The following is a 54,966-nucleotide window of genomic DNA, read 5'->3' as shown; positions in this document are numbered from 1 at the left end:
GAACCTCCTTGTCGCTGTGCAACCAGTCTGCGACGCGGCCGGGCGCAATGCCCATGTCCGATGCGCCACCTTTCCCACAGAAAACGACACAATGGAGAAATGGGACAGGCTGCGTGGCCACGTGAGGTCGTGATTGTGGTCTTCGACGGGATGAAACTGCTGGATGCCGCCGGACCCGCCGAGGTTTTCGCCGAGGCCAACCGGTTCGGCGCCGACTACCGCCTGCGGATCGCCTCGGTCGACGGAGCCGATGTCACCACCTCGATCGGCACCAGGTTCGCCGTGACCGGTCGCATCGAAGAGATCGACGGCGCGGACACGGTATTGGTCTCCGGCGGCGACGATCTGGTGGGCCGGCCGATCGATCCCGCACTGGTGGCAGCGCTGCGAGACCTGCCCGCCAGAACCCGCCGGCTCGCGTCGATCTGCACCGGGTCCTTCATCCTGGCCGAGGCCGGCCTGCTCGACGGCCGCCGGGCCACCACGCACTGGCGACACGCACGGCTATTGGCGCGTGCGTATCCCACGATCTCCGTCGAGCCCGATGCGATCTTCGTCCGGGACGGCGACGTCTACACCTCGGCGGGGGTGTCCGCGGGCATCGACCTGGCACTGGCGCTGGTGGAGTCGGACTGCGGAGCCGACCTGGTACGCGATGTCGCACGCTCACTGGTCGTGTACCTCAAGCGTGCCGGCGGCCAGTCGCAGTTCTCCACGCTGGTCGAGTCGGACGCGCCGGCAGAATCGGCGTTGCGTCGCGTCACCGACGCCGTCGCGGCCGACCCGACTGCCGACCACAGCGTGAAAAGCCTTGCGGCACTGGCCTCGTTGAGCACCCGGCAGTTGACCCGGCTGTTTCAGGCCGAGCTGGGCACCACGCCCGCGCGCTACGTCGAAACGGTGCGGATCGATGCCGCACGGGCGGCCCTCGACGCGGGACGCCACGTTGCCGAAACCGCCCGCCTGGCCGGGTTCGGGAGCCCCGAAACCCTACGGCGGGTGTTCGTCAGCCATCTCGGGGTGTCACCGAAGGCCTACCGTGACCGCTTCCGCAGCACGTCCAGCGGCTGAGTGCGCCGTCAGACCCAGCGCGGAAGCTCCTTGCCGATCAGCGGCGCGATCTTGTCGGCCATGTAGGCGTGACCGGCATCGGTGGGATGGATGCCGTCGGCGCCGATCAACTCAGGGCGGTCGAAGAACCACCGCTCGGCGATCGGATCGACGAACGTCGCACCCACCTGCCGAGCCTGGTCCCGCAGGATGTCGCGAACGCCCAGCAGGTTCGGCGGCACGTCGGCATTCACCCACGGCGGTCCGATCACCAGCATCCGCGCGGTAGGCGCGGATCGCCGGGCCTTGGTGAGGGCATCGTGGCTCAACCGGGTGACGTCACCCAGATCGGCGTCCTTGTCGTTGCGCGAGCCGAAGAAGACGATCAACGCGTCGTCTGGTTGCACCGCCCGGTCGGTCAGATCGGCGAAGATGCTGCCGTGGTTGCCGCGGGCCTCGTAGCCGGCGCCACCCTCGGCAACCACATCGGCATCCACCTGGACGCCGCGTTGGGCCAAATCCTGCCAGGCCAGCGGAGCCCAGTTCCTCGGCCCCATACCGCCCTCGGCGAGCATGCCCGTCGTGTAGGAGTCCCCGATCACCGCGATGTGGTTGATCTGGGGATCCAGGCCCGAGGTGACATAGCGCCGCTCAGGGGCATGCACGAACAGCCCCACGACGAGGGCGAGCGAGACGATGAAAGTGGTCAGACGACTCACTGCAACCTCCACTCCCAGCGAGACTCAGTTCGTCCCGGACCGAAATACCGGAACAGCCTATGATGTGAAGCTGGGCGGTAGATAGGCGGTCGATGACACCGCGATAACAAGGGCATAACAACCTGTCGCACAGCGGGTTTGGATGGTTACAACGCTCAGCCCGCGCGTGCTGGGACCTCGTCGGATCGGTCCGGGGTCTCGGTGTCGATCCGGTGCAGCTTGGTGTTGGCCGGCTCGACGGGCCGGATGTCGACCATCCTGCGCATCCACCGCCTGGCGGGCTCCTCGACGAGGTGATAGAGCGCGATGGCGCCGACCAGCGCGATCGCGAACAGGCCGAGGAGTGTCGCCTTACCCGAGAGCGTGGGCGTCAGCGTCAGCTCGAACTGCCTGGTGGTCCAGATCCAAGCGGTATGGACCAACTCGTGCACCATGTACAGGCCGAACGAGATCTGTCCGCCGTAGACCAGCAGCCGGGTGGACAGCAATGCAGGCAGGCTGCCGACGCCGACCGCCAGGGCGACCACCTGCGGGACGAACAGGATGTCCACCATGCCGCCGGCGTCGCCGACGGTGTTCATCGGATGCTTGTCGAAGAAATACAGTCCGCCGACGATGACGACGCCCAACACTATCGCCAGGTAGCCCGCCCGCTTCTGGGTCCGCTCCGTCAGGTGGAGTTTGCGCACCGCAGCGCACGCCAGTGCACCCGCGGTGAACTGCATGACGATCCGCGGCAGCCAACTCCACGGTGTGTAGAAGTGGCCGGTGGCCATCAGGAGTACCACCGGCGGCACCGCGGCGGCGATGGCCAGCAGGACCAGGCTCCGGGCCCGGGTGGCTCGCGCGATCCGGAAGACGACCATGATCAGCGCCCCGAACAGCAGGTAGGCCAGCCATTCGGCGCTGATCGACCAGGCAGGCCCGTCCCAGCTCGAACCGTCGAAGTAGGGCTGGAACCACAGCTGGACCAGGAACAGCTGGCGCACGTAGCTGACGGCGTTGTAGCCGCTGGTGTCCTCGGGTGGGATATGCCCGACGTTGAGGGTGAAGATCAGCCACAGCGCGGCCAGGTGCAGCGTGACGAGGTACACCGGCCACACCCGCGACAATCGCAGCCACAGGAAGTGCAACGTGGCCCGGGTGGACCACGTGGGCCCCATCCGGTCGATGTAGTTCCAGGTCAGGACGAATCCGCTGAGGATGAAGAACAGATCGACACCCTGGGCGCCCCGGTCGAGTACGGGGGCCAGCGCCTCGGTGACCTCGGGTGCTACCTGGTAGAGCAGGGGACGGAAGTGGAACAGGACCACCCACACCGCTGCAACGATGCGCAGTCCCGTCAGGGCCTTGATCTCTGCGCCGCGCACAACACCCTTTTCCGTATCCACTCAGCCGATTCGTCACTTCGCTGTTTTGTCATGTCATCGCCGCGGCTGGCCGGGCGGATCGGACCGCGATCGTCGCAACCGGCAGCTCTCGCAGACTAGCAGCGTGCCCTTGCGCAGCGCGCTGCCCGCGCGGTGTGCGGTTCCTGGACGACGCTTCGGTGAGAGTCGAGGCGGTCTCGGGTGACCTTGTGCAGCAAAGCAATTGCCGATTACGGCGGCGAGGTCGAATACACCGTGGTCACCGATGACGCGGCGTGTCCGATTCCTGGCAGTCGGCTGAGTGGCCGGATAGGCTCGGGTCAGCCGATCTCCCGGGGAGGTTTGAGATGACCAGCATCATCGGCCGCTGCGCGGCAGGCATCGGAACCGTACTGGCGCCACTGGGCCTGATGGCGGTGGTCACGGTGGCCACGCCGGCCGTCAGCGCGGCCGACTGCGGCGCCGGAGAATGGTGGGATCCGGTGGCGAGTGTGTGCCGGCCGCCGGTCGTACCGCTGGCGTGCGAGAACGGTGCGTGGTGGGATCCGGTCGCCAACAGCTGTCGCCCGCCGGTGGTGCCGCCGCCGCCGATGTGCGACAACGGCTGGTGGTGGGACCCGGTCGGAAACGCCTGCCGGCCGCCCCTGATCCCGCCCGGCTGATCACCGTGCGCCGAGCCGTCAGGGCATCGGCACCGACGAACCGTCGTAATTGCGCGCGTTGTTGTTGAGCGAATCCATCCACGCCCGCAGTTTGGCCTGGCCGACCAGCGCCGGGATCGGGCCGTTGGCCGGCGTGTCCGGTACGGCGTCGGTCGGCTGCCACGGCTGGCACCCGCTCGTCTTGAACGCCTTGTCGGTGGCCTCGATCGTGATGACCTGTGGCTTCTTCGAGAAGGCGTTGTCGATGATGTCGCCACCGTGCAGATCGGCCATCCGCTTCCAGTAGCAGGTGCCGCCCTCGACCGGCCCGGCCGAAGCGTAATTCCCGGGTTGGATGTCGGTACCGACCATGAAAAGGCCGTCGTGGTCGATGGCCTTGCCTGCCGCAGCGGCAGGAGCCGGAGCCGGAGCCTCGGCTGCCGGAGCAGCGGGTGCCGGGTCCACGGGTCCCGGAGGGGGACCTGGCGCGGGCACCGGCGCGGGTGCGTCCGGATCGGCACCGGCGATGCCACTGAACGCCCCACCTGCGGATACCGCCAGAGCGGCAGCGAAGATCACGGCTTTCATCGGCTTCATGAAAACCCAGCGTACCGGGTACGGCGGAGTGGTCGGGCGCACTTGCGGGGAGGTCTGCGTTGCCGGAACCCGCCGACGTGATCTGTGGCACGCTCGCGATGTGGAGCCGCGTCCCGATCCCGAAACCCCCCACCTTGCCGACGTCGTTCCCTCGGTCCTTGCGGCGATGGGGGCACCCGGATTCGAGGCACGGATCCCGTGGCCCGGCCCGGTCCGGGGCGCATGCGTTCTGTTGATCGACGGGCTGGGCGCCGAACTGCTCGCCACCCATGCCGCCGACGCGCCGGTCCTGACGGCTTTGGCCGACCAGTCGGCGAACCGGACCCTGCAGGTCGGGTTTCCTTCCACCACGGCGGCGGGCCTGGCCGCGATCGGCACCGGGTGCCGCTCGGGTGAGCACGGTTTCGTCGGTTACTCGTTCCGTGTGCCCGAGGCCGGTCCGGAATTCGACGTGATCAACGCGTTGCGGTGGCGCCCGCATCCGTGGGGTCCTGACCTGCGCGACCGCGTGGTGCCCGAGGTGGTTCAACCCCTGCCCACCACCTTCGAGCGCGCCGGGGCGGCCGGGTTCGAGGTCTCGGTCGTCTCGGCGGCCGAGCACGCCGGCTCCGGCCTGACCAGGGCGATCCTGCGCGGAGGACGCTACGTCGGGGTCCACGCCCTCGGCGACCTCGCCGCCGGGGTCGCCGCAGCGGTCGCCGGCAACGGATTCTGCTACGGGTATCACGCCGACCTCGATCTGGTGGGCCACCTGCACGGCCCCGGGTCGCCCGCGTGGCGCATGCAGCTGCGGCAGGTCGACCGCCTGGTGGAGTCGGTGTTGGAGGCCCTGCCGTCAGAGTGCCTGCTGGCCGTGGTGGCCGACCACGGGATGGTCACCGTCGACCCGGCCGCCGTGATCGACATCGACGAGTGCGAACCGCTGCGCGACGGGGTGAGCGCCGTCGGTGGCGAGGCCCGCGCGCGTCACGTCTATGCCGCGCCCGGGGCGGCAGATGACGTCCTCGCGGCATGGCGCAGCACCTTGGGCGATTCCGCATGGGTGATGTCTCAGGACGAGGCAATCGCCGCCGGCTGGTTCGGGCCGCGAGTACGCGACGACGTCCGATCCCGCATCGGGGATGTCGTCGCGGCGGCCCGCGGCGCGGCGGCGTTGCTGCGACGGAACGTCGAGCCCATGGAGTCAGCGTTGATCGGCCAACACGGCTCGCTGACGATTGCTGAACAATATGTGCCGATGTTGTCTGCAATTGGTTGAGCAAACCGCACACCCGGAACAGGCTTAGGTGAGCTAAGATTCACCGCATGAAGCTTGCAGGCCTGGCAGTAATTGGTGCCGCAGCGGCTATCGCCTTCGCCGCTCCCGCACATGCCGATCCCGACACCGATTTCGCCAATGAGCTGCACACTTTTGGCATCTACGGGCAGCGCGATTACAACGCTTGGATCGGAAAAATCATGTGCAAGCGATTGCACAACGGCGTCGACCACAATGCTCAGGACTCGGTCGGTTTCGTGAAAAAGCAACTGGCCAAGGACAGCTCCGACGCTCAGTCGTGGCAGTTCCTTGGTACCGCCATCAATTACTACTGCCCCGATCAGCGCTTTATCTACGAACAGGCCGCCACGCGGCCGTAGTCTGATTTCCGACGCCGATCTGGAGAGTTTTGGGAGCGAGATGTTGAACCGCAAGAGTGTCAATAACCTGATCCGCACCGGTGTGGCCGCCTGCGCCGTCGCCGGCGCGCTGGCCGGGGCCGGCATCGCAAGCGCCGACGCCACCGACGACTACCCGATCCCCAACCGGATCCTGCGCACCCCCTGCACCGCCGAGCAGATCATGGCCGCCGCCCGCGACGTCGAGCCGGTGTACTACGAGCGCTACATGATCGACTACAACAACAAGCCGGTCGCCGATCAGCAGGGCGCCCAGGACCGGATCCACTGGTTCTTCTCGATGGACTACGCCGGTCGCCGCCAGTACTCCGAGAACATGGCGACCAACGCCTTCTTCGAGAACATGTCCTGGCGCTGGCCGAACTGGGCCAAGCTGTTCTTCAACAACAAGGGCGTCGCGGCCAACACCACCGACATCTGCCAGAACTACCCGGCAGGCGACATGTCCGTCTGGGACTGGCACTAGTCCGAAAATTTTCACCCGGGCTGGGTCTGGCGGCCGATACGGCCGCGGGACCCAGCCCGATTCCGTTAGCTCCATCACAATCAGCGTCCCGGCGCCTCGGTACGCCACGGCCTGACGGCCCCGTAAAAGTAGCTTGACCTGCGGCTACGCGCCCATTGACGATGGTGGACATCCTTGGGTGGCCGAGCAGCAGCCCAGGCGCACAATCACGGCTGTGTCACCGTTTTGCCACTCATTTAAATAGGCTAATATCTCGCTAACTCTAGTTAGCCATTCGGCTAGACAGCGAGGCGTGATGGGGGTGAACATGGTGGACGGGTACTTCCCCACCGACTGCCGTGCCGCCTGCAGGTCGACCCCGCCCCGCCACCCTATTGCCCATATCGCCCACAACCGACGGACCGGTGCCATTTCACGATGACCAATGCGACGAAAAGCCCTAGCCGGAAACAGTTTTCGATTTCTGGCCTGGCCAAGAAGTTCTGGATTCCGTTGATCATCGCCGCGGTGGTGCTGGTCGGCGGCTTCACGGTGATGCGGGTCCGCACCTTCTTCGGCGCAGGCAACGGCTCGGGCATCTCCAGCGCCAAGGTCGATGACACCAAGCCGTTCGATCCCAAGGTCGTGGTCTACGAGATCTACGGCGAGCCCGGCGCGACCGCCGACGTGAACTACCTCGATCTCGACGCTCAGCCCCAGCGCATCGACGGGGTCTCCCTGCCGTGGACGCTGCGGCTGGAGTCCACCGCGCCGTCGGTGTTCCCCAACATCGTCGCGCAGGGCGACGGCAGCTCGATCAGCTGCCGCATCACCGTCGATGACGAACTCAAGGACGAGAGAACCTCCAACGGCGTGAACGCCCAGACCTTCTGCCTGGTGAAATCTGCATGAGCACCCACGACGCCCCGACCGACGCCTTCCCGGTCACCGGCCCGCGGCATGCCCAGCACGGTGGGATCGCCAAGTGGATCCGGCGCCTGGCAGTGCCGATCATCCTCGGCTGGATCGTCCTGATCGGAATCCTGAACACCGTCGTGCCCCAGCTCGAAGAGGTGGGCAAGATGCGGTCGGTGTCGATGAGCCCCGACGAGGCGCCGTCGATGATCGCCATGAAGCGCGTCGGCGAGGTGTTCCAGGAGTTCAAGTCCAACAGCTCGGTGATGGTCGTCCTCGAGGGCGACCAGCCGCTGGACATCAAAGCGCACGATTTCTACGACGAGGTCGTCGCCAAGCTCGAGGCGGACACCAAGCACATCGAGCACGTCCAGGACTTCTGGGGCGATCCGCTGACCGCGTCGGGCGCCCAGAGCTCCGACGGCAAGGCCTCCTATGTGCAGGTCTACACCGCAGGTAACCAGGGCGAGGCGCTGGCCAACGAATCGGTCGAGGCGGTCCAGCAGATCGTCGAGAGCGTCACCCCGCCGCCGGGCGTCAAGGCGTATGTGACCGGCCCGGCCGCCTTGGCCGCCGACCAGCACATCGCCGGTGACCGCAGTGTCAAGATCATCGAGGCGCTGACCTTCACGGTCATCATCATCATGCTGCTGCTGGTCTACCGCTCCATCATCACGGTGATCCTCACCCTGGTCATGGTGGTGCTGTCACTGTCGGCGGCGCGCGGTGTCGTCGCCGCGCTGGGCTACTACAACATCATCGGGCTCTCGACCTTCGCCACCAACCTGTTGGTGACACTGGCCATCGCCGCATCCACCGACTACGCGATCTTCCTGATAGGCCGATATCAAGAGGCCCGAAGTGTCGGCGAAGACCGGGAACAGTCCTACTACACGATGTTCCACGGCACCGCGCACGTCGTGCTGGGCTCGGGCCTGACCATCGCAGGCGCCACGCTGTGTCTGCACTTCACCAACCTTCCGTACTTCCAGTCCCTGGGCATCCCGCTGGCCATCGGCATGGTCACCGGCGTTGTCGCCGCCCTGACGCTGGGGCCGGCGATCATCTCGGTGGCGAGCCGGTTCGGCAAGACGCTGGAACCCAAGCGAGCCATGCGCACCCGCGGCTGGCGCAAAATCGGTGCGGCCGTTGTGCGTTGGCCCGGACCGATCCTGATCGCCACCATCGCGCTGTCGCTGATCGGTCTGCTGACCCTGCCCGGGTACATGACCAACTACAACGACCGCAAGTACCTGCCTGCGGATCTGCCGGCCAACACCGGCTACGCCGCATCGGATCGGCACTTCTCCCAGGCCCGCATGAACCCCGAACTGCTGCTCATCGAGAGCGACCACGATCTGCGCAACTCGGCGGACTTCCTGGTGATCGACCGCATCGCCAAGCGAATCTTCCAGGTGCCCGGCATTTCTCGGGTCCAGGCCATCACGCGCCCGCAGGGAACGCCGATCGAGCACACCTCGATCCCGTTCCAGATCAGCATGCAGGGCACCACCCAGATGATGAACATGAAGTACATGCAGGACCGCATGAAGGACATGCTGGTTCAGGCCGACGAGATGCAGAAGACCGTCGACACGATGACCAAGATGCTCGCGTTGACCAAGGAAATGTCGGACACCACGCACAGCATGGTCGGAAAGATGCACGGCATGGTCGTCGATGTCGCCGAAATGCGGGACCACATCGCCGATTTCGACGACTTCCTGCGCCCGATCCGCAACTACCTGTACTGGGAACCGCACTGCTTCGACATCCCGGTGTGCCAGTCGATGCGGTCGGTCTTCGACGCACTCGACGGCATCGACACGATGACCGACGACATCCAGAAGTTGATGCCGGACATGGATCGGCTCGACGAGCTGATGCCACAGATGGTCACGATCATGCCGCCGATGATCCAGACCATGAAGAACATGAAGACGATGATGCTGACCATGCAGGCCACCATGGGCGGTCTGCAGGATCAGATGGAAGCGATGATGGAGAACCAGACGGCCATGGGCCAGGCGTTCGACGCTTCCAAGAACGACGACTCGTTCTATCTGCCGCCGGAGACCTTCGAGAACCCGGACTTCAAGCGCGGCATGAAGATGTTCCTGTCCCCCGACGGGCATGCGGTGCGGTTCATCATCAGCCACGAGGGTGATCCGATGAGCCCCGAGGGGATCTCACACATCGATGCCATCAAGAACGCCGCCAAGGAGGCGATCAAGGGCACCCCGCTGGAGGGTTCCAAGATCTACCTCGGCGGCACCGCGGCCACCTTCAAGGACATGCAGGAAGGCGCCAACTACGACCTGATGATCGCCGGGATCGCCGCGCTGTGCCTGATCTTCATCATCATGTTGATCCTCACGCGCAGCGTGGTGGCGGCGGCGGTGATCGTCGGCACCGTGGTGCTGTCCCTCGGCGCGTCGTTCGGTTTGTCGGTGTTGATCTGGCAGCACCTGATCGGGCTCGAGTTGCACTGGATGGTGCTCGCGATGGCGGTCATCGTGCTGTTGGCCGTGGGCGCGGACTACAACCTGCTGCTGGTCTCCCGTTTCAAAGAAGAGATCCACGCGGGCCTGAACACCGGCATCATCCGTGCCATGGGCGGGACCGGGTCGGTGGTCACCTCGGCAGGCCTGGTGTTCGCGTTCACCATGATGTCGATGGCGGTCAGCGAGCTGGCCGTGATCGGTCAGGTGGGCACCACGATCGGCCTGGGCCTGCTGTTCGACACCCTGGTCATCCGGTCCTTCATGACGCCGTCCATCGCGGCACTGATGGGCAAGTGGTTCTGGTGGCCGCAGCGGGTGCGCCAGCGTCCCCTGCCGGCACCGTGGCCCACTCCCGTTCAGCGTGATCCGCAGGAATCGCTGGTCTAGTCGGCCTGCTCCAGCGCGGACTTCAGGCTGGACAACTTGAGCGGCCAACCGTGCGCGATCATCTCCCGCACGGTGCTGCCCGGGTCGAACCCGTCGTGGGTCACGGTGAGCTTCACCTGATCCCCTGCGGGTTCGATGTCGAATGCCACCCGTGACCGGCGTTCGGCCGCGGCGTCGGCGATGGCCTGCTCATCGAGGTCCGGCGCGATCTGCTGCAGTTCGGGCGTGAAGGCATGGAACGTAAAGGCCAACCGCTGATAGGGATCGGACTCCGTGATCGCCTGCTCGGGATCCTCGATCCGGAGCCCGTTCTCGACCCAGACGTAGCTCGAACCCTTCTGCCATTCGGATTCGATGGCATGGCCCAGGTAGATGCTGGAGAACGCCGGGTTGGTGATCGCCTGCCACAGCCGTTCCGGCGTGGTGCGGATATAGGTCGTGTAGACGAACTCCGCCGCGGTGGCCGGGCCCTCCAATACCGTCTTCAGATCCGTGAGGGTCTGCACTCTCGTGGCGTCGTAGTGGTCGATCCAGCGGTCTGCGATGGCATTGATCGGCTCCGCATTGAGGTAGTGCAGCTTTTCCCGGCCCTGGCGGGCTGTGGTGACGAGGTTGGCCGCCTCCAGCACTGCCAGATGCTTGCTGACCGATTGCCGAGCCATCGACAGGCGGCTGCAGAGCTCCCGCAGGCTCTGTCCGTCCCGGTCGTTGAGGCTGTCCAGGAGTAGCCGGCGACTCGGGTCCGCGAGCGCTTTGAAGACGTCGTCCACCTTCGCGATTCCCTTCACGTGCAGTCGGCCGGTCACCCCAGACAATCATGCAGCCAATAGGCTGCATGTCAACTGTCGCCGATGCCGGGGACGCGCTCCAGAGCGATGGATCCGCGCGCCCGATCGGGGCCGGCCAGCCATCATCAAAACCGGGCCGGAGTTGCCGGAATTCCCACCACCCGTGCGGGCCAGTTCACGGCCCCACCACGCGACCGGTCGTCGATGCGCATGACACCGCCGAAACCGACGAACAGATTTGGATGGCTCGAAATACCCTTCACATCAATGTAATTCGGCTCTCACTTGCACAATGCAAGCCGATAATCCGTGCGTCGTTTCGAAGCACAAGTCCAGTGCCGCAGCATTATTGGTGATTGTTCGATATGCGCACCGAGCCCCTGGCAAACACGCACTGCTGGCAACCGAATCACCCGCGCAGGCAACCACACTCAACCGGAACATGCGTGAAGCAGTCCATATGCCGCACCCGTTGTGAACGGAGTCACATATTTTGCCGCCTCAAAATCTGCTCTGCTAGCGTCCCGCCGCATGTTTGCTATCGCGACGCTTATGGCGCTTGTCCAGCAGGTTTCGGGCACGCCGTACATCTCCGGTGGAGACTCCCCAGCCGGCACGGACTGCTCGGGCCTGGCTTCCTGGGTCAGCAACATGGCCACCGGCCGTCCGGTCTACGGGGACCGCTTCAACACGGGCAACCAGGAGCGTGCGCTTCTGGCCCGCGGCTTCAAGTACGGCACCCAGCCCGGTGCCCTGGTGATCGGCTGGAACAGCGGCCACACCGCCGTGACCCTGCCGGACGGCACCCCGGTGTCCTCGGGCGAGGGCGGCCACGGCGTGCGGGTCGGTGGCGGCGGCGCGTACCAGCGCCAGTTCAGCCACCACATGTACCTGCCGGTGGCGGCAGATGCGCCGCAGGACGCCCCTGTCGACGCGCCCCTGCCGTTCGACGCACCGCCTCCGCCACCGGGCCCGATGGACCCGATGGCCGCCCCGGCACCGATCGATCCCTTCGCACCGCCGCCCCCGGCCGATCCCATGGCCGCCCCGGCACCGATGGACCCCTTCGCACCGCCGCCCCCGGCCGACGCGATGCCGCCTGCGCCCCCGATGGACGGGCCGGCACCGATCATGCTCGACGTCCCGCCCCCGCCGGCACCCCCCGCGCCCGAGGAACCGGCGCCGATCGCCATCTGAGATCACACCTGTCGGTGGTCAGCCGGCCACGGCCATTCGGATAACGTCTGGATGTGATCGTGCTGCTGCCACCGTCGGAGACCAAACGCACCGGCGGGGACGGCCCCCCGGTGCGTTTGGACAATCTGAGCTCGCCGCAGCTCACCCCGCTACGTGAGTCACTGATCGGGGAACTGGTCGACCTGGCCGCCGACCCGCCGTCGTGCCGCAAGGCCCTGGGTATCTCCGCCGGCCAGGACGCCGAGATCGAGCGCAACGCCGTATTGCGTCAGGCACCCACGATGCCGGCGATCGAGCGATACACCGGGGTGCTCTACGACGCCCTCGACATCGGATCGCTGCGCGGAACGGTCGCCACCCGGGCCCGCGGCCGGTTGGCCGTCGGATCGGCACTGTTCGGCCTCCTGCGCGCCGATGATCAGGTGCCCGCCTACCGGCTGTCCGCATCCTCCAAGCTGCCCGGACAGCCCAGCCTGGCGAAGCGCTGGCGCCCGCTGTTGGAGCCGGTGCTGGCCGACATCGCCGCGGGTGAGCTGATCGTGGATCTTCGCTCCGGCTCGTACGCGGGGTTGGGCCGTGTCCCGGGCGCCGTCCGCGTGCAGGTGCTCGCCGAGCACGCCGACGGCCACCGCACCGTCGTGAGCCACTTCAACAAGGCCCACAAGGGTCACCTGGCCCGTGCGCTGGCCGGATCCCGGGCCGAACCCAGCGACGCCGCCGCGGTGGCGGCGGTCGCCCGCCGCGCCGGCATGAACGTGGAACGCGACGGCGATGACCTGACCGTCGTGGTGCCGGCCTGACGGCCGCGCCGCTCCCCGGCTCAGGCTGCTTCGAACGGCTCGCCGACTCAAGCAGCCTCGAACGGCTCGCCGTCCAAAGCCCGCGATGGCCGGCCGTCGGGGCCCTGCGGCACATCCCCGACCAACGTGACGCGGTACAACCGGCGGTCGTGCTCGCCGGTGAGGTCCGACGGCGCGAGATGGACGGTCGAGCGGTTGTCCCAGAACGCGATGCTGCCCGGCTCCCACTTGAACCGCACGGTGTACTCGGGCCGGACCAACTCGTCGTAGAACAGACCCAGGAGCCGGCGACTCTCGTGCGGCGACACGTCGACGATGTGGCTGGTGAAACCCGGGTTGACGTAGAGCGCCCGCTCCCCCGTCTCGGGATGCACCCGCACCACCGGATGCTCGGTCAGCAGCGGACGCCGGTTCACCCGGCGCTCATAGTCCTCGGTGGCCGTCGTGCCGTCCGGCGGCGCGAACCGGTGTACCGCCCGCAGCCCGTCGGCCAGTCGCTGCAGCGGTCCCGACAATCCCTCATAGGCGGCAACGGTGTTCGCCCACTGGGTATCACCTCCGTACGGCGGGATCACCTCGGCCCGAAGTATCGACGCGGCAGGCGGATTCACCGCCGCGGTGACATCGGCATGCCAATTCGCCTTGTCGTAGCCCCTGCTGCTGCCGTATCGCGCCTTGAACCTGTCGGCGAAGATCGGATAGATCGTCGGATAGTCCGGGTCGGGGATCGAGTCGAACAGCGGATGCGCCGGCGTCGGGGAGCCGAAGGCCCGCGCCAGCCGTAGGTGATCGTCGTGCCCGATGAACTGGTCACGGAAGAACACCACCTTCCACTTGAGCAGTGCGGCACGGATTTCGGCCACCTGTTCGGTGAGTAGCGGTGCGGTGAGGTCGATTCCGTGGATCTCCGCGCCGATCCAACCGGACTGCGGCCGGATGGTCAGTGCCGATGCCAATTGAGTCATCTGATTTCCCCTCTGTTTCGGATGGCGGAAGTCGCTACGATTTCAGCGATTTCGGTGTGACGCCGTCGAGTTCGTTCTGCGCGCTGACGATGTCGTTGTAGCGGCCGTCCACATACGGCTCGACGTCGACACGGCCCTTGATGGTCCCGGTCTCGTGCAGGCCGTCGGCCACGGTCTGGAACAACGCCGTGGAATCGGCATCGATCGGGTAGTACGACGCGATGCCGTCCTCTTCGTACAACTTCTTGCCCTGGTCGAACGTGATGCCCTGCACCTTGACGTAGTACTGGTCGATCCACTCGTCGGCGTGGGTGTCCTTCCAGTTGTTGGCCGCGACGGCCCGCCCGACGTAGTCACCGATCGCCGCCACCTTGGCGGGGTCGTCGAGCACGTCGCGGCGGACGATCAGCGTCTGAATACCGGTGTTGATGCCCTTGCCGTCGCCGAGGATCGGGGGCTCGCCCAATTGGTAGTACTGGTTGCCCAGCACGATGGCGGCCTCGACAGCACCGGCGGCGAATGTCGGAACCACCTCTGCCCCAGCCAGTTCCACGGGCTGGACATCGGTTCTCAGGTCCAGTCCATGGCGCTTGAGCAGCCCCGCGGTGACCATGTGACGACCCGATCCCGGCGGGTAGGCCACCCGCTTGCCACGAAGGTCCTCGATCGTTCGCACTCCGCTGTCCGGGCGTGCGACCAGGTAGTAACCGCCGCTGGTGCCCGGGTTCGCCTGCAGTCCGATGGTCACCAGATCGGTGACACCACTGTCCACCGCGATCGGCACCGGCGCCTCGCCGATCGATCCGACGTCGGCTGCCCCCGAGCGCAGTGCCTCGATCACCGCGGCACCGCCGCTGAAGTCGGCGAAGTCGACCTCATACGGCGTCCCCTGGCCGGCGTTGGCCAGATTCCACGGCAGTGACTGCGTGCCGTTCTGCTCGGCGACGACGAGCTTGGTGCCGGGCGGGACCTCGGTCTTGGCGGCGATGTTCACCGTGTCGATCGCGCCGCCGGCCTCGTCGTCGGACAGCCCGCACGCGCTGAGCAACAACGGGATCAGCAACAGCGCGGCGGAACCTCGCCACGCGCGACCACCAAATGGCATGTGATTATTCCTTGTCTTCGGATACGCCGAGTTCGGACAGCAATCGCTTTCGCAGCGTGGCGAATTCGTGGGTGTCCCTGGCCCTGGGTTTGGGTACCGTGACGTCGACGTCCAGAGAGATGACACCGTCGGTCAGCACGATCACGCGGTCGGCGAGCAGGATCGCCTCGTCGACGTCATGGGTCACCAACAGGACCGCCGGGGTGTGCCTGCGATACAGGTCCATCAGCAGCCCGTGCATCTTGATCCTGGTGAGGGCGTCGAGGGCGCCGAACGGTTCGTCGAGCAGCAGCAGCTGTGGTTCGCGCACCAGGGCCCGGGCCAGGGCGACGCGCTGGGCTTCGCCACCGGACAACGTGCGCGGCCACGCCTTCGCCTTGTCCGCGAGATTGACCTCGCCCAGCGCTGACAACGCCCGTTGTTGTACGACGCCGTTGGCGGGCAACCCGATCGTCACGTTGGCGAGCACCCGCTGCCACGGCAGCAGCCGGGAATCCTGGAAGACGATCGCGCGGCGCTCGGGCACCCGCAGGTAGCCGTCCACCTCACTGTCGAGCGCCCCCAGTGCGCGTAGAAATGTGCTCTTGCCGGAACCGCTCCGGCCCAGCAGGGCGACGAACTCGCCTGCTCTGATCTCCAGATCGAGGCCGTCGATGATGACGTTGTCCCCGAACCGCTTCCGGATGTCGCGGGCGATCACCACCGAGGACGTGCCGACGGCGGTCGCCAGCGTGTCAGTCCCCGTCATAGGCCCGCCTCCAGCTGAGCAGACGGCCTTCGAGGAACCGGACCATCAGGATCGAGATCAGCCCCAGAATCGCGTAGACAGCGATCAACACGAAGACGATGTCGATCTGGAAGTACTCACGGGCGTCGGTCATCATCCGGCCGAGGCCCCTCTTGGCGTTGATGGTCTCGGCGAAGATCAGCGACAACCATGACGCGGTCAGCGCCAGCCGCAGGCCGACCAGAAACCCGGGCAGCGATCCGGGGATGATCACCCGGTAGATCATCTCGGCGCGGCCCGCACCGAAGGATCGGGCCGCTTCGACCAGCGCGGCGTCGACACTGCGGATCGCGCTGAAGGTGTTGATGTAGATCGCGACGGCCACTGCCAGCGTGATCAACAGGATCTTGGGGACCTCGCTGATGCCGAACCACACGATCAGCAGCGGCACCAGCGCGAAGTTCGGAACCGCGCGCAGCACTTCCATATTGGCGTCGACGAAGTTCTCCCCGATCCGGGACAGCCCCGAGATCAGGGCCAGGCCGAGCCCGAGCACGATACCGAACACGAGCCCGTACCCGACCCGCAACAGGCTGGCGGTCAGATGGTCCTGAAAGGTCCCGTCGGCGATCAGCGTCCACGCCGCAGCGAGCACCCGGGTCGGCGGCGGCACCGTGCGCTCGTCGAAGATGCCGACGGTGGACAGCAGTTGCCACAGGACGACCAGCAGGACCGGGCCCAGGAGCCGCTGCACCGGACGCGGGACCACGGGCTTGCGCTGCCCCCGCCGCACCGCCGCCCGGGGATCGACCAGCCTGACCGGCGCTTCGGTGGGTGGGGCTGCCGCCGACCGCGACAACAGGATGGACATCTCAGGCGGCCCCGAAGTAGTCGCCCGAAATCGACTCCGACGCAACACCATCGGGACCCACCGGGACGTCGCCCACCAGGGTGATCCGGTGCAGCACCCGATCACCCTCGACATGCTCGAAGTCGCGCGGGGCCAGGTGCAGCGCAGCCCGGTTGTCCCAGAACGCCACGCTGCCCGGCTCCCACTTGAACCGGACGGAATACTCGGGGCGCGCGATCTCCTCGAACAGGAGATCCAGCAGGTGCCTGCTCTCCCGGGGTGAGAGGTTGACGATCTCGCGCGTGAAAGACGGGTTGACGTAGAGCACCTTCTCCCCAGTCTCCGGGTGTACGCGGACCACCGGGTGGATGGTCGCCAGTGGATTGCCGCGCACCAGATCGCCGATCTTCTCGGTGCTGCGGTCGGCCGCCGTGGTCGCGCCGAAGCGGTGCTCGGCCCGCAGCTCGCCGACGAGGGCCTGCACCGATGGCGACAGACCCGCATACACGGCAGCAACATTGGTGAACTGGGTGTCACCGCCGTACCCGGGAACCTGCTCCGCCCGCAGTATCGAATGCGACGGCGGGTTGATCAGCGGGGTGACGTCGGCGTGCCAGCCGGGACCGTTCGGGCTTTGCCGCCTGCGGTATCTGGTGCCGTAGCGGTGGTCATAGGCAGCTGGGGACACCGTGTGGATCTGCGGGAATCCGGCTGGCGCAGAGTCACCCTCGTAGGGATGGCCGGGCGTCACCTCGCCGAACTGCGCGCCGAACGCTATCTGGGATGCGTGGTCGAGGTCCTGCCCGCGGAAGAACACCACCTTCCACCGGTGCAGCGCGGCGCGGATCGCCGAAACCTGTTCGGGTGACAGCGGCGCCGACAGATCGGCCCCGTCGATCAACGCCCCGGTGTATCCCGACAACGGACTTATCGTCAGTCCGGACGAAGACAATTCAGTAGGAGACAGTTCAGATGAAGACAGTTCAGTAGTAGACATCGCCATACTTCCCTCGAAAGTGGCTGCTCATATCGGCGATTCGACGCTAACGAGGTTCCCCCCGGGGCTTACCGGTTTGAATCGGCGTGACGTGAATGGCGTTCGGCGCTCGCGGAACCGTAGTGGCGTTGCCGGCCGCAGGAGCTGCCCGCAGCCCAAATCGCCTCTGCCTGCATCGCACTGGCTCGGCGCCGGGATGTCAGTCCGAATCTGGCTGTTGCCGAGCTAATTTCATCGCCGCTGCGCGACCGTGCCTCACCTGAAGCGGGTTTCACCGAATTCCCGGGTGTTACCCACAGCGCCGCACCTCATCGTGCAGAATGTGAGCTCGCGTCAGGGCCCGTCGCCTGTGCCACGCCCATCACATCGCCGTTCCCCGGGAGCAAGCTTGGTCACCTGCCTAGTTTCCACACCGCATCCGCCGTATCAGCCGGCTCGCCGTGGACGACACCGGAAGGCACCGGAACGACGCTGGCTGCCCGTCGGCATCGGGGTGGCGGCCGCGGCCGTGGTCAGTTCCATGCTCACCGCGTTCGTCATCCTCTCCACGCTCGCCTCCAAGTTCTCGTCCAGGGATTCGGTCTATGCGGTGGGCGCCAGAACGTATGAGGTGAAACCGACCCCGCTGCAACACAGGTTCACCGAGCGGACCGCAGCTCCGACCGTCGCGGCGTTCGCATCCGACGGCTCAGGATTCGTCGACTCCCTGGCGCGGTGCCGCGACACCCAGACCGCCAGGGCCATCGGCCGAACCGAACGCTCGCTGGTGGTCATCTGCCTGGACCGCACCGGCCGGCTCGAGTACCACGGTGTCCGGCTCTCCGACCGGGCAGCGCTGGCGGCATCGGCCGATGCCACAGCTGGCCGCCGGTTCGTCGCGCGCAATTACCAGGTCAATTACGCGGTCTCGCCGACCGAGTTGCTCGTCACGTCGGGCAGTGCGGTCCTCAAACGCGAACCGATGGTCGAGTACCGGGAGATCCTGTCCACGCCGGTCGTCGTCGCACCGCGCTAAGCTGGCCGCTCATCGGCCGTGCGGCGGGAGATCGATGTCCACATTCTGGCGGTACCTGCGCATCCAGGTCATGGTGTTCGTGGTCGGAATCGTCGGGCCGATCTTCCTCATCGTTTACTTTGCCGCGCAACCCGATCCGACTCTCAAGTGGATGTATTTCGCGGGTCTGGTCATCACCGCCGTCGAGGTTCTCATCGCACTCGAGCTGACCCGGATCAGCGCACCCTCGGACACCACCGTCGAGCTCTTGGAGTGAGTGACATGGATTCCTCGTCGGCATTCGAACTCGCGGGCACCGATGCCATCGGGCAGGCGGCGCTGGCCGCATCCGGTGAGGTCAGCGCCGTCGAGTTACTCGAGGCTGCGATCATCCGGGTCGAGGCGACGCGCACCCTGAACGCCGTGATCACCGACCTGTTCGACCGGGGGCGCGCACAAGCCGCGGCACTCGACGAGTCCGGCGTACTGCGCAACGAGCAGGCCGGGCCGCTGGCCGGGGTCCCGTTCCTGCTCAAGGATTTGGGTGCCGCGCTCGCCGGTACCCGCGAAGCGATGGGCTCGCGGGCGTTGCGCGACCATGTCTCGACAGAAACCGCATGGACGGTGAATCGCTACCTGGATGCCGGCCTGGTCGCGTTCGGCAAGACGAACACCCCCGAATGGGGCAATCACTGCACCACCGAGCCGTTGCTGTTCGGACCCGCGGTGAACCCGTGGTCGGCCGACGTCACCCCGGGTGGATCCAGCGGTGGATCGGCGGCAGCGGTGGCAGCCGGCGTGGTACCCGCGGCCTCGGGCGGGGACGGCACCGGCTCGATCCGGGTACCGGCATCGTGCTGCGGCGTCGTCGGCCTCAAACCGCGTCGCGGACGGTCCTCGTTCGCCCCCGACGGCGGCCACGGACTCGAAGGGCTGGTGAACGGCCACGCACTCACCCGCACGGTGCGCGACAGCGCGGCCCTCCTCGACATCGTCGCAGGCACCGCACCCGGCGATCCCTACAGCGCCGCGGCTCCCGCCGTCCCCTTCCTGCAGTCGGCCGCGCAGACCCCGGCCGCACAGCGCATCCTGATCGCCACGTCGTCACCGTTTCCCACCGACCGGATCGATCCGGAGGTGGTGGCTGCGGTCGAGGCGACCGGCCGTCTGCTGGAAAGCCTCGGACACCACCTCACTCCCGGGGCCCCGACGATCGATCCGGATGCCGTCGCCGACGCCGTCGCGGTGCTGCACACCGTCAGCAACGCGCAGCTTCACGACCTGGCGAAGGCGCATCTGGGCCGGGCGCCGCGCGAGGACGAGTTCGAGCCGAGCACCTGGGTGATGATCCGGGAGGGGTTCACCACGACGGGACTGGCGTACGCCAACGCGATTTCGGACATCCACGCCCAGACCCGTCGCTTTGTCCGCGAAATGGCAGGTCACGACGTTCTGCTGGTGCCGACCCTGCTGACCGGACCGCCGCCGTACGGGCTGCTGAATCAGCCCCGCGGCACCACCCGGGCCTTCTTCGACGTCGAGTTCGCCACCACCGGATGGACGGCCCTGGCCAACGTGACCGGCTGGGCTGCGATTTCCCTGCCGCTGGGCCAGACCTCCCACGGCCTGCCGATCGGCGTGCAACTGCTGGCACCCGACGAAACGGTGCTGCTCAGGCTGGCCGGGCAACTCGAGCAGGCGGCCCCGTGGGCCGGCCGTACCCCACCCTGATGGGTGGGCGCTACCGCTGTGAGCTAGCCGCCTATCCTCTGAGTCGAACTGTGCGCCACTGTGGTGTGCGCCTCAGCAGCAGAACAACAGCAGGACGCCGTCTTCAAAGGAGTAGACAACCTCATGGTGAACCAGCAGCAGGCCGACAAGATGACCACGGGCAAGGGCTTCATCGCCGCGCTCGACCAGAGTGGTGGGTCCACCCCCAAGGCGCTGCGTCTCTACGGGGTCGAGGAGAGCGCCTACTCCTCCGAAGAGGAGATGTTCGACCTGATCCACCAGATGCGCTCGCGCATCATCACCTCCCCGGTGTTCAACGGTGACCGCGTGCTGGCCGCGATCCTGTTCGAGCAGACCATGGACCGCTCCATCGAGGGCAAGCCCACCGCCACCTACCTCTGGGAGGACAAGGGCGTGGTGCCGCTGCTCAAGATCGACAAGGGCCTGGCCGATGTCGAGAACGGCGTGCAGGTGATGAAGCCGATGCCGGGCCTTGACGATCTGCTCGCCCGCGCGGCGAAGGGCGGCATCTTCGGCACCAAGGAGCGTTCGGTGATCGGCGCGGCCAACGCCGAGGGCATCGCCGCCGTGGTCGCCCAGCAGTTCGAGGTGGCCAAGCAGGTGCTGTCGCACGGTCTGATCCCGATCATCGAGCCCGAGGTCACCATCTCGATCTCCGACAAGGCCGAGGCCGAGGACCTGCTCCGCGACGAGATCACCAAGAACCTCGACGCGCTGCCGGCCGACCAGAAGGTCATGCTCAAGCTGACCCTGCCGACTCAGGCCAACCACTACCAGTCGCTGGTCGAACATCCGAAGGTGATGCGGGTCGTGGCGCTGTCCGGTGGCTACTCGCGCGACGAGGCCAACAAGCTGCTGTCCGAGAACACCGGCGTGATCGCCAGCTTCAGCCGCGCGCTCACCGAGGGTCTGTCGGCTCAGCAGAGCGACGACGAGTTCAACGCCACGTTGGACAAGTCCATCCAGTCGATCTTCGACGCGTCCGTCGCGGGCTAGACGCGGAACCCGGCGAGGCACACAGATGGTCATCCCGATCGATCGCCCCAAACTGGAGGGCAATGTCGCTGTCGGCGACGGCCGTCAGCTCGGCTTCGCCGAATTCGGCGACCCGCAGGGCCGTGCGGTCTTCTGGCTGCACGGCACCCCGGGCGCCCGCAGGCAGATCCCGACCGAGGCCCGGATCTACGCCGAGCGCAACCACATCCGGTTGATCGGGGTGGACCGGCCCGGCATCGGTTCCTCCACGCCGCACCAGTACGACCGGGTGCTGGATTTCGGTGAGGATCTGCGCACCATCGCCGACACCCTGGGCATCGACAAGATGGCTGTCATCGGTTTGTCCGGCGGCGGCCCCTACACGCTGGCCACCGCGGCCGCCATGCCCGACCGGGTGGTGGCGGCCGGGGTGCTCGGCGGTGTGGCCCCCATGGTCGGTCCCGACGCGATCAGCAGTCCGCTGATGCAGCTCGGTGCGGTGGTCGCACCGATCCTCGAGGTGGCCGGTGCACCGATCCGGTTGGCCGCCTCCGGACTGATCCGGCTGATCCGCCCGGTCGCCTCCCCGGCCCTGGAGATCTACGCGCGGATCTCCCCCGAGGGTGACCGGCGCATGCTGGGCAGGCCCGAGTTCAAGGCGATGTTCCTCGACGACCTGCTCAACGGCAGCCGCAAGCAACTTGCCGCCCCGTTCTACGACATCGTGGTCTTCGAGCGTGACTGGGGCTTCAGGCTCGACGAGGTCAAGGTTCCGGTGCGCTGGTGGCACGGCGACCATGACCACATCGTGCCGTTCGCCCACGGTCAGCATGTGGTCTCCCGGCTGCCCGACGCCGTGATGACCGAGCTGCCCTACGAAAGTCACCTCGGTGGGCTGGGCTGCGCCGAGGAGATCATGGGCACCATGATCACGACCTGGGACGACGCGAGCTCCGACTGAGCCCATCCGGGGCTTGACCTCAACCATTGTTGAGGGTCGAGGCTGGCGTCATGGCAACCTCGATGAACCGGATCCGGACCGACCTGTGGGAAACCCGAACCGACACACCGTTTCCGGGTTTGACCACGCACGCCTACCTGTGGACGCCGGACGGGCGCAATGCCCTGTTCTACTGCCCTGCCGGCGAAGCGGATTTCGCCACGCTGGATTCCCTCGGCGGCGTCGACGACCACTATCTGTCCCACCAGGACGAGGCAGGCCCGATGCTGGCCCGCATCGCCGAGCGGTTCGGTTCCCGGTTGCATGCGCCCGCCGCCGAGCGCGAGACGATCGAGCGACACAGCCCGATCGACGTACCGCTGTCCTCCCGGCACGTCGATGACCATGGCGTCGAGGTGATCCCCACCCCCGGCCACACTCCGGGCAGCACGAGCTATCTCGTACATGGCGCCCAGGGCCGCTATCTGTTCACCGGGGACACCATGTTCGTCGCTGCCGACGGTCGATGGTCGACATTCGTGATCCCCGGCATCGGTGACGCCACGGCGATGGCCCACAGCCTGCACGTGTTGGCGGGTCTACAGCCGGATGTGGTCATCTCCAGTGCGTTCGGGGCGCGGGCGGTCACCGTCCTCGATGAGGGCACCTGGCAGGCATGCGTCGACGAGGCGTTGCGGTCGATACCGGTGACCAGGTGATCTTCGAGTAGCGCACTACTCTAGGCCCGGCTACGGCCTGCTCCGATACTTCGAACAACTGGCGATGTGCCAGCAGCTCCGGAGGTCGGCAATGGCAATGATCGGCAAACACGCGGTGGTGCTGGGCGCGAGCATGGGCGGGCTGCTTGCCGCCCGGGCGCTGGCCGATTTCTTCGCCAACGTCACGCTCGTGGAGCGCGATGTCCTGCCGGACGGCCCGGTCCAGCGGCGCGGTGTCCCACAGGGCCGGCACGCCCATGGACTGCTCAGCGGCGGACTGCAGGCGCTGGCCGAACTGTTTCCCGGGCTCCCCGAGGAGCTTGCCGCCGACGGTGCGACAGTGCTCGACGCGGCGAAGCTGTCCCTCGTGTCGCTGACATTCGGCGGCCACCGGCTCAACCTCAACGGACAACCATCCAAACCGATCGAGTCCTACCTGGCCAGCAGACCGTTTCTGGAGGCACATGTCCGCGACCGGGTGCGCGCGATCGCCAACATCGACATCCTCGACGGGCACGATGCGGTCGAGTTGCTGATGAACGACGCCCGGCGCGTCACGGGGGTTCTGGTGGCCGCCCGGGGCGGCGCTGCCGGACACGCGATTTCCGCCGACCTGATCGTCGACGCCATGGGCCGGGCCGGACGGACACCGGCTTTCCTGGAGAGTGCCGGATTCGGACGGCCGGACGAGGACCGGATCGCGGTGCAGGTGGCCTATTCCAGCCAACTGATGCGCTTCCCGGGTGGCGCTCCCAACGATCGGCTCACGCTCGTCGGGGCTGTTCCCGAAAGACCATGCGGTGGTTCACTGTTCGCGTACGAAGACGACACCTGGTTGCTCACCACCGCGGGGATGAACGGCCAGGAGCCACCGGCGGACCTGGACGGCATGATCGCCTTCATCGAGGATCTGTTCCCCGCCGAGACGGTGGCAGCCTTGCGCACCGCCCAACCACTGGGAGCGGTGGCCACGTTCCGCTACCCGGCGAGCGTGCGCAGGCGGTACGAGCGCATGCCCCGCTTCCCCGAAGGTCTGCTGGTCTTCGGTGACGCGATCTGCAGCTTCAATCCGGTGTACGGACAAGGCATGTCGGTGGCCGCACTCGAGGCGCTCGCACTGCGCGACTGCCTGACCCGGGGAGCCGACGATCTCGGCCGCAGATTCCTGCGGGCCGCCGCCGGCTGTGTCAACACGGCCTGGCAGATGGCCTGCGGCGCCGATCTCGCGCTGCCGCAGATTCCCGGGCCACGACCGGTCTCCGTACGGCTGTCCAACTGGTACACCGAGCGGGTGCTCACGGCCGCCGAGAACGATCCGGTGGTCACCGAGACGTTCTTCCGGGTGATGAATCTGGTCGATCCGCCGAGCCGCCTGATGCATCCGGCCATCGTGCGGCGGGTGGCTGCCGGTGCGTCCCGGCGCGGCCGCACCCGGCGGCCGGCTCCCGCAGAGGCCGTCGTGGCGCCGTTGGGCTGACGACGCGTGGGTCAGTCCCCACCGTCCGTGAGTGCCCGGCGCAGCAGGTGCATCGCCACCGTCGTGGCCCTTTCGCGGATATCGGATCGGTTACCCGGAAGGCGAAGCGTGCGGGTGATCGCGGCCGATCCGGCCCGGACCGCGAAACACACGGTGCCGACCGGCTTTTCCGGAGTACCGCCGTCCGGCCCGGCGATCCCGCTGATGGCCACCGCGGTATCGGCCCCGAAATGGTGCAACGCGCCGGTGACCATCGATTCGACCACCGGTTCGGACACCGCGCCGTACTCGGCGATGAGAACCGGATCAACGTTCAGCAGTTCGGCCTTGGCCTCGTTCGAGTAGCTGACCACCCCACCCAGGAAGTAGTCCGAGCAGCCGGGGATGTCGGCCAACCGGGCGGCCAGCAGCCCGGCGGTGCAGGACTCCGCCGTGGCGATCCGGCGCCCGGCCAGCAGGGCGGCCACCTGCTCGTCCACGGTGGCGCCGTCCTCGGAGTACAGCGCGGCGCCGTGCCGGTCGCGCAGCAGGGTCAGCAGATCCTGGTAGGCACCGGCAGCATCGGGCTCATATCGGGTGACGATCTCGAGTTCGCCGCGGCGCAGGCACGTGGTGATCTCCAGTGCGTCGAAACCGGCGATGGCACCCTCGGCCTCACGCAAGGTCTCGGCCAGACCGGACTCGGCCAGGCCGAACATCCGCACCATTTCCTGCCGGTACTTCGTCCGACCCGAAATCGCCTGTTGCACAGCCTCGGTCGCGACGGCAGTGTGCCACATCGGCTGCAACTCCCGGGGCGGGCCCGGCAGCACGACGACTGTCGGGCTGCCTGCGACGACCACGCCCGGCGCGGTACCGACGGGCGCCAAGACCTCCGCACCGACGGGAACCATGGCCTGCTTGCGGTTGGCCGCGCGCACCGCATCGAAATCGACACCGGGGCGGTCGCCGATCAGCTTGCGCAGGATGGCCGCGATGCGCTCCTCCATGGCCTCGTCGAGCACGAGTTCACGACCGCAGAACCCGGCTACCGTCGCCACGGTCAGATCGTCTGCGGTCGGCCCGAGCCCACCGCTCGTCACGATCAGGTCCACGCCTTCGGAGGCCAGGAACCGCAACTGCGCCTCGATGTCACGGGGACGGTCGCCGCAGATGGTGATGTGGGCGAGTTCCACTCCGAGTTCGAGGAGCTGGTCGGCCAGCCATGGACCGTTGCGGTCCTGGACCCTTCCGGTGAGTACTTCTGTCCCGGTAACGACGATGCCTGCACGTGCGCTCACCAGATGAACACTACGCAGCAGGCCCGCGCCCCGGCCTAGAAGCTGTAGCCGAGCTCGGCCGGAACCTGGCAGGCGAAGGCAGCACCGAGCTTCTGCACCACGGCGGGATCCTTGCTGCGCAACCGGTTTGCGGTGACGAAGGCCTCGGGACGGTGGTCACCGAGGTAGAGACTGCCGAGCACGTCGAGCCCCAACTCGATGTCAGCCGGTGCGTCGGTGGGCGTGCACCGGGCCCGGCCATCACGAATCTGCAGGGCGAATCGTCCGCCGTCGGCGCGGAAACCGTCGGTGACGTCCAGCACGGTGTCCAGGTCGCCCTCATATCGTCGGGCCTCGAGTGCAACCGGGACGTTCATGATCCGGATCCACAGATCGTCGCTGCTCGAGGTCACCCGGGCCAGCCGCGGATTGGTCAGCAGATGGGGCAGCACGTCACCGGGATGCGTCCAGATACTCACCTTCTCCATCAGGTCCATCCCCAGCAGTGCCCGCCACAGCGCGATGTAGGCATCGGTGGTCACGGCGGTCACCTCGCGGACCCGGAGCGATCTGGATTCCTCGCCGTGCACGCGGTACAGCGCGTAGCCGTCCGGGTGCAGGAACGCGAACAGTTCCGAACCGCCGTCGCGGGCGTTCGCCCGGTCTGCCAGGACGTCGTCCCACAGCGCGGTCGGGCACACCAGCCCGCCCGGAGTCCGCTGTCGCCAGCGGTCGTAGATCTCGGCGAACGTGTCGCGATGGTCGGCAGGTTTGACCAGGCGCACCCCGCCAGGGTCGGGGACCGACGCGTGGAACCGGGCGAACCTGCGGTCGATGGTCATCAGGTGCACCGTGGTGGCCGGGCCGTAGCCGAATCGGCCGTAGATCCCGCCTTCGCTCGCCGTGAGGGCGGCGATCGGGTGGCCGGCCTCGGCGATCCGTTGGTGCAACTCGGTGTACATCGAGCGCAGGATCCCGCGACGGCGATGGGTGGGAGCGACGGCCACATAGCTCAGACCCGCCGCGGGCAGCGCCGCGCCACCCGGAACCGTGAGGGTGAGATCGAAGTAGTTCGCCTGTCCGACGATGTCGCCGTCGACGCCGCCGTCACGCACCACCACGCCGCCGTCGGCGGGCACCATCTGCTGCCACGCCGCCAGGGAATCCGGGTGCATCACCTCACCGAATGCGGTGTTGCCGAGCAGGGCCATGCCCGCCCAGTCGGCGTCAGTGACGCTGTGCAGAGTGAGAGTTGTTTCCGGGGAGGCCACGTTGTCGATCACAGAACCCGACGGTGCCACACCGGCACGTACGGACGCGACCGAATTTCGGCCGGCGCGCTAGCAGGTCAGCGCTTGAGCCACGTGTTCAAGGTCGCCAGTTCACGGGTGTAGGTGGTCATGATGTCGTCCTGGTACAGCGTCGCCCCGCTGATCGTGGTCGGCCCCTGCCACACCACCCTGATCCGGTTCGCACCGCGCTGGTAGACGTCCACCCGGTCGAGGTCACGGTGCAGCCATCCGCCGCTCTCGGCCAGCTGGCCGACCTCATGGCGCTCATCGGTTGTGGTCATGCGCCGATCCTATCGTCGTGCCCGCTGGTCGATCGGTACCACCGTCGGTGCGCTGTTGTAGCCGCCGACCCTGACCCAGTTGGCCGCGGGCTCCGATCCGGTCACCGTGCCGGTCAGCTCCACCGTCTCCCCCGGATACACCGTGACGTAGTTGTCGGAGTACTCGATGGGCAGGATCTCGTCACCATCACGGGTCGTGGTGATCTCTGCCCGTTCGAAGAAGGCGATCTGGCGGCCGGGATTGTGCAACCGGATCGCCACCGTGGCGCCGCCGTCGGCGGACTCGGTCCGGTGCGCGCTCACCTGCAGCGGCGCGGGTGCCATCGTGTTGAGCGGGGTCATGTCGGCGAAGCTGCTCTGTACGAGGTCGAACGCCTGGTCATTGACCGGGGGGCCGACATCGTCGAGTTGTCGGGACTGCCAGTAGGTGTTGTCGGCGACGACCTCGCCGTTCTCGTCGAGCAACTCACAGCGCACGAACACCACCGGCGAGTCGTCGGCAAGCCGGGGCAGCGACAACCCGGGGACGACTCCGTTCGACGGCACGGCCGGCACGTCGGAACTCCGGTCGTCGCGTATCCGGCCGGTCAGGTCGTAGGTCCGCACCCGCACCCGCAGGCCCGTCCGCTCCTGCGGGGACTGGTTCACCACCGACACGTGGGCGGTGTCGTGATCGCCGGTGGCGTAGGAGTCGAACACCACCGACAGCGGACGCAGACCCTTCTTCGCCCCGTAATACGCGCCGCCGGGCCGCAGGTAGTAGTCGAAGAGATGCCCGAAGAACGACGGCCAGTGATTGTTGAGCATCCAGTAGATGGTCATCTTGTGGTTGTCCCACCCGCCCGCCGCGAACGCCTCGAACTGCGCGCGCGTCGACTCGTAATGGGCCAGTTGCGCCTTGCGGGCGAATTCCTCTGCGCCGCGCGAGGATCCGTAGCGCTGGACCACCGCGGTTCGGATGCTCTCCAGGGCGGCGTTGCTGGGGTTGGCGCCGGCGTGGAAATACCAGGCCTCGTTGATCGGCCAGAGTTTGTCCGGCGGGATGAACTTCTGCAGGCTGGCGAACGGCGGGATGTGTTCGTTGTCGCCCTGTTCGGCGTTCGAGCCGCGGGTGGCCTGGTACCGGCCGCTGAACCAGTAACTCGGCGGGCGCCAGGTGTACGGGCCTGCCATGTGGATGCCGTCCCAGTCGGGCTCCCCATTGGCGTCGCGGGCCAGCGAGGACACCGTGTCGACGACGGTGTTGGGCCAGTGCAGATCGCGCAGGATTCCGTGATAGCCCGCGAGCACCGGTGCAGGGGGCTTGCCGTCGCTGCCGTTGGCCCACAGGAAAGCCGAGGCGTGCCCTCGCAGGGACAGGATCTGCGAGCGCATGCTCTCGTCGGCCACCCGCCGATCCTCGTCGTCCCACTGCCACCACTTCTCCCACTGGTTGCAGCACATCCAGCCGTACATCAGCGGGATGCCCAGCTCATCGGCGCGCTCGATGATGTTGTCGCCCGGGAACTTTCCCTCCAGCCGCAGCATGTTCAGGCCCAGATCCCGGACGTACCCGAGGATGGCGTCCTCACGCTGCGGGTCGTACTGGAACAACAGGTCGGGCGTGTAGGCCGCACCCCGGACGAGGAAGTCGCGCCCGTTCACGGTCAGGTAGAAACTGCCACCAAGGCCCAAATCGGGGAACTGCTCGTCGTTGTCGCGGTGCTGCGCCACGGTGCGGATGCCGAACCGGGAATCCAGCGTGTCGGTGGCCCGGCCGTAGCGCAGAAACTCCAGCCGCAGGTCGTACAGATCGGGTCTGCCCATGGTGTAGGGCCACCACAGGTCGGGGTCGGCGACCCGCAGGGCCGCGAAAGTGTCCGGGTCGAACCGGATTTCACGGCTCTCCCCCGGCGCCAGGCTGACGGCTTGATCCACCGAGATGGCAGGTTTCCCGGGCCTGCTGATGCGGGCCCGCACCACGCCGCGCATCGGGACATCGGCGGTGTTGCGGATGTCGGAGTAGACGGTGAGCCGGGCCGAGTCGGTGGCCGGCAGCGGCAGTTCTGTGGTGACCAGCGGGTCGCTGAGCACGACCTGGCCCGAATAACTCAGGTAAACCGGTTTGAAGATGCCCGCATTGCGGTCGGCGACATAGGAATTGCCCCGCAGCGGGTTCTTGTCCGGGCCCTGGTAGCCGATGCGGTTCCAGTTGAGCCAGTCCCACCAGCTGTCGGCCAGCTCGACGCCGTCGATGTCCTGCAGCGCCTGCTCGGGCGTCACCTTGACCGCCAGCGTGTTGACACCCCCCGGGTTGATCCACGGCGTCGCGTCGATCTCGTGGATCGTGTGCATGCCCACCAGCAGTGAACTGCCGGCGATCATGGTGCCGTTGAGCCACACCTCGGCGCGGTAGTTGATGCCGGGGAAATCGAGCCGGTAACTGGAGCTGCCCCGCGGCGCGGTGAACGTCGTGCGGTACCACCAGTCCTGCCGGAACAGGTCGTCCGGCACGTCGGCCAGGTTGTCACCCACGTACAGGTTCGGATAGGTCCCGTCGTCCTGCAGTGCGGCCAGCACCGTGGACGGCATCTGCTTGACCTGGTGCCAGTCGGCGTTCACCTCACCGGGCGTGGACATCGCCGCGCCGTCGGCGGCCACCGTGCGCGCCGAGGCCAGTTGCCAGCCCTGTGCCAGTTCCATCCGTCCGGACGGCGGCTCGGGTTTGGCGAACGGCGGGAAATCGGCGACGCACAGCGACAACAGCAGCACTGCGGCGAGGACAAACCCCACGACCCTGGCCCGAAGGCTCAGACCGTCGCGGCGACTCCGGGCGGAAATGGGCAGCTCCTCAAAGACCGGTGTGGCACCGTGCCGGTGAGTCGATGCCCTGCCGGGTCATTCTGCCGTGGTCCGTACCGCCGCGTGCGGCCGGTTCGACTCAGAGCTTGTGCGGCACGTCGTTGACGATGCCGCCGTCCATGACGAACTCGGCACCCGTGGCGTAGCGGGATTCATCGCTGGCCAGGAACACCACGAAGGTGGACACCTCGTCAGGCTGTCCGGGCCGGCCCAGCGGAATGCTGAGCATGTCCTCGGGGAAGTGCTCGGTCATCGGGGTGCGGATGAAGCCCGGGTGGATGGAGTTGACCCGGATCTGCTTGGAACCGAGCTCCAGCGCCGCGGACTTGGTCAGACCGCGCACCGCCCACTTGGAGGCGACATACGGGTGCACCATGGCCGCGCCGCGCAGACCCTCGATGGACGAGACGTTGATGATCGAGCCGCCGCCTGCGGCCTTCATCGCCTTGACGCTGGCCTGCATGCCCAGGAAGGTGCCGGTCAGGTTGACGTCGATGACCTTCTGCCACTGGGCCATGTCGAATTTGCCGATCTGGCCGAGCGCGACGATCCCGGCGTTGTTCACCAGCACATTGAGCAGGCCGAACTCTGAGGTGGCGGTTTCCACCGCGGCGTTCCACTGGTCTTCCTCGGTGACATCGAGGTGCACATAGCGGACCGAATCGCCGAGTTCGGCGGCGAGTGCCTTGCCCTCGTCGTCGAGGATGTCCCCGATCACGACCTTGGCGCCCTCGGCGACCAGCGCCCGGGCGTGCTCTGCGCCCATCCCCCGCGCGCCGCCACTGATGAGTGCCACTTTTCCGTCTACCCGTCCCATGACGGGTGAGGCTACCGCCTACGGCGCGAAATTAGAACCTGTTCCAATTTTGGCGCCGGATCGGCATACTGCGACTAGACCGAACACCCTGAGGAGACCTGTATGGCCATTCGCGTGGCGATCGTCGGCACCGGAAACTGCGGCCGGTTGGCCCTGATCCAGCTCATCGACGACCCCCGGTTCGAGCTCGTCGCCGTGGGCACCTCGACCGAGACGAAGGTCGGCCTGGACGCCGGCGAACTGGCCGGGCTGGACGGCGTCACCGGGGTCACCGCCACGCTGGGCATCGATGCCGCGATCGCCGCCAAACCGGATTGCCTGGTGTACTGCGCGATGGGTGACACCCGCCCCGTGGAAGCCACCCGCGATGTGATGGCCGCACTGGCCGCCGGGATCAATGTGGTCGGCTCGGCCCCGGGCGGCCTGCAGTTCCCCTGGGGCGCCATGCCGGACAAGGCAATCGCGCGGGTCGAAGAAGCTGCCCAGGCGGGCAATTCAAGCGTGTTTATCACCGGTGTCGACCCGGGGTTCGCCACCGACCTGGTGCCGTTCGCGATCGCCGGTACATGTCAGCGCATCGATCAGATCAAGACCATGGAGATCGCCGACTACGCCACCTATGACGGCACCGAGGTAATGTCGATCGTCATGGGATTCGGCAATCCGATCGACCAGCCCGGAATGTTGTTTCTCCCCGGAATCCTCAGCGCCGCTTGGGGGACCGCGATCCGGATGCTCGCCGCCGGACTGGGCGTCGAAGTCGAAGACATCACCGAGCACTACGAGCTGGAGCCCGCGCCCGAGGACATCGAGGTCGCGACCGGTGTCATCACCAAGGGCACGGTCGCGGCGATGCGCTTCCAGATCAACGGCATGGTCGGCGGTAAGCCGGTGATCGTCGTCGAACACGTCACCCGGGTGCGTGCGGACCTTCGACCGGACTGGGCGCAACCGGCCCAGCCCGGCGGCTCCTACCGCGTCGAGATCACGGGCGAACCGTCATATGTCGTGGACATCTGCCCCACCAGCCGCAAGGGCGACCACAACCACGCCGCGATCGTGGCGGCGGCCGGACGCATCGTCAACGCCATCCCCGATGTGGTGGCCGCCGCGCCGGGCATCCGCACCACACTGAACCTGCCGCTCGTCACGGGCAAAGGCCTGCACAGGCCGAGCTAGGCACCCGGGCGCAGCCGGCGATCACCCCGGCGACGCCCGCCCGGGCGGGGCAGGGTGAGCACCGGCCAGTCCTGCTCGGTGGCAGCCGAGGCCAGTCCCGGACGCGGATTCACCGGCCGTGGATGACCCACCAACCGCATCAGTGCACTGTCCTCGGGACCGTCGGCGTAGAAATAGCTGTGCGCGAGGTCGACCTGCGCGGTCCGTGAGAAGGCCTGTACCGCATCGGCTTTGCGGGCTCCCCAGATGATGGGCTCGACGATCCCGCCGGTCAGCCTGCCCTCGCTGTCGGTCACGAAGTGATTGCACAGCACGTGGCCGATCCCCAGGTGCCGTGCGACCGGCTCGGCATGAATGGTCAGCGCCGAGGAGCTCAACACGACGGTGTGACCGCGGTCCTGATGCCGCCGCACCACCTCGCGCATGTGGGGGTAGACCCGCTGAGCGATCCGGTTCTCGAAGAGGTACTCCCCCAGTTCGTCGAGTTCGAGCAGCGAGTCGCCGCGCAGGTAACCGGCTGCCCGCACCAGGAGCCGCTCGAACGGCATCCGGCCGATCCGGTAGCGCACGGAGGCTTCGACGATTCCGAGGATCTCGCCCACGGCGGCCTGCCGCCGGCGGATGCGGTGACCGGCGTGGGCCGTCGCGGTGAAACCGTCCACCAACGTGCCGTCGAGATCGAAGAAGGCGCCCACCCGCGCCCCACCCGGACCGGCGCCGATCTCCTCGAGCGACTGGGGTGGCGACAACGTGCGGCCCATGGGGCTACTAAACCAAGCCACCACGACACTCGGCCAGTCGAGACTAGAAATGGGAGATGACCCCAACCACAGACAGCATCGGGATCAAGGACGTCGCGGCCGTCATCGCCACCGGACGATTCGAGGAGTCGAGGGCCTGGTACACCCGGCTCCTCGACCGCGAACCCGACCTGGAACCGGTTCCAGGCGTCGCGGAATGGCAGCTGACGGCGACCGCGTGGCTACAGGTCGTCACCGATCCCACCGGCGCCGGGCGGTCGGCCGTGCGATTCGGGGTCGACGATTTGGACACCACCGCCGCGTGGCTGGGCGACAATGGTGTCGCCGTCACAGAACCGCAGGTCATTGCCGACATTGTCGCCGTCATCGATGTTGCGGATCCCGACGGAAATGAAGTGTCGTTCGTCGCCGAGCTCGCGTGAATCTGCCGGGTCGGGCCCCAGAGCGACCCGAGGTGGTACTAAACTAGAACACGTTTCACTTCTGTCCGGGTCGCAGCGGCCGGGACTCCCAGACCGCATTGCCATCGAAGGAGATCAGAATGCACACCGCACTGTGCGACGAACTCGGGATCGACGTCCCGATCTTCGCGTTCACCCACTGTCGCGACGTGGTGGTCGCCGTCAGCAAGGCCGGCGGTTTCGGCGTGCTCGGCGCCGTGGGATTCAGTCCCGAACAGCTCGAGATCGAGCTCAACTGGATCGACGAGCACATCGGTGACCACCCCTACGGCGTCGACATCGTGATCCCGAACAAGTACGAGGGCATGGACACCGACATGTCCGCCGACGATCTCAAGGGCATGCTGCAGTCACTGGTGCCCCAGGAGCACCTGGATTTCGCGAAGAAGATCCTCGCCGACCACGGCGTGCCGGTCGACCACAGCGATGACGACGCGCTGCAGCTGCTCGGCTGGACCGAGGCCACGGCGACCCCTCAGGTCGAGATCGCCCTGAAGCACCCCAAGATGACGCTCATCGCCAACGCGCTGGGCACCCCGCCCAAAGACATGATCGACCGCATCCACGCCGAGGGGCGCAAGGTCGCGGCGCTGTGCGGTTCGCCGTCCCAGGCCCGCAAGCACGCCGACGCGGGCGTCGACATCATCATCGCCCAGGGCGGCGAGGCCGGCGGTCACAGCGGCGAGATCGGTTCGATCGTGCTCTGGCCCCAGGTGGTCAAGGAGGTGGCCCCGGTTCCGGTGCTGGCAGCCGGCGGTATCGGCAGCGGCCAGCAGATCGCCGCCGCCCTGGCGCTCGGCGCCCAGGGCGCCTGGACCGGATCGCAGTGGGTGATGGTCGAGGAGAGCGAGCACACCGAGCAGCAGCACGCCGCATACGCCAAGGCGACCAGCAAGGACACCGTCCGCAGCCGCTCGTTCACCGGCAAGCCGGCCCGCATGCTCCGTAACGACTGGACCGAGGCCTGGGAGAACCCGGACAACCCGAAGCCGCTCGGCATGCCGTTGCAGTACATGGTGTCGGGCATGGCCGTCGCGGCGACGCACAAGTACCCCAACGAGAGCGTCGATGTCGCGTTCAATCCGGTGGGCCAGGTCGTCGGCCAGTTCAAGAAGGTCGAGAAGACCTCCGCGGTGATCGAACGCTGGGTGCAGGAGTACCTGGAGGCGACGGGCAACCTCAACGCACTGAACGAGGCCGCCGGCGTGTGATTGCGGCCGCCGGCAGCGGGTTCCTGATCGCCGTCCTGTGGATGGACCTGATCTTCGATGTGCAGGTGCTGTCCCATCGCAGGTCGGCCGAATTACCGGAACCCGCGCTGGCGTCCATCGCCGGCTACTACAGCCGCGCGACCACCACCTCGCGCCCGATGAGCCTGCTGATCGCCGCTGTCATGGCGATCCTGTTGGCGGCATTGGGCTTTCACGTTGCCGACGGCGCCGACCCGGCTTGGCTGACAGCGGTTTTCGTGGCGCTCGCCGCCGGCCCCGTGCTGCTGGCCGTGCTGCGCACCGTGCCCAACGCGGTGACTCTGGGTAGGCGCACCGGCAGCGTGGCCGAGCAGACGCGACTGGCACGCTCCATCTGCCGCGACCATCTGCTGTGCCTGGCGAGCATGTCCACCTTCCTCGCGCTGTGGCTGGTGACCGCGGCTTGAGTCATCAACGTGGCGGATTGCGGTCACTATCAGGCAGCAATCCGCCGCGTAAGTCGGTATGTGGTGCGCGGAACGCTGCGGGCGTAGACCGATGCCCATCGATTATGTATGGTTCCATACATAGCTGACGAAGGGTTCGACTGTTGACCAGTCCTCGTGAACGCATGGTGACCTCGGCCGCACTGTTGATCCGGGAGCGCGGCGCGCACCCGACGGCGATTGCCGACGTATTGGCCCACAGCGGCGCCCCACGCGGGTCGGCCTACCACTACTTCCCCGGCGGTCGCACCCAACTCCTCTGCGAGGCCATCGATTACGCGAGCGATCAGGTTGCGGCGCGGATCGACAAGGCCGACAGCGCGGTAGCGCTGCTCGACGCGATGATCGCCGGATTCCGCAAACAGCTGTCCGCCACAGACTTCCGGGCCGGTTGCCCGATCGTGGCGGTGACCGTCGAGGCAGGCGAACCCGGGGGCGACGGGCCCGCTCCCCTCGACCGCGCCGGGGAGGCCTTCACGCGCTGGGCCGGGCAGATCACCCGCCGACTCCAGAGCGACGGAGTGCCCGCCGAGCGCGCCGAGGAACTGGCCACCCTGGTCCTGACCGCGATCGAAGGCGCGGTGGTGATGGCGCGGGCCACCCGCGACGTCACCCCACTGGACCGCATCCACCGTCAACTTCGCGCACTCCTGCCGGAAGGAACTTCGTCATGACCGTCGATCAGTGGCAGCCCACCGCCTGCATCCTCTGTGAGTGCAACTGCGGCATCGTGGTGCAGACCGAGGACCGCGCCATCACCAAGATCCGCGGCGACAAGGACCACCCGGCGTCGCAGGGCTACACGTGCAACAAGGCACTGCGGCTCGACCACTACCAGAGCAACGCCAACCGGTTGACCGCCCCGCTGCGGCGTCGCCCCGACGGCAGCTACGAGGAGATCGACTGGGACACCGCGATCTCCGAGATCGCCGCCGGCTTCCTGGCAGTCAGGGACTCCCACGGCGGCGACAAGATCTTCTACTACGGCGGTGGCGGGCAGGGCAATCATCTCGGCGGCGCGTACAGCGGCGCCTTCCTCAAGGCGATCGGGTCACGCTACCGGTCAAATGCCTTGGCGCAGGAGAAAACCGGCGAGGCCTGGGTCGATGCCCACCTCTACGGCGGGCATACCCGCGGTGAGTTCGAGCACGCCGAGGTCTCGGTGTTCGTGGGCAAGAACCCCTGGATGTCGCAGAGTTTCCCGCGGGCGCGGGTGGTGCTCAACGAGATCGCCAAGGATCCCGACCGCGCGATGATCGTCATCGACCCGGTGATCACCGACACCGCCAAACTCGCCGAGTTCCATCTGCGGGTGCGGCCCGGCACCGACGCCTGGTGCCTGGCTGCGATGGCCGCGGTACTGGTGCAGGAAGACCTGTGCGACGAGGAATTCCTGGCCGCACATGTCAACGGTGTCGAGCCGGTCCGCGACGTGCTGCGGCAGGTGCCGATCAGCGACTATGCCGCGCGGTGCGGAGTCGACGAAACCTTGTTGCGCCAGGCGGTGCGACGGATCGCCGCGGCCGGCAGCGTGGCGGTCTTCGAGGATCTCGGTATCCAGCAGGCCCCCAACAGCACGCTGTGTTCCTACCTCAACAAGATGCTGTGGATCCTCACCGGGAACTTTGCCAAACGCGGTGGGCAGCACCTGCATTCGTCGTTCGCGCCACTGTTCGGCTCGGGTGGGGTCGGCCGTAGCCCGGTCACCGGCGCCCCGGTGATCGCCGGTCTGGTCCCATCGAACTCGGTGCCCCAGGAAATCCTCACCGACCATCCCGACCGGTTCCGGGCCATGATCGTCGAGAGCAGCAACCCGGCCCACTCGATCGCCGATTCGGCGGCGGTGCGGTCGGCACTCGAATCCCTCGAGCTCCTGGTGGTCATCGACGTCGCGATGACCGAGACGGCCCGGCTGGCCCACTATGTGCTGCCCGCCGCCAACCAGTTCGAGAAGCCCGAGGCGACCTTCTTCAACCTGGAGTTCCCGCACAACAACTTCCATCTGCGCCACCGGTTGTTCGAACCGCTACCCGGAACCCTGCCCGAGCCGGAGATCTGGGCACGCCTGGTCCGGGCCATCGGTGCGGTCGACGACGCCGAGCTGGGTCCACTGCGCCGCGCCGCCAGGGAGGGGCTGGACGCCTACGCCGTCGCGTTCCTCGGCGCGGTCGGCGCCAATCCCGGGCTCGGCCGGGTGCTGCCGTACGTGCTGTACGAGACCCTCGGACCGGTACTGCCGGAAGGTCTGGCCGGGGCCGCAGCACTGTGGGGTCTTGCCCAGAAGACCGCGATGACCTACCCGGACGCGGTACGCCGCGCCGGGCACACCGACGGCAACGCCTTGTTCGAAGCCATCCTCGCCGGGCGGTCCGGGCTCACGTTCACCGTCCACGAATACCAGGACGACTTCGCCCTGATCGGCCACCCGGATCACAAGATCGCGCTGGACATGCCCGAGATGCTCGCCGCGGTCCGGGAGCTGCCGACCGTACCCTCGGCGCTGACCACCGAGGAGTTCCCGATGGTGCTCTCCGCCGGTGAGCGGCGTGCCTACACCGCCAACGACATCATCCGCGACCCGGGCTGGCGCAAGCGAGACACCAACGGTGCCCTGCGGATCAGCGTCGACGACGCCGCGGCCATCGGACTGCTCGACGGTGACATGGCCAGGATCACCACGGCGGCGGGCAGCGCGGAGGCCACCGTGGAGATCAGCGAAGCGATGTTGCCCGGGCACATCTCGCTGCCCAACGGGTTCGGTCTGGATCACACCGACGGCGACGGGCGCGCAGTCGTGCCCGGCGTGGCGCCCAACGAGCTCACATCGTCACAGTGGCGCGACCAATACGCCGGGACGCCGTGGCACAAGCACGTACCCGCCAGGGTCGACCGGGTTCCGGTCGACCCTGGCGGCCTGATCAACGTCCTCTGATCGTCAGGGCAGGGGCGCGGGCGGAGGTGGAACCGGGGCGGCCGGGCCGGCTGCCGGAACCGGCGCGCCGGGGCCTACCTGCGCAACCGGGGCGCCGGCAGGAACCGGACCGCCCGGGCCGGCGGGCAACGCCGCCGCCGCAGGATCCTGTGGCGCGGTCGGTACGTTCGGACCGGGGACCTGATTCGGAACGGGCGTGTTCATACCGCGTTGCGCAAGCCCGAGTACCAGTGCTTCCTTGCCGCTGATCTCCTGGTTCTGCACGGCGTGCCACAGATCCTTGAGATAGCTCAGGTTGGGGGTTTCGGCTCCCTGTCCCGTGGGATCCATCGTCGCCCCGGGCGGCAGGGCGTCGGGACTCGCCAGGTGGGGGGTTCCCACCGGGGCCGCGCCAGGTGCCGCCGGATCTCCGGCCGCGGCCTGAACCGCAGGCGCGGGACCAGCTGCCAGAGCCGGACCAGGGGCCGGTGCTGGGGCGGGCGGCACCACCGGATTGGGCGGCTCCGCGGCCGCCGCGGCGGCCATGGCCAACGCAACGACGGGGCCCGACACGCAGCCCGTCATGACGATCCCCAACCTACGGATGTCGACTCGCATTCTCGATGGCCTCCAGACTGTTGCTCCAGGGACAGATGGTAACGCTCGGTGCATCGTCGCGCGCGTTCAACTGTTACAACGCAAGAATCGGAACACGTTCCAATCCCAACGTCGAGGGACTTTCCGAAACCTGCTCCGAGCGGCCCCACCTGTGGTGTAGCAATGGCATTACGCCACTACACAACGTCGTCGCGAGGAGCGCCAACGCCATGCCGACTCTGAACCTCCCGCCCGGATTCGACTTCACCGATCCCGACATCTACGCCGAACGGCTGCCTGTCGAGGAACTCGCGGAGATGCGCAGGATCGCGCCGATCTGGTGGAACGAACAGCCGGTGGGTCAGGGAGGCTTTGACGACGGTGGGTTCTGGGTCGTCACCAAACACAAGGACGTCAAAGAGGTATCCCTGCGCAGTGACGTGTTCTCCAGCCAGGAGAAGACCGCCCTGCCGCGCTACCGGGATGGCACCGTCCAGCAGCAGATCGAACAGGGCAAGTTCGTGATGCTCAACATGGACGCCCCTCATCACACACATCTGCGCAAGATCATCTCGCGCGCCTTCACCCCCCGCGCGGTGGAACTCCTGCGTGCCGACCTCGCCGAGCGCGCCCGGACGATCGTGGCGAACGCGGCAGCCACGGGCTCGGGAGACTTCGTCGAGCAGGTGTCGTGCGAACTGCCGCTCCAGGCGATCGCCGGGCTCATGGGCGTACCGCAGGAGGACCGGATGAAGCTGTTCGACTGGTCCAATCAGATGGTCGGCGATCAGGACCCCGAGTTCGCCTCCAACGATGCGATCAGCGCCTCGGTGGAGCTGATCATGTACGGGATGCAGATGGCGGCCGAGCGGACCAAGAACCCCGGCGACGATCTGGTCTCCAAGCTTCTGCAGGCCGACGTGGAGGGACACAAGCTCTCCGACGATGAGTTCGGCTTCTTCGTCATCCTGCTCGCGGTGGCAGGCAACGAGACCACCCGCAACTCGATCACCCAGGGAATGATGGCGTTCGCCGATCATCCCGATCAGTGGGAGTTGTTCAAGAGGGAGCGCCCCGGCACCGCCGCCGACGAGATCGTGCGTTGGGCCACGCCGGTGACGTCATTCCAGCGCACCGCACTCGAAGACACCGAACTGGCCGGGGTGCCGATCAACAAGGGGCAACGGGTGGTGATGTTCTACCGCTCGGCGAACTTCGACGAGGACGTTTTTGAACACCCCTACTCTTTCAATATCCTGCGGGACCCGAACCCGCACGTCGGATTCGGCGGCACCGGTGCGCACTACTGCATCGGCGCGAACCTGGCCAGGATGACGATCGACCTGATCTTCAACGCCATCGCCGATGGCATGCCCGACCTGACTCCATTGGCGGCGCCGGAACGGCTCCGGTCGGGCTGGCTCAACGGCATCAAACATTGGCAGGTCGACTACCTCGGCGGCGCCGGTGCGAAATCTGCTGCGGCTCAACAGGAACCGGGTAGTCGATGATGGACCGCCAGTAATCCTCCGGGATCTCGGTATTCGACCGCAGCACGATCGCCAGACCGGTAGCCATCGCGATGCCGAGTAGCCCGAGCCACAGTCCGGCGAGTGCGATCGCAATCCAGAGCACCGTCGTCAGCGTGGGCCACGGCGATACCAGCGCGAGCACCGGCGCGAAGAAGAACCCGGTTCCGATGTAGGCGGCCGACCCGGCCCGGTCGGCCGCCATCACGAAGTGCAGCCAACGTGGTATCGACTGGGGCCACTGGGGTGAATTGCGCATCCTTGCCTCCTCTGCGGGACCTGATCCACGGTGGCGCGGACCGGGTAATCTGCGCAATTACCCGTCAGGTAGTGGTTATCCCGCGGCGCGTGGGTGAGACTCGGAAGGTGACCAGCGCGGCAACCCAGACACCGATCGGCTCACTGATGCGCGACTGGCGATTGCGCCGCCGGATCAGTCAATTGGACCTGGCCATCGAGGCCGATGTGTCGGCGCGGCATCTCAGCTTCATCGAGACCGGACGCTCGGTGCCGAGTCGGGCCATGGTGCTGCGACTCGCCGATGCCCTCGAGGTCCCGCTGCGAGACCAGAACCAGCTGTTGCTCGCGGCCGGACTGGCACCGGTGTACGCCGAACGGACACTGGAGGATCCCGAGATGACCGCAGTGCGTGACGGCGTGACCCGAGTGTTGGACGCCTACAACCCATTTCCCTGCGTGGTCATCGATCGCACCTGGAACCTGTTGCAGGCCAACGCAGGTACCGCGGTGATGCTGGAAGGGGTCGCTGCGCACCTGTTGGACCGGCCCAATGCGCTGCGGCTCACCCTGCATCCCGACGGCATGGCCCCGCGGATCCAGAACCTGGCCGAGTGGCGCCATCACCTGATCAGCCGGCTGCGCCGCGAGGTCACCGTGAGCGGGTCGACCGAACTGGCAGACCTTCTCGCCGAGGTCGAGTCGTATCCGGGAGGTATGGAACCGGTCCGCGATCTCGGCGGAGTCGTGGTCCCTCTCGAGCTGGCCGGCCCTGACGGCACGGTGCTGACCTTCCTCAGCACCGTCACGACCTTCGGCACCGCGCTGGACCTGACCGCCGCGGAGCTCAGTATCGAGGCATTCCTGCCCGCGAATGCCGAGACCGCCGCCGCACTGCGCTGAATCCAGCACATCGAATGGAGTGGTCTGACCACTTGACCTCTGACCGTCGGACGGGCAGCATGACGGTATGGCGTTACAACCGGTCAACCGCAAATCCGTACCCGAGGACGTCTTCGAGCAAATCGTCGCCGAAGTGCTCACCGGCCAGATTCAGCCGGGCGAACCGTTGCCCAGCGAACGGCGGCTGGCCGAGGTGCTCGGGGTGTCCCGCCCAGCCGTACGTGAGGCGATCAAGCGGCTCACCGAGGCCGGGCTGGTCGAGGTACGGCAGGGCGACTCGACCACGGTGCGGGACTTCCGCAAACATGCCGGCCTCGATCTGCTCCCCCGATTGTTGCTGCGCGCAGGTGAACTCGACGTCGGCGTGGTCCGCAGCATCCTGGAAACCCGCCTGCACAACGGCCCGAAGGTTGCCGAGTTGGCGGCCCGGCGGGCACCCGCAGACCTCATCGGCCGGCTCGGCCGCACCGTCGACGCCCTGACGGCCGAACCGGATCCGGTCGAGCAACAGCGCCAGGCACTCACCTTCTGGGATCTGATCGTCGACGGTGCGGATTCGATCGCATTCCGCCTGATGTACAACACCCTTCGGCAGACCTACGAGCCCGCGCTCCCGGCGCTGGCCACCATGATGGCCGCCGAGGTCGGCCGTCCCGACGCGTACCGGCGGATCGTCGAGGCCATCGAGGCGGGCGACCCCGCAGCCGCGCGCCACGCGGCCCAGGACCTGCTGGAGCCGGCCACCGAGGCGCTGATGGGTGCCCTCGAGGCGCTGGAGGAAACCCGATGACGCGCAACGCATTCACGCTGGGTGACGCGGCACGGGAATTCGTCAGACACCCCTCGCCGTGGATGATCGGCACCGCACTCGTGATCAGCGTCGCCGCGCGGTGCGCGGTCGGCGACTGGCAACCCACCGACCTGCTCGTGCCCGCGGTGATGCTGGTGCTGTTCCCATTCTTCGAATGGATCGTCCATGTCTTCGTACTGCACTGGCGGCCAAGGAGGTTCGGCCCGATCACCCTGGATTCGCTGTTGGCTCGCGACCACCGGCTACACCACGTCGACCCACGCGACATCCCGCTGATCTTCATACCGTGGCGGGCTCTGCTGTGGATCCTGCCCGTCGCCGTCGCCGTCGCCCTCCTGGCGTTCCCGCGTCTCGGACTGGGGCTGACGTTCCTGTCGCTGCTGACGGTGCTGGGCCTGTGCTACGAGTGGTGCCACTACCTGATCCACAGCGACTACAAGCCGAAAACCCGTGCATACCGTGCGGTTTGGCGCAACCATCGGCAACACCACTACAAGAACGAGCACTACTGGTTCACGGTCACCACCGCCGGAACCGCCGACCGGGTACTGGGGACCCATCCCGACCCGGCGACGGTGTCCACCTCACTGACGTCGAAGAACCTGCACGCGACTACGACTGCACAACAATAGGATCGCCCAGGTGCACCGTGTTGAAGTACCAGTCGGCGTTGTCCGGACTCAAGTTGATGCAGCCGTGGCTGACGTTGGCGTAGCCCTGTGATCCCACCGACCAGGGTGCCCCGTGCACGTAGACACCACCCCAGGTTACGCGGACCGCGTCGTAGACGGTGAGCTTGTACCCCTCCGGGTCACTCAGCGGAATGCCGATGGTGCGCGAATCCATCACCACGACGGGCTCTTTGGCCAGTGCACTGAAGGTACCGACCGGGGTCGGGTGCTTGGGCTTACCCATCGAGGCCGGCATGGTGCGGGCCACCGCGCCGTCGATGCTGACCGTGAAGGTGTGGGCATCGATGTCGGCCACACCGAGCACCTCCGACCCCGTTTCGAAGCTGGTCTTGGCACCGCCGGCGGATACGGAGATCTTCGAATGAGCCGGCCACAACTGATCGGGCTTCCACTGCATCACGTCATCGCTGAGCCAGGTGAATGTGCCTGTGGGAGTGTGCGGTGAGCTGATCTGCAGGCTGCTCTGCGCCGCGGCGCGGTCGGTCACGGGCTTGTCGAAGGTCACGGTGAGCGGCATGGCGACACCGACCACCGAACCCGCGGCAGGCTCGATGGTCGCGCCCGGCTCGGGCGTGCGCACCGCGGCCGATGCGACATCGACCGTGCTCGCGGCAGCCAAGGTGGCGACACCAATCGCCGCAAACACTTTCAGTACCGACGCTCGAACGGTTCCGAATGACGACGAGGGGGCGCTCAGCATTACACCAGTGTAGGTGCTCGCCGGAACTGAACCTTTCAGGCGCAGCGTGACGGCGGCAGATCGGTGTTGACGGTCGCGCAAAGAGTTGCCCATGGTGAACACATCGACCCGACGGGTCAGAACGTTTCACCGCAGGATCGGAGGCCGCACCTCGGTCTCAGCAACGTCACAGAGATCACGGCGCGGAGGGAACCGGCGCCTGTGGGTCGGGCACGGGCGGGACCGGTTCCGGCGCGGCTGGGACCGCTTCGGGCGCCGGCGGTGCAGGGTCGGCCGCCGGAGCCTGTGCAGCCGTCTGCTGTATCGGTGCCGCCTCTTGCGGCGCACTCTGCGGAGGCGGCGGCGCAACCTCGGGGGCCGGAGGTGGCGGCGGAGGGAGCGCCTCCGATGTCGGGGACGGTGCCGGGGCCACCGCAGGGTCTCCCGGCGGCATCTGGCCTGCCGACGGCGGCTGCTGCCCCGCGTCGGCAGGCGGGACGGCGGGCACCTGCTCGGCCACCGGCGGTGACAGCTCCGATGGCACCGGTAACGGTTCGGAGCCCGCAGGTGCGAGCTGCTCACCCGGCACCACGGCCGTCTCCGGCGGGGCCGGGACGCTTTGGTCGACGGTGTACTCCGGTGGGGCGTCCTGGACCACGGGTTCGAGGACGGGCGGAACTTCGGCCGCCGGCGCGGGCGCAGCCGGGACTGCAGAGGGCTGTTGCACCGAGGCCGAGTCACCCGACGTACTCACCACCGGGCGGGTACTTCGGTGCGGGGTCGGCTCTGACCCGGGCAGCAGTTGCTGTCCGATGGCCAGCGCCAGCGAGACCCCGAAGGCCAAGACTCCGCCGACCAATATCGCCAGTGGCGTCAATTGTGTAGCGGGCCAGCGCCAACCGGTCCGTGCCACGCTGTCGTCGGCTCCCGGACGGCTCCGTCGCACCGAAGCCAGCGCGGCGCCCCTGGCCAGCGGCAGTCCGGGTTCGGCCGGCGTGAACACCGGTACCCGCAGTGCCTGCTCCAATTTCGGCAGCACGGAGTCCAGGTCGACGGCAGATCCCACGACCACCAGCGCATCGGGACGCGGATCGGCCGCATCGAAGGTGTCGGACAACCAGGAGGTCAGGCCGGCCACCGTCTCGATGCCACGGCTCACCGAGGTCTGCACCGGATCGTGCGCGCCGACCGTCATCGCTTGTACGACATCGGGTTCCAGAACGCACACGCCCGTCGTGCCGAATCCGACGATGCCGGCGACCCGTCGCGCCAGAGCATCGGTCGCCTGGGGCAACCGCACCGGGATCACCTGGACGAACCCGGCGTCGGCGAACTTCTTCAGCAACACCGCCGCCTCGGCGGCCGCCCCCGAACTCCAGGTGACACCGATCGCCGTCAGCCGCAAACCTTGTTCTGCGGCAACCCTTTCGGCACGGCGAACGGCCTTCACGACATCGGCGCAGATGTCATCGGTTCGTGCGGGCGCAAGGCCACGGATATCGAAGGAGTCGTGGTCGACGGTCGCCCCGTCGGCCTCGCTGCCCTCGACCAGGACCAGACCGACGGTGGACGGTGTCAACGAAACACCGAGCACCGCGTCCACATGCACCCCCGAAAAGTGTGGCCGTCGTCCAAACGTTTCACGGTGACATTACCGGGTGGCAGCATCGCTTCTCTCCCCTGCACCGCCCCTGCGCCTGCGGCCGGCCCGCGCGAAATGTGCTGTGCCGCAGAACACCGAGTACACGCCGACATGTCGGTTTGCCGTCGGCGAAGTCAAACAGCGGCGCGCGAGCTGTTTGCGTGGCAAGGTCATGGCCCATGCAGCAAGTGCAGGATTCACCGCGGCACTGCACGTTCTTCGGCCACCCCATCGGTCTGGCCAATCTGTTCGGGGTGGAATTGTGGGAGCGTTTCTCGTTCTACGGGATGCTCACCATCCTGGGCTACTACCTCTACTACACGGCCGCCGACGGGGGCCTGGAGTTACCCAAGAGCACTGCCACCGGCATCGTCGGCGCATACGGGGGGCTCGTCTACCTGTCCACCGTCCTGGGCGCATGGGTCGCCGATCGGCTGCTGGGCATGGAACGCACGGTGTTCTACGGCGGGGTGATCGTGATGGCCGGCCACGTCGCCCTCGCCGTGGTTCCGGGCCTGGCAGGCGTCGGGGTCGGCCTCGTCCTGGTCGCGCTGGGATCCGGCGCACTCAAGGCCAACGCGTCCTCACTGCTGGGCACGCTCTACGACAAGGACGACCCACGTGCCGACGGTGGCTTCACGCTGTTCTACCTCGGAATCAATCTCGGTGCCTTCATCGGACCGCTGGCAACGGGATTGCTGCAGACCCGCGCCGGCTTCCACTACGGGTTCGGCGCGGCGGCCGTCGGCATGGCGCTGGGACTCACGCAGTACGTGGTGTTCCGGCGCAACCTCGGGAGCCACGGACGCATCGTGGCAAACCCGTTGCCGCCCCGGTCAATCGGCAAGGCCATCGGCGTCGTCGCCGCACTGGCCGTCGCCGTGGCCGTGCTGTTCACCACGCACCTGGTCAAACTGGCCAACCTGTCGCAATTCACCACCGGCGTGATCGTCGTGGCGTCGGTGATGTATTTCGCGGTGATGCTGACCAGCACCAAAGTGTCCGACACCGAACGCATCCGGGTTCGCGCATTCATCCCGCTGTTCATCGCCAACGCGGTGTTCTGGTCGCTGTTCCAACAGACCTTCACGGTGCTGGCGGTCTACTCCGACGAACGGGTCAACTGGTCGGTGTTCGGCTGGACCGCACCGTCGAACTGGATCGGATCGATCGAACCGGTCTGGATCATCCTGCTCTCGCCGTTGTTCGCGCTCATGTGGACCCGGCTGGGCAACCGTGCGCCGACAACTCCGCGCAAGTTCGCCTACGGCGTCATCGGCATGGGCGCGGCGTTCCTGATGTTCCTGCCGATGGCACCGACGACCGGAAAGGTGGTGCCCGCGCTGCTGGTGGCCGGCATCATGGTGGTGTTCGCGGTGTCCGAGCTCCTGCTGTCACCGATCGGGCTCTCGGTGACGACAAAGCTTGCGCCAGAGGCGTTCCGGGCTCAGATGATGGCGCTGTTCTTCTTCTCCGTCGGCCTCGGTACCGCCATGTCGGGCGTGCTCGCGCAGCACTACGACCCCGCGCACGAATTCGCCTACTTCGGCGTACTCGGGGTGGTGGCGATCCTCGTCGGTGTCCTGGTGCTGCTGATGTCACCGCGGATCAGCCGGCTGATGGAAGGCGTTCACTGACTTCCGGACAGGATCTCCGCCAGCAGCGGTGGCTCGATGTTCCCGCCTGAGACGATCACCGCCGCCGGACCGGGAGGCGCCGCCGCCTTGCGGTAGCCCGCGAGCGCCACCGCACCGCTGGGTTCGGCGACCAGGTGCGCCCGGTGCGCGAGTTCCCTTACCGATGACCGGATCTCGTCCTCGGTGACGGTGATGACATCGTCGAGCACACGCTGCAGGTGCGCGAAGGTCAACGCCGACGGTGTCGAGCGCAGTCCGTCGGCGATGGTCCGGTTTCGTTGCGCCACCGGCCAGTCCACACGGCGCCCGACGGCCAGACTTTCAGCGGTGTCCGCGGCGAGCTCCGGCTCGACTCCGAATATCTCGGCCCGCGGGCACATCGCACGGATCGCGGTGCCCACACCTGAGGCCAGGCCACCGCCGCTGATCGGGATGAACACCGATGCGACATCGGGTAGATCCTGCGCGATCTCCAGCCCGATGGTGCCCTGCCCGGCGATGACGTCGGGATGATCGAACGGTGGTACCAACACGCCGCCGGTGCGCTCGACCAGTTCGGCGGCAACCGATTCACGTTGCCCGGCCTCGCACAACACCACCTGCGCACCGCGATCCCGGGTTGCCCGCACCTTCACGTCCGGCGTCTCCTCGGGCATCACGATGTGGGCGGCGACGCCGTAGGCCGCTGCCGCATAGGCCACCGCCTGAGCATGATTGCCGCTGGAGTAGGCGACCACTCCCCTGGCCCGCACCCCGGGATCGAGCCGGCCCAGCGCGTTGAACGCGCCCCGGATCTTGAAAGCACCGATCGGCTGCAGATTCTCGGGCTTGAGCCACAACGGCCGTGCGGGGTCTCCCCATCCCGACCTCAGGAGCGGGGTCCGGACGATGTCGGGGGCGATCCGCCGGGCCGCGGCGTCGATGTCGTCGAGGGTTACCAGCTTCACGACACAAGTCTCTCCCGCGGACCGGACCGGCCGAAGGCGGGGCCTCGCCGCCACCCGTTACCGTGGAGCCGCAGACCCGCCGGCCTTGGAGTGCTCACGTGACCCAGTACAGCTTCGGCATCGTCCCCCGTTACGCCGAGATCGATCAACAGGGTGTGGTGTTCAACGGCCATTACCTGACCTGGTTCGACGAAGCGTGTACCGGGCTGTTCGACCATCTGCGCGTCGGTTATGCCGACCTGATCGCCGAGGGTATCGACATGCAGGTGGTGCACACCGAGATCGATTTCCGCGCGCCCGTGAGGTGGCGGGAGTCGGTGCGGGTCGCCGTGCGGTGCGAAAACATCGGCACCACCAGCTTCACCCTGGGTTTCACGGTGCTGGGCACCGACGCCTCCGGTGACGAGCAGCCCAGGGTGTGCGGCAGCAATGTCTACGTCGTCGTGTCGACGGAGGACTGGGCCAAGCGGCCTGTTCCCGAGGGCGTTCGCACGGCTCTCAGTTCCGTTGCCGGTCAATAAATCTGCCCACCCGCACGCTGAGCGGCCCGAAATTCGCGTTGAAACGCCAGTTCGGGAGTAGCACAATCGATGTGCACGGCGATGTCGGCCGGTGAGGGGGAAATCATGACGCACGCCAACCAAGGCGGATTCGATGACGGCGGTTTCGATGACGATGTTCCGGAGGCCGACGTCGTGGAACAACTGATACCGGTCGGTGTCGACGACGAGGACGACGCGATGTCCGATCTGCGGCGGGTGCGGATCTCGACGGATGCCGACGCCACCGAGGCGGACCTGATCGATCAGGCCATCGTCGTGCCGCTGGACGACGACTCCGACTTCGATCGCTGAAAAGAAAGAAAGGATGCCCGGCATGCGCTTGCCCGATGCACTCGACAGCATCACTGCCGATACCGCGACGACCTCACGGGTGTTCGGTGACCCGTATGTGACGCCCGACGGGGCGACGGTGATACCGGTCAGCAAGGTCCGGCACCGGCCGGACAGCGGGCGGTCCACCACCAGACCGCTGGGGATTTTCGTCGTCAAGGACGGCAAACCCACCTGGGTTCCCGCGGTGGACACCACGCGTATCGCGTTGATGGGTGAACTGATCGGGTTGGTGGCAGCGACATTGGCCACTGTGGCTATGGTGCGTCGTCCGCCGTGGCCCGACGTGCGTGGCGAGTTCTCGCGGCGACTCTGACCCGCCGTAACCGCCACGCAAGGGCGAGCACGACCAGTGTCAGCAGGGCGAACACCCACGGCCAGGCCCCGTGCCGGTGCACCCACCCCGCGAGCGTGCCCTGCAAACGCCCGGCGGCGGCGATCACCGGGTCATCGACATCGCCTGCGGCACTGAACAATTGGATCTCGTACCAGCCGTAGTACGCGACGTATGCGCCGACGATGATCAACAGTGCTCCGCTGATCCGGCTGATATAGGGAACGATGCGGCGCAACCGGTCGACCACCACCGTGCCTGCCAGCGCGGTGGCGACGGCAAGCACTCCGACGATGAGGGTGAAACCCGCGGTGTACGCGGCGAACACCGCCACCCGATGCAGAGGCGCGTTCGATTCCAGCGTCGCCCCGGTGACCGCCAGGAAGGGCCCCACGGTGCACGACAGCGACGCCAGCGCGTACCCGACTCCGTATCCGGCCATCGAACCGAGGCGCGCGGTCGGTGCCCAGCCCGCGCGGCCCGACAGCGCGTCCGGCAGCAACAATCCCAGCCTGCGGCCCGCCAGCAGCCAGAATCCGAGAACGATCAGGACGACACCGATGACCAACGTCGCATAGGGCAGGTAGCGCTGGACGGTGTTGGCAGCCGCGACCGTGAGCAACCCGAATGTGCCGAACACCGCGACGAATCCGGCGCTCATCACCATGGTGGCGACGAGTGCACGTCCCAACGCGGGCAACGGTCCGCGTGGAGCGTCACCCCGTACCACCAGCGCGAGGTACCCGGGCAACAGGGCGAATCCGCACGGGTTGAGCGCCGCGACCAGGCCGGCGCCGAACGCCAACCCCACCAAGTTGTCCGGCACGCCGGCTGACTAGCTCTTCAGCGCCGCGACCCGGTCGGCCAGCTCCTGCTGCGGCATCGCCGAAGTGGGGTTGTTGACGAACGTGGACGACCCGTCGGCGCGGTAGAAGACGTAGGCAGGTTGCCACGGGACGTTGTACCGCGCCCAGATCGACCCGTCAGCATCGTTGAGGTTGGGGAAATTGAGGTGGTACTTGTCGACGAACCCCTGCATGGCCCCGACATCCGAGTGGGCTGCCACCCCGACGAAGCTGACCTGTGGATTGGCCGCGGCAACCTGACTCACCGACGGTGCCTCGGCATTGCAGAACGGGCACCACGGCGTCCAGAACCACAGCACCGCAGGCCGCCCGGCCAGGCTCGACCCGTTGAACGGGGCACCCGACAACGTGGTGCCGGTGAACTGCATTCGATCGTCGGCCGCTGCGGTCGGCGCTGCGACCAGTGCGAACACCATCGCGACCGCGGACAGCAGGCCCATCAGTCCGGATGTGGACGACCGGCGCAACCGCGGGAGTCGCATCCTCATGGCAGGTCTCCTTTGCTCAGGGCGCAGCACACGCGCGGCATGCGCATACCCACTGACACGACGCTCGACACCCGTGGGTTCAACGTCCCCCGTAGCGCTCAGTTCTGCCGGGGCAACAACTCGGTGGTGAACCGGTCCAGGAAGGCGGCGCGGTCGGCCGGACCCGCCGCCCTGATCACGAACTTGGTCAGGCCCGCGGCCAGGTAGCGATCGAGCTGGCGGTGCAGGTCGGGCCAGTCGGCGGCGATCAGGTCCTCAGGGTCGACGCCTGGTCTGCGGCGACGGACGGCGGCGAGCAGATCGGCAGGCAACGTGCCGTCCCCGACGGCGAGGCTGATGCCGAAGTGGTCGGGCTCGATGGTCCGTCCTGCCGCAATCGCCTCGGCCTCGATCCGCCGCCGGGCCACGGCCGCCTCCTCGGGAGTCAGGAAACTGCCCAGCCACCCGTCGCCGAACTTGCCGATGCGGGTCAGGGCCGCCGGGGCCGACCCGCCCAGCCAGATGTCGACCGGCGCCGCGGGTACCGGTTGTACCTGCGCGGAGCGGACCGTGAAGTAATCCCCCTCGAACGGCACGTCGCCGCCGCGCAGAGCCTTCCGCAACAGGTCCAGCGATTCGTCGAAGACCGCCGCCCGACGGCCATCGGGCACGACGAAGATCTCCCGCTCGGCAGGCAGGGCCGAATGCAGGCCGAACACGGGCAGTACCCGCTTGGGTGCCAGGGCTGCCAGCGACGCCAGTTGTTTGGCCACCAGAACCGGATGGCGTCCCGGCAGGATCGCCACCGAGGTCCCGACCTTCAGCCGTCGGGTACGGGCCAGCGCATAGGCCATGCCCACGACCGGGTCCACCGCCGGGGTGTAAACCAGTTCTGAGAACCACACCGAGTCGACCCCGGAACTCTCCAGGTGATCGACGACGCCGTCCAACTCGCCCGGGGCGGTCTCGGCGCCGAGTCCCACGCCGAAGCGAACCTTCATTCCGGGTGTCCCATGCCATTCATACTCCGCGTAACACGCGGAGTGCGCCTCTTGTGCCCGGTCCTTCGGCGGTTCACAGTAAGACAATGAGCGAACAATGGATTCAAGGGTGCTTGGTCCAGCGGATCATGTTTCGTGATGGCCTGGTGCTCAACCTCGACGACTACAACGAACTGGTCATCTCGGTTCCACTGGAACTGACGCTCCCGGCCACCGGTACCGACGATTCCGAAGTGGTGTCGCTCGACCCGCGCGCGATGCGCAACGAGGTCCGCCCGCTGTTCGATTTCGCCGGCCAACGCTGCACGCATGCCGACTGGGAGAATGACGGCAGCCTGCACCTGTGTTTTTCCGACGGCCACCGGATCGATGTGCGGCCCGACGAACGCCAGACCTCGTGGGAGTTGTACGGCAAGTACCACGGCTACGCCGCATGCCTGCCGCACGGGCGGGTGCGCGTCGTCCGCCACGATCAGGATGACTCGGGCTGAACCGGCATGGGGCGCGGCCGTGGGTACCTACCGCAGGGGCATCAACCGGCCCCGACCCCGATGATCGGGATCCAGACGCCGAACAGCCAGACTCCCCATTGCCGGAATCCGTTGTCCCACACTGGGTTCAAGTCGTAACCCCAGTAGTTGACGGTCGGCGGAAGCGGCCCGCCCCGCCAGTGGAACGGCGGCGGTGGACCCCAGCCCCACGGCGGCGGGCCTTTACGGTCGTCCCACCAGTCGTGCCGGTTGTTGGCCCACCACGGACCCTTGTCGTCCCAGTGATCGCGGTGGTCGAAATCAGGGCCACGGTTGCCGAAATCGCGTCCTCGATTGTCGAAATCACGGTCATGGCCGGGCGGCCCGCCGTTGCAGAACGGGAAGCAGTCGTCGTTGCCGTGCCCCGGCTTGAGCGGGACGGGCACAGCGGGCGACGCCGACGCCACCGGGACCCCCACCCCAGCAGCGCCTATTCCGAACGCGCCGACCGTCAACGCAGCCGCCACGAACTTGGTCAGTTTCATACCTGGACCTCCTACAGTCGTGACCCCGGCGCCGGCCATCCCCCAATGGCCCGGCGCCGCAACGCCTTGCAACTCACCGCTGGACCGAGCGGCGAAACGTGCACCCCGGAGGGGTATCGCCACGACGGATCCGAGCGTTACGCGTTCTCCCGTCGGCTCCGGCTCTAACCTGGCGGTGTGGGTATCGCACCGCGGGTCAATGGAGCGCCTCCTCCCGACGTGCCGCGCGCGGCGATCGAACTCGGATCGTGGCAGTTCTGGCGCGAGGACGACGACATCCGGGACGGAGCATTCGCCGCGCTACGCCGCGAAGACCCGGTGTCGTACCACCCGGCGTGCGTCCTCGAGGGCTTTCCCGAGAGCCCTGGGCACTGGGCAGTGACCAGGTACGACGATGTCTTCCATGCCAGCCGCCACCCGGAGATCTTCAGCTCTGCCTCGGGGATCACCATCGGCGACCAAACAGCGGAATTGGCCGAGTATTTCGGCTCGATGATCGTGATGGACGATCCCCGTCACACCCGGCTCCGCAACATCGTGCGCAGCGCGTTCACGCCGCGGGTCGTGGCCCTGATCGAGGATTCCGTCCGGGACAGGGCCCGCAGGCTGGTCGCCGACATGGTGGCCAGAAATCCCGATGGCAACGCCGAACTCGTCGCGGAACTCGCGGGACCCTTACCGCTGCAGATCATCTGCGACATGATGGGGATCCCGGAACCGGACCACCAGCGGATCTTCCACTGGACCAACGTGATCCTGGGGTTCGGCGACCCTGATCTGACCACCGACTTCGACGAGTTTCTCCAGGTGGCGATGGACATCGGCGCGTACGCGACCGCGCTGGCGGACGAGCGCCGTGCGGTGCCCACCGAGGACCTCACGACAAGCCTGGTCCAGGCCGAGGTCGACGGTGAACGGCTGACGTCGGCGGAGGTGGCCTCGTTCTTCATCCTGCTGGTGGTCGCGGGCAACGAGACCACCCGCAACTCCATCAGCCACGGCGTGCTCGCACTCACCCGATTCCCCGAAGAGCGCGAGAAGTGGTGGTCGAGGTACGAGGAACTCGCCCCCACCGCGGTGGAGGAGATCGTGCGCTGGGCGTCGCCGGTGAGCTACATGCGCCGCACGGTCACCCAGGACACCGTGCTCGGCGGCACGTCGCTTCCCGCCGGAGCCAAGGTGACGCTGTGGTACGGATCGGCGAATCGGGACGAGTCGAAGTTTGCCGATCCGTGGCGGTTCGATGTCACCCGCCATCCCAATCCCCATCTCGGATTCGGTGGCGGCGGTGCACATTTCTGCCTCGGAGCAAACCTGGCGCGGCGCGAGATCACCGTGGCGTTCGAGGAATTGCACCGCCAACTACCCGACATCGTTGTGACCGAGGAGCCCGACCGGCTGCAGTCGCAGTTCATCCACGGCATCAAACGCATGCCGGTGGCCTGGTCCACCCGCTGAGGGTCTACCTGACCGTCAGGGTGCTCAGCATCGCCGGGTGATAGAGACAGTAGAAGGCGTACTCCCCCGCTTCCTCGGGAGCCGTCAGCGTCGCACGGCCCTTGCCCTCGACGTGAACGTCGAACAGGCCCTTGGTCCGCGAGGTCACCGAATGCTCGACCTCGTCATTGTTGATGATCGTGATCTCGGTCCCCGGTGCGACCGGCCCGAGAGATCCGAATCCCATGCCCTCGATCACGATGGCGGGACCGGTCGGTACCGACGTGCCGGGGCTGGCGGTTACCGTCTCGGAATGCTGACCGTGGCCGGACGGCGAATTGGCTTGTCCGCAAGCCACAGTCGCCCCGGCGAACAAGACCAACGAAACCGTCAACGCTGCAAGTCGAAACACCGGGCCCCCTCAGATTCGCCTGTCCCCAGACAATTATCAGTCCCGTCAGCGTGCGATGTGCCCGATTCAGGCCAGCCGACCTCGATCTCGCCGGCCCACGACCACACCCGCCGCGAAGGCGGCGGCCAGCACACCGACGATCGCCCAGGCGAGCACGCCGGAACCGCCGACCAGGTCGTCGAGGTTGGTCAGGATCAGCACCAGCGCACCCAGCAGACCCGCCAGACCGAGCGCCGGGGCGATCCGCACCCGCCACAGTGAATGACCGTGCCGGTCACGGGCGAAATGCACCAGAACCGCGACGCTGGTGGCGATCATCAGGAGCACCACGCCGACCGTCGTCGCACCGGCGAACCAGGTGTAGAACTGCGCGGCGGGGTCCAGCCCGAACACCACTGCCAGCAGGACACTCACCGCCACGACACCGGAGATCCACAGTGAGGCCCGGTGCGGCGAACCGTGCCGGTCGTGCGGTTGGCTCAGCCGGGCGGGCAGCACGTCGCGTTGCGCGAGAGCGAACACGTACCGCGACGCGACATTGTGGAAGGCCAGGATGCACGCGAACAGGCTGGTGAAGTAGAGCACCGTGATGATGTCGGCGCCGGCCGCGCCGATGTACCGGTGCGCGGTGTCTCCGAGGAAGGTGGAGCCCGAGTCGGTGGCCCGAGCGATCGCCTGCTCGTCGCCCCAACCCGAGATCAACGCCCAGCTGGTGATGGCGTAGAACACCCCGATCAGGATCAGCGCCAGATAGGTGGCCCGCGGGATCGTCCGCTCG

Annotated in this window: 58 protein-coding genes (1 of these 58 cut by a window edge); 32 read left to right on the top strand and 26 right to left on the bottom strand. The window is 67.1% G+C overall.

Annotation, left to right across the window (positions count from 1 at the left end):
* The first annotated feature begins 99 nt into the window (after window positions 1-99).
* Window positions 100-1,071 carry a GlxA family transcriptional regulator gene (locus ACNQR1_RS20335; RefSeq protein WP_418047638.1) on the top strand — a complete coding sequence of 324 codons (972 nt, stop codon included), beginning with the start codon at window positions 100-102 and terminating at the stop codon, window positions 1,069-1,071.
* Window positions 1,072-1,079: 8 nt separating this feature from the next.
* Here ACNQR1_RS20335 and ACNQR1_RS20330 read toward each other — a convergent pair whose 3' ends face one another.
* Together ACNQR1_RS20330 and ACNQR1_RS20325 are read right to left on the bottom strand one after the other, a co-directional pair.
* Window positions 1,080-1,769 carry an Rv0518 family GDSL lipase gene (locus ACNQR1_RS20330; protein WP_418047637.1) on the bottom strand — a complete coding sequence of 230 codons (690 nt, stop codon included), beginning with the start codon at window positions 1,767-1,769 and terminating at the stop codon, window positions 1,080-1,082.
* A 155-nt stretch (window positions 1,770-1,924) separates the two neighbouring features.
* Window positions 1,925-3,139 (bottom strand): acyltransferase family protein, encoded by a 1,215-nt coding sequence (locus ACNQR1_RS20325; protein WP_418050430.1) that lies wholly within the window; start codon window positions 3,137-3,139, stop codon window positions 1,925-1,927.
* A 410-nt stretch (window positions 3,140-3,549) separates the two neighbouring features.
* Between ACNQR1_RS20325 and ACNQR1_RS20320 the strand changes: the two genes are divergently transcribed.
* Window positions 3,550-3,801: a hypothetical protein gene (locus ACNQR1_RS20320; RefSeq protein ID WP_418050429.1), complete on the top strand. Its 252-nt coding sequence runs from the start codon at window positions 3,550-3,552 to the stop codon at window positions 3,799-3,801.
* Window positions 3,802-3,819: 18 nt separating this feature from the next.
* Here ACNQR1_RS20320 and ACNQR1_RS20315 read toward each other — a convergent pair whose 3' ends face one another.
* Entirely contained in the window at window positions 3,820-4,377 is a 558-nt protein-coding gene (locus ACNQR1_RS20315; protein WP_418047636.1) for a hypothetical protein, read from the bottom strand.
* On the opposite strand from ACNQR1_RS20315, the gene ACNQR1_RS20310 reads away from it, so the two are divergent.
* The 5 genes from ACNQR1_RS20310 to ACNQR1_RS20290 all read left to right on the top strand — a co-directional run bounded on the left by ACNQR1_RS20310 (window position 4,376) and on the right by ACNQR1_RS20290 (window position 10,305).
* Window positions 4,376-5,635 (top strand): alkaline phosphatase family protein, encoded by a 1,260-nt coding sequence (locus ACNQR1_RS20310; RefSeq protein ID WP_418047635.1) that lies wholly within the window; start codon window positions 4,376-4,378, stop codon window positions 5,633-5,635. The two genes, ACNQR1_RS20315 and ACNQR1_RS20310, sit on opposite strands and share 2 nt — an antisense overlap.
* A 47-nt stretch (window positions 5,636-5,682) precedes the next feature.
* Complete coding sequence (locus ACNQR1_RS20305) at window positions 5,683-6,015, top strand: DUF732 domain-containing protein (protein WP_044518684.1); 333 nt, start codon at window positions 5,683-5,685, stop codon at window positions 6,013-6,015.
* A gap of 40 nt (window positions 6,016-6,055) precedes the next feature.
* A complete protein-coding gene (locus tag ACNQR1_RS20300; protein WP_418047634.1) occupies window positions 6,056-6,520 on the top strand; it encodes a DUF5078 domain-containing protein in 465 nt (154 codons plus the stop codon).
* Between the two features lie 417 nt (window positions 6,521-6,937).
* Window positions 6,938-7,411, top strand: coding sequence for an MmpS family protein (locus tag ACNQR1_RS20295; RefSeq protein WP_418047633.1), 474 nt, complete (start codon window positions 6,938-6,940; stop codon window positions 7,409-7,411).
* Window positions 7,408-10,305 (top strand): RND family transporter, encoded by a 2,898-nt coding sequence (locus ACNQR1_RS20290; protein ID WP_418047632.1) that lies wholly within the window; start codon window positions 7,408-7,410, stop codon window positions 10,303-10,305. Before ACNQR1_RS20295 ends, ACNQR1_RS20290 begins: the two co-directional genes overlap by 4 nt.
* Here ACNQR1_RS20290 and ACNQR1_RS20285 read toward each other — a convergent pair.
* Window positions 10,302-11,075 carry an ArsR/SmtB family transcription factor gene (locus ACNQR1_RS20285; protein WP_418050428.1) on the bottom strand — a complete coding sequence of 258 codons (774 nt, stop codon included), beginning with the start codon at window positions 11,073-11,075 and terminating at the stop codon, window positions 10,302-10,304. The two genes, ACNQR1_RS20290 and ACNQR1_RS20285, sit on opposite strands and share 4 nt — an antisense overlap.
* Before the next feature lie 549 nt (window positions 11,076-11,624).
* On the opposite strand from ACNQR1_RS20285, the gene ACNQR1_RS20280 reads away from it, so the two are divergent.
* Window positions 11,625-12,290, top strand: coding sequence for a peptidoglycan endopeptidase (locus ACNQR1_RS20280; RefSeq protein ID WP_418047631.1), 666 nt, complete (start codon window positions 11,625-11,627; stop codon window positions 12,288-12,290).
* 53 nt (window positions 12,291-12,343) lie between these two features.
* Window positions 12,344-13,090, top strand: coding sequence for a peroxide stress protein YaaA (gene yaaA / locus ACNQR1_RS20275; protein ID WP_418047630.1), 747 nt, complete (start codon window positions 12,344-12,346; stop codon window positions 13,088-13,090).
* 47 nt (window positions 13,091-13,137) lie between these two features.
* Here the strand turns inward: yaaA and ACNQR1_RS20270 are convergent, their stop codons facing one another.
* From ACNQR1_RS20270 to ACNQR1_RS20250, 5 genes are read right to left on the bottom strand one after another with little or no spacing between them, the layout of a single operon-like run.
* A complete protein-coding gene (locus tag ACNQR1_RS20270) occupies window positions 13,138-14,055 on the bottom strand; it encodes a TauD/TfdA dioxygenase family protein (protein ID WP_418047629.1) in 918 nt (305 codons plus the stop codon).
* 34 nt (window positions 14,056-14,089) lie between these two features.
* On the bottom strand, window positions 14,090-15,160 hold the full coding sequence (locus ACNQR1_RS20265; RefSeq protein WP_418047628.1) for a PhnD/SsuA/transferrin family substrate-binding protein: 1,071 nt from the start codon (window positions 15,158-15,160) through the stop codon (window positions 14,090-14,092).
* Between the two features lie 4 nt (window positions 15,161-15,164).
* Window positions 15,165-15,908 (bottom strand): ABC transporter ATP-binding protein, encoded by a 744-nt coding sequence (locus ACNQR1_RS20260; RefSeq protein WP_418047627.1) that lies wholly within the window; start codon window positions 15,906-15,908, stop codon window positions 15,165-15,167.
* On the bottom strand, window positions 15,895-16,758 hold the full coding sequence (locus tag ACNQR1_RS20255) for an ABC transporter permease (protein WP_418047626.1): 864 nt from the start codon (window positions 16,756-16,758) through the stop codon (window positions 15,895-15,897). Before ACNQR1_RS20255 ends, ACNQR1_RS20260 begins: the two co-directional genes overlap by 14 nt.
* Before the next feature lies 1 nt (window position 16,759).
* Window positions 16,760-17,659: a TauD/TfdA dioxygenase family protein gene (locus tag ACNQR1_RS20250; RefSeq protein ID WP_418047625.1), complete on the bottom strand. Its 900-nt coding sequence runs from the start codon at window positions 17,657-17,659 to the stop codon at window positions 16,760-16,762.
* 463 nt (window positions 17,660-18,122) lie between these two features.
* Here ACNQR1_RS20250 and ACNQR1_RS20245 point away from each other — a divergent pair, with 463 nt between their 5' ends.
* The 7 genes from ACNQR1_RS20245 to ACNQR1_RS20215 all read left to right on the top strand — a co-directional run bounded on the left by ACNQR1_RS20245 (window position 18,123) and on the right by ACNQR1_RS20215 (window position 24,591).
* Complete coding sequence (locus ACNQR1_RS20245) at window positions 18,123-18,749, top strand: hypothetical protein (protein ID WP_418047624.1); 627 nt, start codon at window positions 18,123-18,125, stop codon at window positions 18,747-18,749.
* Between the two features lie 34 nt (window positions 18,750-18,783).
* The gene (locus tag ACNQR1_RS20240; RefSeq protein ID WP_418047623.1) at window positions 18,784-19,005 is read left to right on the top strand and encodes a hypothetical protein; all 222 of its coding nucleotides are present in this window, start codon (window positions 18,784-18,786) and stop codon (window positions 19,003-19,005) included.
* 5 nt (window positions 19,006-19,010) lie between these two features.
* Window positions 19,011-20,459, top strand: a complete 1,449-nt coding sequence (locus tag ACNQR1_RS20235) for an amidase (protein ID WP_418047622.1) — start codon at window positions 19,011-19,013, stop codon at window positions 20,457-20,459.
* 123 nt (window positions 20,460-20,582) lie between these two features.
* Window positions 20,583-21,476 carry a fructose bisphosphate aldolase gene (locus ACNQR1_RS20230; RefSeq protein ID WP_418047621.1) on the top strand — a complete coding sequence of 298 codons (894 nt, stop codon included), beginning with the start codon at window positions 20,583-20,585 and terminating at the stop codon, window positions 21,474-21,476.
* Window positions 21,477-21,501: 25 nt separating this feature from the next.
* Window positions 21,502-22,416 carry an alpha/beta fold hydrolase gene (locus ACNQR1_RS20225; protein WP_418047620.1) on the top strand — a complete coding sequence of 305 codons (915 nt, stop codon included), beginning with the start codon at window positions 21,502-21,504 and terminating at the stop codon, window positions 22,414-22,416.
* 50 nt (window positions 22,417-22,466) lie between these two features.
* Window positions 22,467-23,114, top strand: a complete 648-nt coding sequence (locus tag ACNQR1_RS20220) for an MBL fold metallo-hydrolase (RefSeq protein ID WP_418047619.1) — start codon at window positions 22,467-22,469, stop codon at window positions 23,112-23,114.
* Between the two features lie 97 nt (window positions 23,115-23,211).
* Window positions 23,212-24,591, top strand: a complete 1,380-nt coding sequence (locus tag ACNQR1_RS20215) for an FAD-dependent oxidoreductase (RefSeq protein ID WP_418047618.1) — start codon at window positions 23,212-23,214, stop codon at window positions 24,589-24,591.
* Between the two features lie 11 nt (window positions 24,592-24,602).
* On the opposite strand, the gene ACNQR1_RS20210 is transcribed toward ACNQR1_RS20215, so the two are convergent.
* The 5 genes from ACNQR1_RS20210 to ACNQR1_RS20190 form a co-directional block, all read right to left on the bottom strand.
* A complete protein-coding gene (locus tag ACNQR1_RS20210) occupies window positions 24,603-25,871 on the bottom strand; it encodes a competence/damage-inducible protein A (RefSeq protein WP_418047617.1) in 1,269 nt (422 codons plus the stop codon).
* Window positions 25,872-25,906: 35 nt separating this feature from the next.
* Complete coding sequence (locus ACNQR1_RS20205; protein ID WP_418047616.1) at window positions 25,907-27,133, bottom strand: enhanced intracellular survival protein Eis; 1,227 nt, start codon at window positions 27,131-27,133, stop codon at window positions 25,907-25,909.
* A 65-nt stretch (window positions 27,134-27,198) separates the two neighbouring features.
* Window positions 27,199-27,423 (bottom strand): hypothetical protein, encoded by a 225-nt coding sequence (locus ACNQR1_RS20200; protein ID WP_418047615.1) that lies wholly within the window; start codon window positions 27,421-27,423, stop codon window positions 27,199-27,201.
* Between the two features lie 9 nt (window positions 27,424-27,432).
* Window positions 27,433-30,159: a glycosyl hydrolase 2 galactose-binding domain-containing protein gene (locus ACNQR1_RS20195; RefSeq protein WP_418050427.1), complete on the bottom strand. Its 2,727-nt coding sequence runs from the start codon at window positions 30,157-30,159 to the stop codon at window positions 27,433-27,435.
* A gap of 184 nt (window positions 30,160-30,343) precedes the next feature.
* A complete protein-coding gene (locus ACNQR1_RS20190) occupies window positions 30,344-31,081 on the bottom strand; it encodes a glucose 1-dehydrogenase (protein WP_418047614.1) in 738 nt (245 codons plus the stop codon).
* A gap of 102 nt (window positions 31,082-31,183) precedes the next feature.
* Between ACNQR1_RS20190 and ACNQR1_RS20185 the strand changes: the two genes are divergently transcribed.
* Entirely contained in the window at window positions 31,184-32,260 is a 1,077-nt protein-coding gene (locus tag ACNQR1_RS20185; RefSeq protein WP_418047613.1) for a diacylglycerol kinase, read from the top strand.
* On the opposite strand, the gene ACNQR1_RS20180 is transcribed toward ACNQR1_RS20185, so the two are convergent.
* Complete coding sequence (locus ACNQR1_RS20180; protein ID WP_418047612.1) at window positions 32,257-33,021, bottom strand: HAD family hydrolase; 765 nt, start codon at window positions 33,019-33,021, stop codon at window positions 32,257-32,259. The genes ACNQR1_RS20185 and ACNQR1_RS20180 overlap by 4 nt on opposite strands.
* Window positions 33,022-33,077: 56 nt before the next feature.
* On the opposite strand from ACNQR1_RS20180, the gene ACNQR1_RS20175 reads away from it, so the two are divergent.
* The 5 genes from ACNQR1_RS20175 (at window position 33,078) to ACNQR1_RS20155 (ending at window position 38,110) form a co-directional block, all read left to right on the top strand.
* On the top strand, window positions 33,078-33,443 hold the full coding sequence (locus tag ACNQR1_RS20175) for a VOC family protein (protein WP_418047611.1): 366 nt from the start codon (window positions 33,078-33,080) through the stop codon (window positions 33,441-33,443).
* 119 nt (window positions 33,444-33,562) lie between these two features.
* The gene (locus tag ACNQR1_RS20170; RefSeq protein WP_418047610.1) at window positions 33,563-34,693 is read left to right on the top strand and encodes a nitronate monooxygenase; all 1,131 of its coding nucleotides are present in this window, start codon (window positions 33,563-33,565) and stop codon (window positions 34,691-34,693) included.
* A gap of 41 nt (window positions 34,694-34,734) precedes the next feature.
* Entirely contained in the window at window positions 34,735-35,139 is a 405-nt protein-coding gene (locus ACNQR1_RS20165; RefSeq protein WP_418050426.1) for a hypothetical protein, read from the top strand.
* A 143-nt stretch (window positions 35,140-35,282) separates the two neighbouring features.
* Window positions 35,283-35,852 (top strand): TetR/AcrR family transcriptional regulator, encoded by a 570-nt coding sequence (locus ACNQR1_RS20160; protein ID WP_418047609.1) that lies wholly within the window; start codon window positions 35,283-35,285, stop codon window positions 35,850-35,852.
* Window positions 35,849-38,110 carry a molybdopterin-dependent oxidoreductase gene (locus ACNQR1_RS20155; RefSeq protein WP_418047608.1) on the top strand — a complete coding sequence of 754 codons (2,262 nt, stop codon included), beginning with the start codon at window positions 35,849-35,851 and terminating at the stop codon, window positions 38,108-38,110. Before ACNQR1_RS20160 ends, ACNQR1_RS20155 begins: the two co-directional genes overlap by 4 nt.
* Before the next feature lie 3 nt (window positions 38,111-38,113).
* Here the strand turns inward: ACNQR1_RS20155 and ACNQR1_RS20150 are convergent, their stop codons facing one another.
* Window positions 38,114-38,674: a hypothetical protein gene (locus tag ACNQR1_RS20150; RefSeq protein ID WP_418047607.1), complete on the bottom strand. Its 561-nt coding sequence runs from the start codon at window positions 38,672-38,674 to the stop codon at window positions 38,114-38,116.
* Window positions 38,675-38,916: 242 nt separating this feature from the next.
* Here ACNQR1_RS20150 and ACNQR1_RS20145 point away from each other — a divergent pair, with 242 nt between their 5' ends.
* Window positions 38,917-40,197 carry a cytochrome P450 gene (locus tag ACNQR1_RS20145; RefSeq protein ID WP_418047606.1) on the top strand — a complete coding sequence of 427 codons (1,281 nt, stop codon included), beginning with the start codon at window positions 38,917-38,919 and terminating at the stop codon, window positions 40,195-40,197.
* On the opposite strand, the gene ACNQR1_RS20140 is transcribed toward ACNQR1_RS20145, so the two are convergent.
* Entirely contained in the window at window positions 40,118-40,474 is a 357-nt protein-coding gene (locus tag ACNQR1_RS20140; protein ID WP_418047605.1) for a hypothetical protein, read from the bottom strand. The two genes, ACNQR1_RS20145 and ACNQR1_RS20140, sit on opposite strands and share 80 nt — an antisense overlap.
* Before the next feature lie 146 nt (window positions 40,475-40,620).
* Here ACNQR1_RS20140 and ACNQR1_RS20135 point away from each other — a divergent pair, with 146 nt between their 5' ends.
* From ACNQR1_RS20135 to ACNQR1_RS20125, 3 genes are all read left to right on the top strand, one after another.
* Window positions 40,621-41,355 carry a helix-turn-helix domain-containing protein gene (locus ACNQR1_RS20135; protein ID WP_418050425.1) on the top strand — a complete coding sequence of 245 codons (735 nt, stop codon included), beginning with the start codon at window positions 40,621-40,623 and terminating at the stop codon, window positions 41,353-41,355.
* Window positions 41,356-41,422: 67 nt separating this feature from the next.
* Complete coding sequence (locus tag ACNQR1_RS20130; RefSeq protein ID WP_418047604.1) at window positions 41,423-42,145, top strand: FadR/GntR family transcriptional regulator; 723 nt, start codon at window positions 41,423-41,425, stop codon at window positions 42,143-42,145.
* Window positions 42,142-42,798: a sterol desaturase family protein gene (locus ACNQR1_RS20125; RefSeq protein ID WP_418047603.1), complete on the top strand. Its 657-nt coding sequence runs from the start codon at window positions 42,142-42,144 to the stop codon at window positions 42,796-42,798. The genes ACNQR1_RS20130 and ACNQR1_RS20125 overlap by 4 nt, the downstream gene beginning before the upstream one ends.
* Here ACNQR1_RS20125 and ACNQR1_RS20120 read toward each other — a convergent pair.
* On the bottom strand, window positions 42,779-43,558 hold the full coding sequence (locus ACNQR1_RS20120; RefSeq protein ID WP_418047602.1) for a L,D-transpeptidase: 780 nt from the start codon (window positions 43,556-43,558) through the stop codon (window positions 42,779-42,781). The genes ACNQR1_RS20125 and ACNQR1_RS20120 overlap by 20 nt on opposite strands.
* A gap of 175 nt (window positions 43,559-43,733) precedes the next feature.
* On the bottom strand, window positions 43,734-45,146 hold the full coding sequence (locus ACNQR1_RS20115; protein WP_418047601.1) for a hypothetical protein: 1,413 nt from the start codon (window positions 45,144-45,146) through the stop codon (window positions 43,734-43,736).
* A 212-nt stretch (window positions 45,147-45,358) separates the two neighbouring features.
* On the opposite strand from ACNQR1_RS20115, the gene ACNQR1_RS20110 reads away from it, so the two are divergent.
* Window positions 45,359-46,816: a peptide MFS transporter gene (locus tag ACNQR1_RS20110; protein ID WP_418047600.1), complete on the top strand. Its 1,458-nt coding sequence runs from the start codon at window positions 45,359-45,361 to the stop codon at window positions 46,814-46,816.
* Here the strand turns inward: ACNQR1_RS20110 and ACNQR1_RS20105 are convergent.
* The gene (locus tag ACNQR1_RS20105) at window positions 46,810-47,763 is read right to left on the bottom strand and encodes a threonine ammonia-lyase (RefSeq protein WP_418047599.1); all 954 of its coding nucleotides are present in this window, start codon (window positions 47,761-47,763) and stop codon (window positions 46,810-46,812) included. The genes ACNQR1_RS20110 and ACNQR1_RS20105 overlap by 7 nt on opposite strands.
* 98 nt (window positions 47,764-47,861) lie before the next feature.
* Here ACNQR1_RS20105 and ACNQR1_RS20100 point away from each other — a divergent pair, with 98 nt between their 5' ends.
* The 3 genes from ACNQR1_RS20100 to ACNQR1_RS20090 all read left to right on the top strand — a co-directional run bounded on the left by ACNQR1_RS20100 (window position 47,862) and on the right by ACNQR1_RS20090 (window position 48,972).
* Window positions 47,862-48,284, top strand: a complete 423-nt coding sequence (locus tag ACNQR1_RS20100; RefSeq protein ID WP_418047598.1) for an acyl-CoA thioesterase — start codon at window positions 47,862-47,864, stop codon at window positions 48,282-48,284.
* Window positions 48,285-48,389: 105 nt separating this feature from the next.
* Window positions 48,390-48,617: a hypothetical protein gene (locus ACNQR1_RS20095; RefSeq protein WP_418047597.1), complete on the top strand. Its 228-nt coding sequence runs from the start codon at window positions 48,390-48,392 to the stop codon at window positions 48,615-48,617.
* Window positions 48,618-48,639: 22 nt separating this feature from the next.
* Entirely contained in the window at window positions 48,640-48,972 is a 333-nt protein-coding gene (locus ACNQR1_RS20090; protein ID WP_418047596.1) for a hypothetical protein, read from the top strand.
* Here the strand turns inward: ACNQR1_RS20090 and ACNQR1_RS20085 are convergent.
* The 3 genes from ACNQR1_RS20085 to ACNQR1_RS20075 all read right to left on the bottom strand — a co-directional run bounded on the left by ACNQR1_RS20085 (window position 48,914) and on the right by ACNQR1_RS20075 (window position 51,324).
* The gene (locus tag ACNQR1_RS20085) at window positions 48,914-49,816 is read right to left on the bottom strand and encodes a cytochrome c biogenesis CcdA family protein (protein ID WP_418047595.1); all 903 of its coding nucleotides are present in this window, start codon (window positions 49,814-49,816) and stop codon (window positions 48,914-48,916) included. The genes ACNQR1_RS20090 and ACNQR1_RS20085 overlap by 59 nt on opposite strands.
* A gap of 9 nt (window positions 49,817-49,825) precedes the next feature.
* Complete coding sequence (locus ACNQR1_RS20080; protein ID WP_418050424.1) at window positions 49,826-50,296, bottom strand: protein disulfide oxidoreductase; 471 nt, start codon at window positions 50,294-50,296, stop codon at window positions 49,826-49,828.
* A 146-nt stretch (window positions 50,297-50,442) separates the two neighbouring features.
* Window positions 50,443-51,324 carry a TIGR03854 family LLM class F420-dependent oxidoreductase gene (locus ACNQR1_RS20075; RefSeq protein WP_418047594.1) on the bottom strand — a complete coding sequence of 294 codons (882 nt, stop codon included), beginning with the start codon at window positions 51,322-51,324 and terminating at the stop codon, window positions 50,443-50,445.
* 86 nt (window positions 51,325-51,410) lie between these two features.
* Here ACNQR1_RS20075 and ACNQR1_RS20070 point away from each other — a divergent pair, with 86 nt between their 5' ends.
* Entirely contained in the window at window positions 51,411-51,815 is a 405-nt protein-coding gene (locus tag ACNQR1_RS20070) for a DUF6188 family protein (protein ID WP_418047593.1), read from the top strand.
* A 41-nt stretch (window positions 51,816-51,856) separates the two neighbouring features.
* Here ACNQR1_RS20070 and ACNQR1_RS20065 read toward each other — a convergent pair whose 3' ends face one another.
* Window positions 51,857-52,339, bottom strand: coding sequence for a hypothetical protein (locus ACNQR1_RS20065; protein ID WP_418047592.1), 483 nt, complete (start codon window positions 52,337-52,339; stop codon window positions 51,857-51,859).
* A gap of 177 nt (window positions 52,340-52,516) precedes the next feature.
* On the opposite strand from ACNQR1_RS20065, the gene ACNQR1_RS20060 reads away from it, so the two are divergent.
* Window positions 52,517-53,797: a cytochrome P450 gene (locus ACNQR1_RS20060; RefSeq protein WP_418047591.1), complete on the top strand. Its 1,281-nt coding sequence runs from the start codon at window positions 52,517-52,519 to the stop codon at window positions 53,795-53,797.
* A gap of 4 nt (window positions 53,798-53,801) precedes the next feature.
* On the opposite strand, the gene ACNQR1_RS20055 is transcribed toward ACNQR1_RS20060, so the two are convergent.
* Together ACNQR1_RS20055 and ACNQR1_RS20050 are read right to left on the bottom strand one after the other, a co-directional pair.
* On the bottom strand, window positions 53,802-54,170 hold the full coding sequence (locus ACNQR1_RS20055) for a plastocyanin (RefSeq protein WP_418047590.1): 369 nt from the start codon (window positions 54,168-54,170) through the stop codon (window positions 53,802-53,804).
* A gap of 84 nt (window positions 54,171-54,254) precedes the next feature.
* A protein-coding gene (locus tag ACNQR1_RS20050; RefSeq protein WP_418047589.1) for an APC family permease crosses the window boundary here: on the bottom strand, window positions 54,255-54,966 show its 3' portion. It continues 719 nt past the right edge of the window; only the last 712 of its 1,431 coding nucleotides appear in the window; its start codon lies off the right edge, out of view; the stop codon is at window positions 54,255-54,257.

This window comes from Mycobacterium sp. 48b (assembly GCF_048282725.1).
GTDB lineage: Bacteria > Actinomycetota > Actinomycetes > Mycobacteriales > Mycobacteriaceae > Mycobacterium.
Note: the sequence above shows the minus strand (reverse complement) of the source record. Positions and strands in the feature narration are given on the sequence as shown.

Excerpts from the sequence above, each read along its gene's own strand:
- ACNQR1_RS20295 (WP_418047633.1), top strand. The coding sequence starts at position 6,938 with ATGACCAATGCGACGAAAAGCCCTAGCCGGAAACAGTTTTCGATTTCT.
- ACNQR1_RS20290 (WP_418047632.1), top strand. The coding sequence starts at position 7,408 with ATGAGCACCCACGACGCCCCGACCGACGCCTTCCCGGTCACCGGCCCG.
- ACNQR1_RS20070 (WP_418047593.1), top strand. The coding sequence starts at position 51,411 with ATGAGCGAACAATGGATTCAAGGGTGCTTGGTCCAGCGGATCATGTTT.
- ACNQR1_RS20150 (WP_418047607.1), bottom strand. The coding sequence starts at position 38,674 with ATGACGGGCTGCGTGTCGGGCCCCGTCGTTGCGTTGGCCATGGCCGCC.
- ACNQR1_RS20170 (WP_418047610.1), top strand. The coding sequence starts at position 33,563 with ATGCACACCGCACTGTGCGACGAACTCGGGATCGACGTCCCGATCTTC.
- ACNQR1_RS20075 (WP_418047594.1), bottom strand. The coding sequence starts at position 51,324 with ATGAAGGTTCGCTTCGGCGTGGGACTCGGCGCCGAGACCGCCCCGGGC.
- ACNQR1_RS20315 (WP_418047636.1), bottom strand. The coding sequence starts at position 4,377 with ATGAAGCCGATGAAAGCCGTGATCTTCGCTGCCGCTCTGGCGGTATCC.
- ACNQR1_RS20080 (WP_418050424.1), bottom strand. The coding sequence starts at position 50,296 with ATGGGCCTGCTGTCCGCGGTCGCGATGGTGTTCGCACTGGTCGCAGCG.
- ACNQR1_RS20300 (WP_418047634.1), top strand. The coding sequence starts at position 6,056 with ATGTTGAACCGCAAGAGTGTCAATAACCTGATCCGCACCGGTGTGGCC.
- ACNQR1_RS20110 (WP_418047600.1), top strand. The coding sequence starts at position 45,359 with ATGCAGCAAGTGCAGGATTCACCGCGGCACTGCACGTTCTTCGGCCAC.
- ACNQR1_RS20310 (WP_418047635.1), top strand. The coding sequence starts at position 4,376 with ATGAAAACCCAGCGTACCGGGTACGGCGGAGTGGTCGGGCGCACTTGC.
- ACNQR1_RS20185 (WP_418047613.1), top strand. The coding sequence starts at position 31,184 with ATGGCCATTCGCGTGGCGATCGTCGGCACCGGAAACTGCGGCCGGTTG.
- ACNQR1_RS20230 (WP_418047621.1), top strand. The coding sequence starts at position 20,583 with ATGGTGAACCAGCAGCAGGCCGACAAGATGACCACGGGCAAGGGCTTC.
- ACNQR1_RS20335 (WP_418047638.1), top strand. The coding sequence starts at position 100 with ATGGGACAGGCTGCGTGGCCACGTGAGGTCGTGATTGTGGTCTTCGAC.
- ACNQR1_RS20305 (WP_044518684.1), top strand. The coding sequence starts at position 5,683 with ATGAAGCTTGCAGGCCTGGCAGTAATTGGTGCCGCAGCGGCTATCGCC.
- ACNQR1_RS20240 (WP_418047623.1), top strand. The coding sequence starts at position 18,784 with ATGTCCACATTCTGGCGGTACCTGCGCATCCAGGTCATGGTGTTCGTG.
- ACNQR1_RS20065 (WP_418047592.1), bottom strand. The coding sequence starts at position 52,339 with ATGAAACTGACCAAGTTCGTGGCGGCTGCGTTGACGGTCGGCGCGTTC.
- ACNQR1_RS20130 (WP_418047604.1), top strand. The coding sequence starts at position 41,423 with ATGGCGTTACAACCGGTCAACCGCAAATCCGTACCCGAGGACGTCTTC.
- ACNQR1_RS20255 (WP_418047626.1), bottom strand. The coding sequence starts at position 16,758 with ATGTCCATCCTGTTGTCGCGGTCGGCGGCAGCCCCACCCACCGAAGCG.
- ACNQR1_RS20220 (WP_418047619.1), top strand. The coding sequence starts at position 22,467 with ATGGCAACCTCGATGAACCGGATCCGGACCGACCTGTGGGAAACCCGA.
- ACNQR1_RS20140 (WP_418047605.1), bottom strand. The coding sequence starts at position 40,474 with ATGCGCAATTCACCCCAGTGGCCCCAGTCGATACCACGTTGGCTGCAC.
- ACNQR1_RS20200 (WP_418047615.1), bottom strand. The coding sequence starts at position 27,423 with ATGACCACAACCGATGAGCGCCATGAGGTCGGCCAGCTGGCCGAGAGC.
- ACNQR1_RS20165 (WP_418050426.1), top strand. The coding sequence starts at position 34,735 with ATGGACCTGATCTTCGATGTGCAGGTGCTGTCCCATCGCAGGTCGGCC.
- ACNQR1_RS20320 (WP_418050429.1), top strand. The coding sequence starts at position 3,550 with ATGGCGGTGGTCACGGTGGCCACGCCGGCCGTCAGCGCGGCCGACTGC.
- ACNQR1_RS20155 (WP_418047608.1), top strand. The coding sequence starts at position 35,849 with ATGACCGTCGATCAGTGGCAGCCCACCGCCTGCATCCTCTGTGAGTGC.
- ACNQR1_RS20090 (WP_418047596.1), top strand. The coding sequence starts at position 48,640 with ATGCGCTTGCCCGATGCACTCGACAGCATCACTGCCGATACCGCGACG.
- ACNQR1_RS20125 (WP_418047603.1), top strand. The coding sequence starts at position 42,142 with ATGACGCGCAACGCATTCACGCTGGGTGACGCGGCACGGGAATTCGTC.
- ACNQR1_RS20235 (WP_418047622.1), top strand. The coding sequence starts at position 19,011 with ATGGATTCCTCGTCGGCATTCGAACTCGCGGGCACCGATGCCATCGGG.
- ACNQR1_RS20095 (WP_418047597.1), top strand. The coding sequence starts at position 48,390 with ATGACGCACGCCAACCAAGGCGGATTCGATGACGGCGGTTTCGATGAC.
- ACNQR1_RS20215 (WP_418047618.1), top strand. The coding sequence starts at position 23,212 with ATGATCGGCAAACACGCGGTGGTGCTGGGCGCGAGCATGGGCGGGCTG.
- ACNQR1_RS20265 (WP_418047628.1), bottom strand. The coding sequence starts at position 15,160 with ATGCCATTTGGTGGTCGCGCGTGGCGAGGTTCCGCCGCGCTGTTGCTG.
- ACNQR1_RS20260 (WP_418047627.1), bottom strand. The coding sequence starts at position 15,908 with ATGACGGGGACTGACACGCTGGCGACCGCCGTCGGCACGTCCTCGGTG.
- ACNQR1_RS20145 (WP_418047606.1), top strand. The coding sequence starts at position 38,917 with ATGCCGACTCTGAACCTCCCGCCCGGATTCGACTTCACCGATCCCGAC.
- ACNQR1_RS20135 (WP_418050425.1), top strand. The coding sequence starts at position 40,621 with ATGCGCGACTGGCGATTGCGCCGCCGGATCAGTCAATTGGACCTGGCC.
- ACNQR1_RS20180 (WP_418047612.1), bottom strand. The coding sequence starts at position 33,021 with ATGGGCCGCACGTTGTCGCCACCCCAGTCGCTCGAGGAGATCGGCGCC.
- ACNQR1_RS20190 (WP_418047614.1), bottom strand. The coding sequence starts at position 31,081 with ATGGGACGGGTAGACGGAAAAGTGGCACTCATCAGTGGCGGCGCGCGG.
- ACNQR1_RS20280 (WP_418047631.1), top strand. The coding sequence starts at position 11,625 with ATGTTTGCTATCGCGACGCTTATGGCGCTTGTCCAGCAGGTTTCGGGC.
- ACNQR1_RS20175 (WP_418047611.1), top strand. The coding sequence starts at position 33,078 with ATGACCCCAACCACAGACAGCATCGGGATCAAGGACGTCGCGGCCGTC.
- ACNQR1_RS20225 (WP_418047620.1), top strand. The coding sequence starts at position 21,502 with ATGGTCATCCCGATCGATCGCCCCAAACTGGAGGGCAATGTCGCTGTC.
- ACNQR1_RS20120 (WP_418047602.1), bottom strand. The coding sequence starts at position 43,558 with ATGCTGAGCGCCCCCTCGTCGTCATTCGGAACCGTTCGAGCGTCGGTA.
- ACNQR1_RS20270 (WP_418047629.1), bottom strand. The coding sequence starts at position 14,055 with ATGACTCAATTGGCATCGGCACTGACCATCCGGCCGCAGTCCGGTTGG.